Genomic DNA, 57,671 nt, shown 5'->3' with positions numbered 1-57,671 from the left:
ATCTGGGCGTCCTATTGGATCATCGCGACCCGGGATACCCGTGACCCGGTGGTGGGGCTGTTTCTGAATTTCCTCTGCGGATTGCCGGTTATCGCTGTGATATGCGGGGTTACCGACGGCTATGACATCGTGCCGGGGGCGGCCTTTGGCGCCGCTATCTATGTTGGTGTTTTCGAAATGGGGGTCGCCTTTGTATTGTGGTCCTATGCCATGAAAAAAGCTGAGAATACGTCGCGGGTCAGCAACCTGATCTTTATTTCCCCGTTCCTGTCCCTGGTGTTTATTTCCCTGATCCTGGAGGAAGTCATTCTGCCGTCGACCTACGTTGGTCTGGTATTGATTGTGGCCGGACTCTGGCTGCAGCAACGTAAGGTCAGGGAGCGAGTTTCACAGGTGGAAGGCGCATGAGTTGTTGGTACGTGTACATGGTGAGGACGGCGAGGGGATCGCTGTATACCGGCATTACCACGGACGTGGAACGCCGGTTCTCGGAACACCAGGCCGGTAGCCCTAAAGGCGCAAGAAGTCTGCGAGGGAAAGGGCCGCTGAAGCTGGTGTTCTCCGCGGAGGTCAGTGACCGCAGTGTCGCTTCCCGGTTGGAGTGGCAGCTCAAGCAGTGGCCCCGCACCCGTAAGGAAGCGTTGGTGCGGGGAGATATTACTTTGCCCGGTGGCGATTGATGTGTGCCGCAGCCTCAGCCAGGGCATCGGTTGCACGGCTCAATTGGCCTGCATGGACATGAAACACGTGCCAGAGGCTGTTATAGATTTCCAGGGTGGCATCGCTGCCTTGTTGGTTGAACTGTTCTGACAAACGCTGGGCATCGTTCAGGAGGATTTCTTCACTACCAACCTGAATCAGTAGTGGGGGGAGGCCGCTGAGATCGCCATGGATGGGAGACATCAGAGGATTCGTTCTGGGTTCCTTGCCGGCGTAAAGCCCGGCTGCTTTTTCAATCCAGCGTGGCTGCAGGACTGGCTCACGTTCTGGAGAATAGAGATGCTGGTGCGTCAGGTCGACCCAGGGCGAGAAAACCGTAAGCGAAGCCGGTAGCGGGCGACCTTTGTCACGGAGCCGCATGGCCAGGGCGATGGCCAGGCCACCTCCGGCAGAGTCACCGGCAATGCCTATGGAAGCAGGAGCATGTCCTTCCTTCAGCAGCCCTTCGTAGGCGGATTCGGCATCATCCAGGGCGGCGGGAAACGGGTGTTCCGGCGCCAGTCGATAGTCCGGTGCGATGATGGTGTGGCCGCTGGCTTTGGCGAGATGGCCGGTGATTCCCCGGTGGGTGGAAGACGATCCGATAATATAGCCGCCACCGTGTAAGTATAGAACAACCCCCTCCGTGGCAGCCCCATGACGGGTGCGGGTGCCCTTGATACCTCCAATGGTGACGGTGTCGAACTTGCAGCCCCTGGGAGGAACGGAGCTTCGATAGGCCTGGGCAGTGAACGTGCGCTGTAGGGAGACCGGTACTGCCGGGTGCAGCAGGGGACGAACCATGCGGTTCATGGTTTGTCTTAAACTGGTTTCGAGCAGGTTTTGCAGCATGGGGTTCTCCATGGAAATAATCAGGTTCTGTCCGTGTTGATACGGTGGTGTGCTAACCTAGTGGCGGAAGCTGAAGCGGGCAAGGGGCGTCAGGGCCATCTTGAATCACCTTAAATGACAAGCGTGTAACTCTACGTGTACTGGAAAACAGATACCATAGAAATTCCGGACTGGAATCGCAGTTCATTGCTGGACCGGCTTGAACCGTTTGATCCGGCTTCCCCCCGGGAACTGGGGGAAGAGATGGTAGCTTATTGCCGCTTTTACGGCCTGGATCTCTGGGTGGAGCACCCAGAGGTGAGCTACCATCAGGGTTATGTCAGTGCCGGGCGGCACCAGGTCATGGTGCATTACTTCCGGTCACCGGAGAGCACCGGATCGAAGGGAACGGTTTTTATCCTTCATGGGTACTTTGACCACGTGGGGTTGTACAGCCAGTTGATCGACCGCTGCCTGGGGGCAGGGTTTGATGTGCTGTCTTATGATCAACCAGGCCACGGACTGTCCAGTGGCACACCGGCGGCCATTGGCAGTTTCCTGGAGTACCAGGCGGTGCTGTCTGAGGTGATAGCCCGGATGAAAGGTAAAGTGAGGGGCCCCTGGTATGCAGTCGGGCAGAGCACCGGAGGGGCTATCCTGATCGATTACCTGTTGTCGAACCAGCACGATCAACAGACGTCGGAATTTCGTCGGATCGTGTTGTTGGCGCCATTGATCAGACCCATGGGATGGCTTGGTGCAAAGTTACTGCATAGCCTGGCCAGACCCTTCCTGACGCGGTGGCGTCGGGTGTTTGCCGAAAATAGCGGGAATACGCGGTTCCTGCGGTTCCTGAAAGAACACGACCCGCTTCAGGCGCGGGCGGTTCATGTGGATTGGGTATCGGCTCTGAGGAGTTGGGTACCCCACATTGAGTCTGCCAGACCGGTGAATTTTCCGGTCACGGTGGTTCAGGGCGAAAAAGACCTGACTGTCGATTGGCAGCATAATTTGCGGATTATTCGTAATAAATTTTCCTCGGTGGAGGAACTTCGTATTCCGGATGGTCGTCATCATTTGGTGAACGAAGCACAGGATCTGCAATCGACGGTATTCAATACCATTATTGATACCTTCTCAAACGACCATGCGGGTCCTCTGTCAGAGGCCTGCTAGGGATAAAAAAGCCAGGAGTATGCTGTGAAAAAGACTGTTCTCGCATTTGCGGTTGCCACCGTTGGTTTGGGTGGCTGTATGACGTATGACCCGTACACCGGGGAAGAGAAAACCTCCAGTGCCACTAAGGGAAGTATCATTGGCGCTATCGGTGGTGCCGCTGTGGGCGCTGCGACATCAAGCAGCAGTGACCGTGGCAAGGGTGCCCTGATTGGCGCCGCCAGTGGTGCTGCGATTGGTGGTGGTATCGGCTACTACATGGATAAGCAGGAAGCCGAGCTTCGCCGCAAACTGGAAGGTTCAGGCGTGCGGGTTGTCCGTAACGGTGATGAGATTGAGCTGGTCATGCCTGGCAACATCACCTTCGATACCGATCAGTCCACGATCAAGCCCTCCTTCAGCAACACTCTGGAGTCCGTTGGCCTGGTACTGAAAGAGTTCGACAAGACCATCATCCAGATCGATGGTCACACTGACAGCACCGGTTCCCAGAACTACAACCAGCTGCTGAGTGAGCGTCGTGCCGGTTCCGTAAGGGACTTCCTGCTCAATCAGGGCATTGAGCCCAAGCGTACCCGGGCAGTGGGTTATGGCCCGCGTTACCCGATCGCGTCCAATGACACGGCTGCCGGACGGGAGCAGAACCGTCGGGTAGAGCTGACGCTGGTACCGATGCAGTAAGATCTGTTTCGGACAGAATAAGCCCCGGTGTCGTACAACACCGGGGCTTTTTTGTGGTTAGTTGGTATTGCTGGGAAGCCACTCATCGATGCGGTCTTTCAGGTCCTGGAGCCGGTCTTCTCCGGAATCCCTCACTTCCCCCAGTTTTTTTCGGGCATCCTCAATCCTTTCTTCCAGTTGCTGCACCTTCTCGGAAAATTCTTTCTGAATTTCCGCCTCGGCCTGGTCGTCTTTGGCTTTTGCCATTTTGTGTTCAGCGTCTGCCCTGAGACTGTCGATCTGCTTGCTCCAGCGTTCGGTCTGTGTTTCCAACTTGGTCAGCAGGGAATCCTTCAATGACATAGTCTGCTCCTCTTATGGGATAAGCATGGGAACTGAGCGAACCCTTCCCCTATTAACCATGGACGTTATTGGCAGTTTCTCAAGTGTAAATAAAAACCCCGGCCGTTAAATATCGGTAACTTGTTCACACTTTGGCCTTCGCAGCCATGTTGTGGGAGGCGCCAGTTGTGACAGATTGTCACGCTCGAATGCCTGAAAAACCAAAAAAAAGGACGAGCACTATGATCAACAGAATGTTCCCCGCCGTTTGTCTCGGTGTGGCACTGGTCGCTTCCTCTCCCGTAGTCCATGGTGGCCTGTTGGGGCTCATCGCTGGCTCCACTGAAGAAACCACCCAGCAGGAGTTGCAACCCGGTGATGTTCTGCCCGGGCGTTATATCCTGACTCTTGATCCCCAGTTGCCCGAGCTGCTCGGATTGGCGGACTTGCAAGCGGGTGTTGAATCCCTGCTGCTGGCTGTTGGCGGCGGGGAGATACTTCATCTCTACAGCACAGCACTGACTGGCGCTGCCGTCGAGTTGACCGAAGCACAAGCTGAGCTGCTGTCCTCTCTGCCCGGCGTACTGGCTGTTGAACCGGATCGCGTGGTTGCCGCCAATTCGGAAGTTCAACAGGGCGCAACCTGGGGGCTGGACCGCATTGATCAGCAGTTTTTGCCTCTGGATGAGTTATATCGTTATCCAGCCTCCGCCGGCGCGGGCACCAACGTCTATATCATCGACACAGGTCTGCGGGACAGCCATGTCGAGTTTACTGGCCGTGTGATTGAGGGGCGCAACTTCGCCGCGAACGACACTGGACTGTTGGGACTGGGCGGCCTGCCTTTGATTGGTTCTCTGTTGAACGTTGGAGGAGAAACCGACCCCGCTGATACAACCGACTGCAATGGCCATGGTACTCATGTAGCCAGCACAGCCGTGGGTTCCGAGTATGGTGTCGCCAAGGCGGCCTCCGTGGCTGCGGTGCGGGTGCTGGACTGTTCCGGTGCCGGTTCGAATGCTGACGTGATTGCTGGTGTGGACTGGGTTGCTGAAAACCATCAAGCGCCAGCGGTTGCCAATATGTCCCTCGGGGGTGGCAATTCAGACGCATTGGACTTTGCAGTGAAGGGCGCGATTCAGAAAGGTGTGACCTTTGTTGTCGCCGCAGGTAACAGCGATGCAGACGCCTGCTCCGGTTCCCCCAACCGCGTGGCAGAGGCCATTACGGTGGGCAGTACTACCCGCGAGGATCAGCGTTCGTCCTTCTCCAACCACGGTGAGTGTGTAGATCTGTTTGCGCCCGGATCCGACATTACGGCGGCCTGGTATCAGACTGACACCGAAACCAACACCATCAGCGGTACTTCGATGGCTTCGCCTCATGTGGCGGGTGTTGCAGCCCTGGTATTGGGTGGTCAGGGGAGCTTGAGCCCGGGCCAGGTGGGCGCCGCCATTCAGGAGATGGCGACGGCGAATGTTCTGAGTGGCATCAAGGCAGGTTCGCCGAACCTGTTGCTGCGCGCGCCTCAATAACGTCGCCGCAGGCAGAATAAAAAACGGGAGCCCGAGGCTCCCGTTTTTTATGGACTATTCGTCGATCTGATCAGATCAGAACAGAACGCGGCAGCGAATGGTGCCTTTGACGTGGATCAGTTTCTCCAGCGCCAGCTCGCCATACTCCTTGTCTACGTCAATAACGACGTAACCAATGTCTTCCTTGGTTTGCAGGTACTGGCCGCAAATGTTGATGCCATTCTCCGAAAACACCTGGTTGATCTCTGACATCACGCCCGGCACGTTCTCATGAATGTGCAGCAGACGGTGCTGGTTAGGATGCGAGGGCAGCGCCACTTCCGGGAAGTTCACGGAAGACACCGAGGTGCCGTTGTCGCTGTACATCGCCAGCTTTTCTGCCACTTCTCGGCCGATGTTCTCCTGGGCCTCGATGGTTGAACCGCCGACGTGTGGGGTCAGGATCGCGTTATCGAACTCCCGCAACGGAGAAATGAATTCCTCGTCGTTGGATTTTGGCTCGACCGGGAATACGTCGATCGCCGCGCCCAGAAGCTTGCCGCTTCGCAGGGCGTCCGCCAGGGCGTCAATATCCACGACGGTTCCCCGGGAAGCGTTCATCAGGATGGAGCCGGGCTTCATCTGTGCGAACTGCTCGGCCTTGAACATGTACTTGGTCGAGGGGGTTTCCGGTACGTGCAGGCTGACCACATCGGATATATTCAGCAGCTCCTGTAGCGTGCCCACCTGGGTGGCGTTACCGATTGACAGCTTGGAAACCACATCGTAGAAGTACACGTCCATGCCCAGGCCTTCGGCCAGGACGCTGAATTGGGTGCCGATGTTGCCATAGCCGATGATTCCCAGCTTCTTGCCGCGAATCTCATAGCTGTTCTTGGCGGATTTCAGCCATTCACCGCGATGGGCCTTCGCGCTTTTCTCGGGAACGCCGCGCAGCAGCAGGATAGCCTGTGCCAGCACCAGCTCAGCCACACTGCGGGTGTTGGAGAACGGGGCGTTGAATACGGCAATGCCGCGGCGGGTCGCCGCCTGCAGGTCTACCTGGTTTGTGCCAATACAGAAACAACCCACTGCCACCAATTTCTGGGCGGCATCAAATACTTTCTCGGTCAGCTGGGTGCGCGAGCGAATCCCGACGAAGTGCGCGTCGGCAATCTTCTCAATCAGGTCTTCCTCGGCCAGCGAGTGAGTCAGGTACTCGATGTTGGTGTAGCCTGCGGCATTCAGGGTATCAATAGCAGATTGATGCACGCCTTCCAGCAGCAGGATCCGGATTTTGCTCTTTTCGAGAGACGTATTTGACATGGGCTTGCTTCCGAACCTTTCGTCACGTGAAATGACCTGGAGCCAGGATCGTCGGGCTGGCTCACAGAACAGGGGCGGTATGATACCATAAACGCAGATTTTCACAGCGCGTCGGATTGCCTGAATCAATTGCCCCGTGATTCGCTGAATGCAGGCCCGCCGTCCAACCCTTACGAGACTGATAGCTTCATGAATTCCGAACAGATTATCGCTTCGCTGAGAGAGCTGATTGCCGCAGGGGATGCCCCCGGTAAAGTGCTGACCGATCCGGCAGACCTGGAAAACTACGGCAAGGACTGGACCAAGATTTATCCCCCGAAGCCGCTGGCCATTGTGCTGCCGAAGACAACGGAGCAGGTGCAGGCACTGGTGAAGTTCGCCAATGAGAACCAGGTGGCACTGGTGCCCTCCGGTGGTCGTACCGGCCTGAGCGCGGGCGCAGTTGCCGCCAACGGTGAAGTGGTGGTGGCGTTCGATAACATGAACCAGATTCTGGATTTCAGTGCCAGTGACCGCACCGTGCGTTGTCAGGCGGGTGTGGTGACCGAGCAGTTGCAGACATTCGCAGAAGAAAATGGCCTGTATTACCCGGTGGACTTCGCCTCTGCCGGCTCCAGCCAGCTGGGGGGCAACCTGTCCACCAATGCCGGCGGGATCAAGGTGATTCGCTACGGCATGAGCCGTGACTGGGTAGCCGGCCTCAAGGTCGTAACCGGCAAGGGCGATATTCTGGACCTGAACAAGGACCTGGAAAAGAACAACACCGGTTATGATCTGCGGCATCTGTTTATCGGTGCCGAAGGCACGCTGGGCTTTATCACCGAAGCGACCATGAAGCTGTCCCGCAAACCGGACAACCTGACCGTACTGGTGCTGGGTCTCAATGACCTGACCAACACCATGGATGTGCTGCAGACGTTCCAGAAGCAGATCGACCTGACCGCCTACGAGTTTTTCTCACACGAGGCCATGGGGCACGTGCTGGCCCACGGCCAGGTGCAGGCGCCGTTCGAAACCGAGGCTCCGTATTACGCGTTGCTGGAATTCGAAGCGGTATCCGATCAGGTAATGGAAGACGCCATGACCCTGTTTGAGCAGTGCGTGGAGAACGGCTGGGTACTGGACGGCGTGATCAGCCAGAGCGAAACCCAGGCCAACAATCTGTGGCAGCTGAGGGAGCGGATCTCCGAATCCATCGCGCCGCGTACGCCCTACAAGAACGATATTTCCGTGGTGGTGTCCAAGGTGCCTGGCTTCCTGCAGGAAATTGACGCCGTGGTGAACGAGCATTACCCGGACTTCGAGATCATCTGGTTCGGCCATATCGGAGACGGCAACCTGCACCTGAACATCCTCAAGCCGGAAGATATGGCGAAAGAGGATTTCTTCGAGAAGTGCCAGCAGGTCAACAAGTGGGTGTTCGAGATTGTTGAGCGTTACCAGGGCAGCGTCTCCGCGGAACACGGCGTTGGCATGACCAAGAAGCCTTATCTGCATTACACCCGCAGTGAAGCGGAGATCGCCTACCTGAAGGGGATCAAGCAGGTTTTCGACCCCAACGGCATCATCAACCCGGGCAAGATATTCGACTGATGCAGGATCACATCGTCGTACTGACAGGCGCTGGTATCAGCGCCGAAAGCGGACTCTCCACCTTCCGTGACAACGGCGGGCTGTGGGAGCAGCACAGTGTGTACGATGTGGCCACCCCGGAAGCCTTTGAGCGCAACCAGGAACTGGTGCTGCGGTTCTACAACGATCGCCGACGCCAGCTTCAGACCGCCCGACCCAGTCAGGCTCACCGCCTGCTGGGTGAGCTGGAAAAAAGGTATCGCGTCACGATTGTCACCCAGAATGTGGACGACCTTCACGAACGCGGCGGTTCCTCCAACGTGATTCACCTGCACGGTGAACTGACCAAAGCCCGCAGTTCCCGCTTTCCGGAACTGGTGTATGACATCGGTTACCGGGACATCGCCCCGGGTGATACCTGCGACCACGGCGCCCAGCTCCGGCCCCACAACAGCACTCACTCCACGGCCTTGAGATATTTCTCCAGTTCACTTCTAAAAGCAGCCTGAACCCCCAACCGCTTTAGCATCCAGTAATGCCCAGCAATCATCCGGTCAATAAAGATGCTCTCCACCGGCGGCTTGAAGTAGTCCAGGTATTTGAAGACCGTACTGGTCTTGGCTGCGACGTGCTTGTGTAGCTCGGATTCGGCGAAGTCGTAAGGTTCGTCCTGGTCAAAGGGCACAATCAGGATATCCCGCCACATGGCGTAATAGGCTTCATCCACGGCGGGTTGGCTTCCCACCCGTGCTCCCAGATCGATCAGGTGACGGTCCAGGGCCTGGTAGTCTTCGTCCAGGGCGGCAATCAGAACCTTACGATAGGCTTCTACTATCTCCGGTTTCAGTTTCTTCACACAGCCGAAGTCGTACATGATCACCGAACCGTCGGGCCGGTAGGCAAAATTGCCCGCATGGGGGTCGCCATGGATGCACTGGAAACGGAACAGTTGGTCAGCCATGGTGGTGAGAATGCGGTGGCCGATCAGATTGATGGTGTCCTGATCATAGCGGGCCGGTGTAACCTGGCTGACATGGTCGCCTTCCACCAGTTCCAGGGTGAGTACCCGCCGGGAGGAATGGCTGTCGATGACGGTGGGGATGATGACCCAGGGATCCTCCGCATGGAACTCCCGGAACATCTTCAGGTTGCGGGCTTCGTTTTCGTAATCCAGCTCTTCCTTGAGACGCACCCGGATCTCGCCGAACAGCTGGTCAACGGTTTCCTTGGGCATCTTCAGCAGACCACCGAGTTTCAGAGCAAGGCGCAGTTGTTTCAGATCCGAGTCACAGGATTCATCCACACCGGGGTACTGGACTTTGACGATCACATCGGTGCCATCGTGCAAGCGTGCCCGATGGACCTGCCCGATAGAGGCGGCGGCGTAGGGCGTCTCCTGCAAGTATTCAAACAGCTCAGGTACCGGCTTTCCGAGTTCGGACTCCACCTGCGCGACAATCACCTCGAACGGCATCGGCGGTGCTTCTTTCTGTAGCTTCTCCAGGGCCTCGGAGAACTCTTTGGGCAGGAAATCCTGGGTCTGGGACGCAATTTGACCCACTTTCATGACCGCTCCTTTCAGTTCGCCCAGAGTATCGGCGATCTGACCGGCCATGCGGGTGTAGCTTTCACTTTGAGCACCTTCGTCGTTCTCGGTGCCGAACAGGCGGCGGGCTCTCTGCCCGGCATATTGCCCTGCCACGGAGGCGGTCATGCCTGCGAGCTTGAAGAAGCGTCCACTGCGGGAGGTCACCGGTTTTTTAGCCATGTACTGAATACGTCCTGAGCGGCAGAAAGGTTTGGACCCTATCTTACGCTAAATGACCCGGGTTTCGACAAACAGGACGTCTTCCAGTTCCAGGGACAGGATCTGCCCGGATGCCAGGGCGCCGACGCCACTGGGGGTGCCCGTCAGCACCACGTCTCCCGGCATCAGCGTGAACTGACTGCTCATATGGGCAATCAGTGGAATGATCGGGTTGAGCATATCGCGGGTATCGCCGGTTTGCTGACGCTTGCCGTCGATGTCGAGGGTAAAGGTGAGGTGGTCCTTCCTGAGCTTGTCTGCGGCGACGAAAGGCGACAACGGGCAGGCACCGTCAAACGCTTTGGCCCTTTCCCAGGGCTGTCGTTTTTCTTTCAACAGGCTTTGAACGTCCCGCAGGGTAAGGTCCAGTGCCAGGCCATAGCCCAGGATGGCAGCCTCCGCTTCAATGGCGGAAGCGTTGGTGATGGGGCGTCCAATGAGAACCGCCAGTTCCGTCTCGAAATGAACATCACCCCGGTCACGGGGGAAGTCCAGGGGGCGGGTAATATGAACCGCTGAAGTGGAAGGTTTGATAAACAGCAGCGGTTCATCGGGTACCGGATTGTTGAGCTCCCTGGCGTGCTCCGCATAGTTGCGGCCGATACAGACAATCTTTCCCAGTGGCAAATGAACGGGGGTGCCGTCCTTCCAGTGGTGCTGATAATCGGGCATGGCCGCCTCCTGATGGTTTGTGCTAATCGCCTTCGAATGAACAAACAGTATAAACCTGTAACCCTTCTTCCCGCAGCTTCCGTGAGCCGCCGAGATCCGGCAGGTCGATCATGGCTGCCACTTCCACGATGTCAGCCCCGATACGACGGATCAGTCGTGTGGCGGCCAGCATGGTTCCGCCGGTGGCAATCAGGTCATCGACCAGAACAACATTGTCACCGGGCTTGAAGGCATCCTTGTGCAGTTCCACCGAGGCGGTGCCGTACTCCAGTTCGTAATCTTCCACCAGGGTGTCGAACGGAAGTTTGCCTTTCTTGCGTACCAGCACCAATGATGCGTTCAGTTCATAGGCCAGAGCCGAACCAATGATAAAACCGCGGGCATCCACGGCGGCGACAGCATCAATCTCCTTACCGTGGTAACGGTGCACAAAGGCATCAATTAACTTACGAAAGGCCGTCTTGTCCTGAAGCACGGTGGTGATGTCACGGAAAGCAACACCTGGCTGTGGCCAGTCTGGTACCGTGCGAATGGTGCTTTTGATGCTCTCTGAGAAGTAGTCCATAACTGTTCCGGTGATCAATCAGGATGTGGCTCAGGCCACGTCCAGGAAGATGAATTTCAGGATAAAGACAACGGCAATAATGACAACGCTGGCGTTAAGGTCGGGCCAGCGGCCACTCAATGCTTTAAGAATAGCGTAGGTGATAAAGCCCAGTGCGATACCGTTTGCAATGGAAAACGTCAGCGGCATCATCAGGGCTGTAACGACCGCCGGAGCGGCTTCGGTGATGTCATCCCAGTCGATCAGTTTGAGGCCACTGGTCATAAGCACCGCGACGTAGAGCAGCGCGGGCGCCGTTGCATAGGGCGGGATAATGCTGGCGATGGGAGAGAGCAGCAGGCAGGCAAGGAACAGGGCGGCAACGACCACGGCTGTCAGCCCGGTCCGGCCGCCCGCGGAAATCCCCGCTGTGGACTCAATGTAGCTGGTCGTCGTGGAGGTACCCAGCGCCGCGCCCGACATGGTGGCTACCGAGTCTGACATCAGCGCCCGGCCCAGGCGCGGGAGCTTGCCATCCTTGTCCAGCAGGCCACCGCGCTGTGCCGCACCGATCAGGGTGCCGGATGTATCGAACAGATCAACAAACAGGAACGCAAATACCACGCTGATCATGCCGACGTTCAGTGCACCAACGAGATCCAATTGCATAAAGGTCGGGGCGAGGCTCGGTGGTGCCGATATAAAGCCCTTATATTCCACCATCCCCAGGGCCATGGCAGCGCCGGTAACCGCAATGATCCCGATCATGACGGCGCCGGTGACCTGCCGGAATGACAGGGCGCAGATCAACAAGAAGCCGCCGAAGAACAGGAGACTCTCGGCACCCTTCAGTTCGCCCAGGCCGACCAGAGTGGCGGGATGATCCACAACAATGCCGGCATTCTTGAGGGCGATCAGGGCCAGGAAAAAGCCGATACCTGCGGAGATACCGAACCGCAGTGACATCGGGATACTGTTAATAATCCATTCCCGCACCCTGAAAATACTGAGCAGAAAGAACAGAAAGCCGGACAGGAAGACCGCCCCCAGGGCCACCTGCCAGCTGTAACCCATGCTGCCGACCACGGTGAACGAGAAAAACGCATTCAGCCCCATGCCCGGAGCCAGGGCGATGGGGTAGTTGGCCCACAGCCCCATAATAAGCGTGCCGATGACTGCCGCCAGACACGTGGCGACGAACACCGCGCCAAAATCCATACCGGTGGAGGACAGGATGCTGGGATTGACCACAATGATGTAAGCCATGGTCAGGAAGGTGGTAATGCCGGCCACCAACTCTTTACGAACATCGGTGCCATGGGCCTTTAACTGGAATAGTCGCTCAAGCATGACGGGGGACTGCCTCACTGAGTTCTGGGTAGGGTTTCGGGGTTGAAAAGCGTCGATAAACCGGGATTGTGTGAAAAAACGGCAATCTTACCGACTGAGGGACGTCAGGCCAAGGGATGATCGGTGATTCAATGTTACGGATTGCCCCTAGTGAGGATCCCGCTGCAACCTGATATCAAACCGGACAGCCAGCATTCGCACAAGAACGATAAATAACAGGCCTACACTCAGAGCCATGGTTTCGCTCTCCATGGTCCATTGGCACACAAAATAAAGCCAACAACCGGCGAATGAAATAGAGGCGTAGATCTGGTCCTTGCGGAAAATGAACGGTACCTCGTTACACAGGGTATCCCGCAGGGCGCCGCCGAAGGTGCCGGTCATTACGCCGAGCAGGGATGCAATAAACCACGAATGCCCAAGGTCCAGCGCAAGCTGAGCGCCGAGAATGGAGAAAATGCCCAGGCCAATGGCATCGGGAAATACAATTCGTGATTCACGGATTCTTTCCGCCCGACGCCAGTAACTGAACACAATGGCGATGGCGAGAATGAGAATGGGCTGCTCCTGGTGCTTGATCCAGTACAGCGGATGGTTGTCCATCATCAGGTCCCGCAGGGTTCCGCCGCCCAGTGCCGTGATGAAACCAATGGTAAACACACCCACGGGATCCATATTTTTGGATCGCGCAACAATCATTCCTGAAATGGCGAACGCAACAACGCCAATCATTTCAAGAAAATAGATGATATCGAACATAACGGACCGTGAAAGACAGGAAACAGCGGCGAACCAGCCGGGTTTGAGTGCGCGAAGGATAGCCTAAAACGGGCCTGGATTCACCCCCGTGGCGGGCTGTGAAGTGATCTGTAAGCGGGATAGGAAACGTATTCGTTGCACACTATCTGTCCATTCATTGTATGGAGATTCTTTCATGGCCCTGATTCGCCTTGCGTATGCCAGTGAAGCGACCTTTGAAGCCAAACCGGCAGAGCAGGGTGTTGAACCCCATGTCGCCAGAATTCTGATGACGTCGCGCAAGAACAACGCCCGGCGCGAAATTGTCGGTGGCCTGTACTACGGTGACGGTCATTTCTTCCAGTATCTGGAAGGTGAGGAAGAGGCTGTACGAAGCACCTTCAAACGCATCATTGCGGATGGACGCCATCGTAATGTCAGGACGCTGATTGAAGCGCCGGTGACGCGGCGCACCTTCAGCAATTTGTCTATGAAGTATGTACCGGCTTCAAGCGACGTCCGCAGGCTACTCAGCAAGCACGGTCTTGAAACGTTCAATCCTGTGCAGTTCTCCGCGGAACAGTGTGAGGAGATGATCGATCTTATCCGCAGTTCCAGCCACGATCATAAGCTGGTGAACCATAATGCGGATCACAATGTTGCAGCGAGCCAGCCAGGATTCTTCTCGAAAGGCATCACGTTCGGTTTGGTGATTGCTGCTATCGGTTTGATTGGTGCACTCGCCTACGCCGGAACCCTGCTCTGATGAGCTCAGGGTCATAAGCCAGCCTAATGCGGCTGGATAAGATATCTTTATTTGCTTCATGGAGTGACTCTGTTTAGCTTGATGGGAATCAAAAACGGCACTTACGTTTTCCCAAAAACAATGGAGTCTCAGAATGAAAGCCATCCTCTGTAAAGAATACGGCCCGGCCGAGAAGCTGGTGATAGAAGATGTTGCGAGTCCCGAGGTCAAAGGTCACGGTGTAAAAATCCGCGTGAAGGCGGCGGGTCTGAACTTCCCCGATACCCTTATCATTGAAAACAAGTACCAGTTGAAGCCGTCCCTGCCATTTTCACCTGGCGGTGAAATGGCCGGTGAAGTACTTGAGGTGGGTGAAAAAGTTACCCGCTTCAAACCGGGCGACCGGGTCGCCGGCCTGACCGGATACGGTGCCTTCGCTGAGGAAATCGTGGCGCCGGAACAGAACCTGCTGCCGGTACCTGATGCCATGCCCGACGAAAAGGCCGCGGCTTTTTCCATGGTCTATGGCACCTCTTACTATGCACTGAAGCAACGCGCTAATCTGCAGCCGGGCGAAACCCTGCTGGTACTGGGTGCCAGTGGCGGTGTTGGCCTGGCGACTGTGGAGCTGGGCAAAGCCATGGGCGCCCACGTTATTGCCGCAGCCAGTTCCGCCGAGAAGCTGGCGGTGGCGAAAGCAGCCGGTGCAGATGAACTGATCAATTACACCGAAGAGCCGCTGAAAGAGGCGGTGAAGAAGCTGACCAAGAGCAAAGGTGTGGATGTCATCTACGATCCGGTCGGCGGGGACTTCACTGAACAGGCCCTGCGCGCCATGGCCTGGAACGGCCGCCACCTGATCATCGGCTTCGCCGCCGGCGATATCCCCAAGATTCCCGCTAACCTGACACTGCTGAAGGGCTGTTCCGTGGTCGGCGTATTCTGGGGTAGCTTCACCCAGCGCGAACCGGAGGCCAGCGCCCAGAACATGATGGAGCTGATGAAGCTCTACGCCGAGGGCAAGATCGATCCGAAGATCAGCGAAGTGTTCGAATTCGAGGACTACGCGAAAGCTCTGGGTGCCCTGACTGAGCGGCGCGCTACCGGGAAGGTGGTGCTTAAGGTCGGCTAGGTCTGCAGCTTGGGAGTTAGGTTATTGTAGCCTGCTTGATTTGGTGGTGACGCCGTGTCGGGCAGGCCTTCCCAAAAACCGCTACGAGCACATCCATGTGCGCTTCGTTCCGGCCATCCATGGCCTCCAAGATTTTTGGGAAGGCCTGCCCGACACGGCTTATCAGCTTCATAGATATGTCCCGATCATCGAAACGTAGGTCGGATCAGGCGAAGCCGTAATCCGACAATCCAGATGAAGAGGCGCGCAAAACTGTCGGATTAGGCCTGTGGCTAATCCGACCTGCGTACTTACGCTTTTGAATTTGAACGGATATAACTGAGTTGGCCGAACGCGCTGGTAGGCGCCCCCTCCCAAAAATTTCGGAGGCCAGGGATGGCCGGAGAGAAGCGCACATGGGTGAGGCTGAGCGTTTATGAAGCGAAGCTTCATGCGACAGCCGAACGACAGCAATCTGTGATTGCTGGCTGGACCCCGGAGGGGTGCTTGTAGCGGTTTTTGGGAGGGGGCGCCTACCAGCGCAGTCCCCCCAAACCATCAGGCTAGGGCCCAAAGAAGCCGGCCCCTCCAAAAGTCAGAAACTAACCTTCCCAGCATCAATCTCGGAAACCAGCTTCTCATCAAGTTTGGTATACCCGTCGGTACGAGGCAGCCAGGCATAAACTTCCTCGCCAGATTTGCCGAGGGAATAGCCGGCTTTCTGGATATCCACCTTGCGATACTTGAACGTGCCGGTTTTCTCGATGGCGTGGGTCACGCGCACGAACACCGGAATCGCGTAAGCGGGCAGGTTCTTCTTCAGGTAAGCGAACAGCTTGTTGATATCGAACTCGCTGCCGTTGTTCTGAGGCACCAGCGTGACCATACCGGCCTTGCCGTTGGTTTTGGGAATTTCCACGCCGTAGACAATGGCTTCCTCCACCATGCCCGAGCCGTCGAGGATGTTCTCCACTTCCGTGGTGGACACGTTTTCGCCCTTCCAGCGGAAGGTATCGCCCATGCGGTCGACGAACTGCAGGTGGCCGCAGCCGATTTCCTTGAGCACGTCGCCGGTGTTGAACCAGGCATCGCCTTTCTTGAACGCATCGCGAAGGATGGATTTTTCTGTGGCCTCTTTCTGGGTGTAGCCCTCGAACGACCACTTCTTGGTGATCTCGCCAATCAGCAGGCCTGGCTCGCCCTTGCGAACGGCTTGCATATAGCCCTTCTTGTTGCGGATCGGATCCCGGGTGCCTTCGTGGAATTTCACCAGTTTGTACGGGGCCGTGGAGAAGCCCACGGTGTTGTCCATGTTGAAGAAGTTGGAGAAGCCGATGTTGCCCTCACTGGAGGCATAAAGTTCCGCCACGGTTTCGATGCCGAAGCGGTCTTTGAATTCCTTCCAGATCGACGGACGCAGGCCGTTGCCGATCATCTTGGTCAGGCTGTGGTTGCGGTCCTGCTCGCCCGCGGGCTGGTTCAGCAGGTAGCGGCAGAGCTCACCGACATAGCCGAAGGTGGTGGCGTTGTAATGGCGCACATCGTCCCAGAAGGCGCTGGCGGAGAACTTGCGGCGCAGGGCGATGGACGAGCCGCCGGCCAGTACCGAGCCCCAGCACACCAGCAGGGCCGTGCCGTGATAAAGCGGCAGTGTGCAGTAAAGGACATCCTCCGGCTCCATGGCCAGGGACATCAGGCCGAAGCCGCCATAGGCTTTCACGAACTTGCGGTGGCTGCCGGGCGCGGCCTTGGGCAGGCCGGTGGTGCCGGAGGTAAACAGGTAAATCGCGGTGTCACCCATTTTCGGCGGGTTGCTCAGTACCGGATTGGTGCCACCGTGGGCGCTGACTTTCTCCGCCATGTTGACGTAGCCTTCCGGAGCATCGCCGAAGATGTTGAGGGTATTGGTATCGGCCAGGAACAGGAACGGGGTGCGGTGCCGGGTCAGCAGGTCTGCCTTGACCGCGTCGAACGGTTCTACCAGCTCTTCGCCAACCACCACCATGCGGGGTTTGATCAGGTTGACGCTGTGCTCCAGCACCTTGCCTTTCTGGGAGGTGTTGAGCATGGCACAGGACACGCCAATCTTGGCGGCACCGGCCACGACTGCCAGAATTTCCGGGCGATTTTCCAGGAAGACGGCGATGGACTCGCCCTTGACCAGTCCCTGGGCCAGCAGGAAATTGGCAATACGATTGGCCCAGGCGTTGAATTCGGACCAGGTCAGGCTGCGATCTTCGTAGGCGATCGCCGGACGAGACGGGTATTTTTCCGCATTGCGTTCCACCAGGGTGCCGAGGGTCAGTTCTTTCTTTTCGTTCTTGACCGAGTAGTAATAGTAGCCCTTGGCAATGGAAGGGAAGCGGCGAACGATGCCGGGGATGCTGCGGACGATGTCGCGGGCTGAAACGTTATCTTGACTCATGGTGCTATCCGTAAGGGTGTTGAGTTGTCGTTTTATCTTTTCGGCCCCGGGACACCATCCGCCGTCGGGGCTAATCCAGGAACAGGTCCGGTAACAGCGGTCTGTCGCCCGCTGCGTACCGGTACTGTTCAAAATCGGTTACGCCATCGTCCCTGAGGACGTCTTCGTCGATCAGGGCCTGGCCGGTGAGGCTCGTGCCCGGGCGGTTCAGGATGCTGACCGCGGCATCGGCCATGATCTCGGGCTTGCGGCCCTGGGCCATCATTTGTGGACCACCCAATTCAAACTCGATGGCCGCCGTGGCGATCAGCGTTTTCGGCCACAGACAGTTGACGGCAATGTCGTAACGCTTGAATTCCTCTGCCATTCCCATGCTGAGCATCGTCATGGCGTACTTTGTTGTCGTATAGGGTCCGTACTGGGCGAACCATTTTGTGTTCAGGTTCAATGGCGGCGACAGGCTCAGGATGTGAGCATTGTCGGACGCCTTCAGCCAGGTCAGCGCGGCCTGACTGCACAAAAACACCGCGCGGGCGTTGACCTGGTGCATCAGGTCGTAGCGGCTGGCCTTGAGGTTTTCCACCCCGGTCAGCCTGATGGCGCCGGCGTTGTTTACCAGCACATCAATGCCGCCAAAATGTTCAGCGGCCTCATCCACACGCTCACGTACCAGTTTCTCATCCCGGACATCCAGGACCAGAGGCAGGGCCTGTCCACCAGCGGCGCGAATTTCCTCCGCCACACTGTGAATGGTGCCCGGTAATTTCGGGTGTGGCGTGTCGGACTTGGCTGCGATCACCACGTTTGCCCCCTGCCTGGCACAGGCCAGGGCAATGGCCCGGCCGATACCCCGGCTGCCACCGGTGATAAACACTGTTCTGTTGTTCAGGCTGTTCATGCGCTGGCCTCCTGATCTTCTGACTCTGCGGCTGCGATGTTGACCAGCATCTGGCTACGTTTGACCTGGTCGCCATTGCTGACAAGCACCTCATCCACCACGCCATCCCGATCTGCCTTGACCGGATGTTCCATCTTCATGGCTTCCAGTATAACCAGTGTGTCGCCCTGCTGGACGGTCTGGCCCGGTTTTACCAGCACATCGATGATGGCACCGTCCATGGAGGCCTGTACTTTGCCACTACCGGCACCGTTGGCGCTTGCCGCCGGCTGGTGGGTTACGTCCCGCACAGACCAGGCTTGCCCGAACGCCTGCAAATATAGGGAATCCCCTTCACGGTGATATTGGCAACGTTGACGTACGTTGTTGTCGATGATGCATAACAGGCCATCACCGAGGTTCTCCAGAAGCAGTTGATAATGACTGTCGCCATGGCTGACAGACACTGTATTTCCGGTCTTTCGCACCAGAAGCTCAACAGTTTCCCCGCCAGTGTCCAGCCGCATTGGCGTCATGGTCGCTGGCGCATTGCTCCAGCCGCTCTGGCCTGAAATGCCATGGTTGAGAATGCAGGCAGCCAGAGCGAGTTCGCGGATACCTGGAGTGTAAGGTGCCAGTGACGGATCGTCGCGAAAGGCCTGTTGCAGGAACGCGGTGGTCGCTTCGCCTGCACCGAAGGTTTCATCGGCAATGATGCGGCTGAGGAAATAACGGTTGGTCGTCACCCCGAACACAGTGGTGTCTTCCAGGGCACGAATCAGTCGACGGCGTGCTTCGTCCCGATTCTGGCCCCAGGCAATGACTTTGGCAAGCATGGGGTCATAGTGTGGCGTGATGGTGTCGCCGGAGCGCACGCCGGTATCGAAGCGCAGACCTTCGCCCTGTGCGGGGGCAAAGGCGTACAGCGGGCCGGTTTGCGGAGTGAAATCGTGAGCGGGATCCTCGGCGTACAGTCGCACTTCAATGGCGTGGCCGTTGAGCTGAATGTCTTCCTGCTTGAGAGGCAGGGGCTGACCTTCGGCAACGGCCAGCTGCCAGGCCACGAGATCCTGTCCGGTGATCAGTTCGGTGACCGGGTGTTCCACTTGCAGGCGGGTGTTCATTTCCAGGAAGTAGAAGTTGCGATCTTTGTCTACCAGGAATTCGACGGTGCCGGCACCTTCGTAATTGCAGGCGAGGGCGGCTTTAACGGCCGCTTCACCCATGGCTTGTCGCAATTCCGGGGTGACGAAAGGTGAGGGAGCTTCTTCCACGACTTTCTGGTGGCGCCGTTGCACGGAACAGTCCCGTTCGCCGAGGTAGACGGCGTTACCGTGACGATCGGCGAAGACCTGGATTTCCACGTGGCGGGGCTCGATGACTGCCTTTTCGAGGATCAGTTCGTCGTCACCGAAGGCTTGTTTGGCTTCGGAGCGAGCACGTTTGATGTTGTCCGCCAATTCGGTTTCTTGTTTGACCAGTCGCATGCCCCGGCCTCCGCCGCCGGCGGAGGCTTTGATCATCAGTGGGTAGCCGATGTCGCCTGCGGCGCTGATGAGCTCGTCGTCGCTGGCGTTATTACCTTCGTATCCGGGGACGACGGGTACGCCGGCTTCCTGCATGGCGATTTTTGAGCGGCGCTTGCTGCCCATGAGTTCGATGGCGTTCGCTGGAGGTCCTACAAAGATCAGGCCAGCCTCTTTGCAGGCGTTGGCGAAGCCGGCGTTCTCGGAAAGGAAGCCGTAGCCGGGGTGGATGCAGTCGGCGCCGGTTTTCCTGGCTGCTTCGAGGATGGCGTCGACGTTCAGGTACGACGCGGACACCTGAGCAGGGCCAACGCACACGGCTTCGTCGGCCTCATGTACGTGCAGGGCGCGGGCGTCGGCTTCGGAGTAGATGGCTACGGTCCGATACCCCAGGGCTTTGGCGGTGCGGATGACCCGGACGGCAATTTCGCCTCGGTTGGCTATTAGGAGCTTCTTCAACATGGTGCTTGTCTCTTGTGATGGTGCCTGTCCGCACCTATGCCGGGGGAGTGCCTCCAGAAAACCGCTACGAGCACATCCATGTGCGCTTCTCTCAGGCCATCCTTGGCCTTCGAAATTTTCTGGAGGCACTCCCCCGGCACAGGTGCTCCCGCGATCATTCGACGTCGCCTGCCCATTTCGGGGGGCGTTTCTGCACAAAGGCCATGGTTCCTTCGGCGCCTTCGTCGCTCCGGATGGCCGCCGCAAACTTTTCCGCTGCACTATCCAGCAACCCGCTCATGGACTCGTGACCAACCCGGTGCAGTAACGCTTTCGTTTCTGCCGTCGCCTTTGGTGCACAGTGACGAACGCGCTCAAGAGCCTGACCGAGTAAGTCGTCGATCTGTTCGTCCGACGTCGCTACCTGGTGAACAATTCCGAGCGTGCATGCCTCTTTCGCATCAATTCTCAGGCCCAACAACGCTAGTCGACGGGCCTGAGTCAGGCCGATGCGTTCGACCACAAAGGGTGCGATCTGCGCGGGGATAACCCCGAGCGAGGTTTCCGGCATGCCGAATTTGGCGGTCGGCCCGGCGATGGCGACGTCTGAGACGCAGGCCAGGCCGAAGCCGCCGCCCATCACCGCGCCTTCGGTGATGGCGATGACGACTTTTGAGGATTCGTTCACCTGTTGGATCATCTGGCCGAAGGCCCGGTTCAGGCGATAGAACGGGTCGGCTTCGCCGTCACCGGTTTCCTGTCCACGGGCTCCGGCCATGTCTTTGATGTCACCGCCGGCGCAGAAGTGGCCGCCGGCGCCGCGGATGACTGCGGCGCGTATGCTGATGTCGGTTTCGATCTGGGCGAATACCGCCGACAGTTCCGCCACCATTTGCAGGCTCATGGCGTTGCGCACGTCCGGCCGGTTGATGGTGATGTGCAGGGTGGGCCCCTCTATCTCCAGTAGCAGCGTTTCGCAATGCGGTAGCTGGTCCATTGATCGCCTCCCTGTATCAGTCTTTGCGTTTACCTGGCAGGGTTCCCATCATCTTGCAGATGATGCCCAGCATGATTTCATCGGCACCGCCGCCGATGGACGCCAGTCGAACATCGCGATAGGCGCGGGACAGCGGGTTGTCCCACATGTACCCCATGCCGCCCCAGTACTGAAGGCAGCTGTCGGTAACTTCGCGGCCCAGTCGGCCGGCCTTGAGCTTGGCCATGGATGCCAGGCGAGTCGCGTCCTTGCCGTTGACGTGGAGTTCGCACGCTTCATAGGTTAGGGCGCGCAGGGCTTCGATTTCGGTTTGTAACTCGGCGAAGCGGAAGTGGATGACCTGATTGTCGATCAGGGGCTGGCCAAAGGTCTTGCGCTCGCGGCAATACTCGATGGTCTTCTCGACGCAACCTTCCAGCGCCAGAATCATGTTGGCGGCGGCCCACATGCGCTCTTCCTGGAATTGCATCATCTGCATCATGAAGCCGGTACCCTCCGCGCCAATGCGGTTGCGCTGGGGCACGCGGACATCGTCGAAGAACACCTGGGCCGTTTCTGTGGAGCGCATCCCCAGCTTGTTCAGGTGGTTGCTGAAACTGATGCCCGGAGAGTTCATGGGGACCACGATCAGGGACTTGTTCTTGTGAGGTTTGTCGTCGGATGTGTTTGCCAGCAGGCAGATGAAGTCGGCCTTGGGTGAGTTGGTGATCCACATCTTGGAGCCGTTGATGATGTAATCGTCCCCATCTTTCTTGGCGGTGGTCTTGAGCCCTGCAACGTCCGAGCCGGCTCCGACCTCGCTGACGCCGATACAGCCCACCATGTCGCCCGCGATGGCTGGAGCCAGGAAGTCCCGTTTCAGCTCATCGGAGCCAAATCGTGCTATGGCGGGGGTACACATATCCGTCTGCACCCCGATGGACAGAGGCACACCGCCGCAGAGGGTGCGACCGAACTCTTCCGCCGCCACCAGGTTATAGCTGTAATCCAGTCCCATGCCGCCATATTCTTCAGGTTTCTGAATACCCAGCAGGCCGAGGTTGCCCAGTTTCTTGAACACCTCATGGATGGGGTATTCACCGGCTTCTTCCCATTCGTCGATGTATGGATTGAGCTCTTTCTCAACGAAATCGCGGACGGTTTTCCTCAGGGCCTTATGTTCGGGTGTGAATTTCATTTTGTTGTGCTCCTCGGGTTAGTTCCTGCCTGCTTGTGTTGGTGCAGGTCCTTTAGCTTGGATGCGAGTGTGTGGAACGCCTTCCAGAAAACCGCTACGAGCACATCCATGTGCGCTTCTCTCCGGCCATCCATGGCCTCCGAAATTTTCTGGAAGGCGTTCCACACACTCGCTTTGTCTATAAATGTGGTGCTGCTTACTGAAATTTTTGTTCAGCCTTAGTTCTTTTGTAGGTCGGATTGGCCACAGGCTTAAACCGACCTACGTTTGTTTTCCCTGCTATGGCCTTTAGAGAAGCCTTCTCGTTAAAGGCGCTAACTCTGGGCTTGGTCGAACCGTCTGGGAGGGCGTGTCCAAAAATTTCGGAGGCCATGGATGGCCGGAGAGAAGCGCACACGGACGTGCTTGTAGCGGTTTTTGGACACGCCCTCCCAGACGGTGCCCCCACCCAAACAAGCAATCCACGAGGCGGGCTCCTCCATTACAGCCGAGCAACACCAAACGTATTAGGCCGCAACTGCCGCGCCTCGGCCTCCCGGCACACGTCCAGAACGAGAGCCACCACCCGCCGCGTATCCCGCGGGTCGATCAGGCCGTCGTCCCACATGCGGGCCGTGCCAAACAGGGCAGTGGAGCCGTCTTCGAGCTTCTTGGCCGTGGCCTGCTCCAGAAAATCCAGCGTCTTCGGATCCGGCTCCATGCCACCCCGGCGCTGCTTGTCCTCCGCCACGATGCGCATCACCTTGCCAGCCTGGGCCGGGCCCATGACGGCGGTGCGGCTGTTAGGCCAGGCGAAGATAAATCTCGGGTCCAGACCGCGACCGCACATCGCGTAGTTACCTGCACCATAGGAACCGCCGATCACAATTGCGACCTTTGGCACCCGGCAATTGGCCACGGCCTGAATCATTTTTGAGCCGTGTTTGATGATGCCGTTCTGTTCCGAGTGCGTGCCTACCATGAAACCGGTGGTGTTATGGAGGAACAGCAACGGTGTGCCAGCCTGGTCGCAGAGCTGGATAAATTGGGCGGCTTTGGCGGAACCAGCCGGGGTGATGGGGCCGTTGTTGCCGATGATGCCGACGGAGTGACCCTCGATGCGGATGGTGCCGCAGACCGTCTGATCGTCGAACTCGTTCTTGAAGTCCATGAACTTTGAGCCATCGGCGATGCGGGCCAGAATTTCGCGGACGTCGTAGGGTTTTTTGGAATCCGCCGGGATCACGCCCAGCAGCTCTTCCGTCGGGTATCGCGGCTCCTCCCAGGTCAGCTCGCGCTGGGGTGGCAACTGCTCGTTCCAGGGCAGGGTTTCCAAGATATTGCGGGCCTGGCGGATGCCGTCGGCGTCGTCTTCGGCCAGGTATTCGGCGGTGCCGGCGACCTGGGCGTGCATTTCCGCGCCGCCCAGTTCTTCATCCGTGGCCACTTCTCCGGTGGCGGCTTTCAGCAGCGGCGGGCCGGCGAGGAACATCTTGGCCTGGCTGCGCACGGCGACCACATAGTCGGACAGCCCCGGCTGGTAGGCGCCACCGGCGGTGGCGTTGCCGTGAACCACGGTGACCTGGGGTATGCCGGCGGCGGACATGCGCGCCTGGTTGGCGAAGCCACGGGCGCCGAGCACGAAAATATCGGTGGCGTAATTCAGGTTGGCGCCGCCGCTCTCTGAAAGAGACACCACCGGGAGTTTGTTCTCCATGGCGATCTGCTGCAGGCGCAGGGTTTTGTCGAGACCGGCCGGGGTGATGGTGCCGCCCTTGATGGCGCTGTTGCTGGCCACCACCAGGCAGCGAATGCCGCTGACGTAGCCGATGCCGGCGATGATGCCACCGCCGGCCATGCTGCCGTCTTTGTCATCGTGCATCTTGTAGCCGGCCAGTGAACAGAGTTCCAGAAACGGTGCACCCCGGTCCAGAAGTCGGTTGATCCGGTCCCGCGGCAGCAGTTTGCGCCGCTTGGTGAACTTTTCCCGCGCTGCCTCCGCCAGATCCAGAACCTTCTGTTCGACTTCGCGAAAGGTGGTGATATGGGCTTCCATGGCCTCAGCGTTGGCGCGGAAGTCGTCCGACTGGGGGCTTACGGTGGATTCGATGACCTGCATTATGCGCTCCTCAGTCTTCGCTCAGCACTTTCGGGGTGATGGCGCGGTGGAAGCCGTTGTAGGGTTCGTTGTTTTTGGCTTTCGGCAGTGGCCAGACCCGGCCGCCCTGGGAGGCACCGCCGTCAATGCGCAGGCAGTCACCGCTGATGAAGGCGGCACCCTGGCTCAGCAGAAAACAGATGGCGGAGCTGACTTCCGATTCGGTGCCCATGCGCTTGATGGGCACGTTGTCGCCCAGGCTGCGAATCCACTGGCGCATGTGTTCGGGGTAGTTGTCCATGCCGCTGGAGGCTATCCAGCCCGGGGCCACGGCGTTGACACGCACACCGGATGCGCCCCATTCAACGGCGGCGGTCTGGGTAAAGTTGACCATGCCCGCCCGGGCTGCGCCGGAGTGGCCCATGCCGGGCATGCCGCCCCACATATCAGCAACAATGTTGACGATGGAGCCACCGGTTTTGGATAGCGCCTGGGTGTAAGCTTCCCGTGCCATCAGGAAGCCGCCGGTGAGGTTGGTGCGCACCACCGTTTCCCAGCCTTTCTGGCTGATACCTGTCAACGGGGCCTGGAACTGGCCACCGGCGTTATTGACCACACCATGCAACCCGCCATGCTCGGCAATGATGGCCTTCACTGTGGCTTTGACGGATTCCTCTTCACGGATATCGCAGGCGTGGGCGGAGGCGATACCGCCGTCTTCGATGATTTCAGCTTTCACCGCTTCCACCTTTTCCGTCTTGCGACCGACCAGCGCCACCCGGGCACCGAGTGCGGCCAACTCGTGGGCGGTACAGCGACCGATGCCGGAACCGCCGCCGGTGACGATAAAGGTCTGGTCCTTGAACAGGTCAGGGTGAAAAATGGATTGATAGCTCATGAACGTTTTCCTTTCTCCAGAACGGCCCGGGCAACGGGCACAGGGAATTCCAGTAACTGCTGGGCGAAGGCCTTGCCTTGCGGGTCGATGCGCAGGCTGGCGACGCCGCCGCCGCCAAGGCTGTGCTCCAGCAGGAAGTTAAAAGCGTGGAAACCGGGCAGGGCCCAACGGGTGACCTTGCCGGTTCCGGGATTCAGAGTGTGTGCCATCCACTCGGCAACGGCCGATTCGGTCAGCGCTGCTTCTATAAAGGGCACAAAATCCGGGTGGCGGGCAATCACGCCGATATTGCTGTGGTCGCCTTTGTCGCCACTGCGGGCCCAGGCCAGATCCAGCAGGCGGACGGTGGTATCCGTTGTCAGTGAATTCTTTGTGGAAGCTTGTTCGGCCATTGTGGCGGCATCGAAGCCACCGGTGGTGTCCACGGTGACAGGCTGTTTCTCGCCGCCCAGATCAACCGCAACGGTGACTTCGGACTTCGGTACCAGGCATGAGTACAGCCGTATCTTCGGCCACACGGTCGGGCGGCCGCCGACAATGCCGGTAATACCCGGTGCCATGCCGGTAGCGGCCTGGGCGATCTCGCGGGAAAACAGCACCAGGGCTTCTTTCTTGGGGTGTGCGGTGCTGATTTTTACCACTACTTCCCGGCAATCCTGTCGCTGGCCTTGGGCGCCGTATGTGGCTTCTGTGCCCAGCAATTCAACGCTGGTTTCGGTGTATTCGGGCAGGCCGCGTTCGCTGAACATGCGGGAGGTTTTGGCCAGGATCGCATCAGCCACAGTCTGTGCCTTGGCTTTCGCCTCAATGCCGGCAAGCAGGAAGGTCACTGTGCACTTGAATCCGTCCGGCCAGGTGCCGGATACCTTATAGCTGTCGGTGGGCGGCATTCCCCGGGCGCCGCGAACCGCGACCCGGTCAGCTCCGGTTTCCGACAGCTCAACACCGGTGAAGTCGCAGGTCACATCCGGCAGCAGGTAAGCGCGTGGGTCACCGATTTCATACACCAGCTGCTCGGCCACGGTGCCTCGGCTGACTTTTCCTCCCGTGCCTTCTGGCTTGGTGATCAGGAAGTCGCCATTGGCGCTGACCTCGGCAATAGGAAAGCCCATGTCAGCGTAACCTTCGGCCACATCTTGCCAGTCGGTGAAGTTGCCGCCAGTGGACTGTGCGCCACACTCAAGAAGATGACCGGCGAGGCTGCCCTGGGCAAGCTTGTCGTAATCGCTCCAGTGCCAGCCAAATTCGTGTACCAAAGGGGCCAGCACCAAAGCGCTGTCTGCCACGCGCCCAGTGATAACGATGTCTGCCCCCTGAGCCAGCGCTGCCACCAGACCCGGAGCGCCCAGATAGGCATTCAGGCTGACCATCATCGGTGGCATAGCCTGTCCGGTGGTCATTTCGGTGATGCCTGCCTCGCTGAGTTGTTTCTTCTTGGGCATCAGGTCGTCGCCCAGCACCAGGGCAATCTTCAGATCCACGCCGGCTTTGTCACACAGTGCTTGCAGCGCATCGCGGCAGGCGGCCGGGTTGACGCCTCCGGCATTGGCCAGCACCCGAATACCTTTGTCCTTGATGTCGCCTAGCAGCGGGCCCATGACGGTCTGAACAAAGTCCCGGGCATAGCCCTGGGTGGGATCCTTCATTTTCTGGCCTGCCATGATCGACATGGTGATTTCGGCCAGGTAGTCCGCGACCAGGTAATCGATATCGCCGCGCCTGACCAGCTGTGCGGCGGCGGTCTCGGTGTCGCCCCAGAAAGCGGCGGAACAGCCGATGCGAATGGTTTTCGGGAAATCTGCCATGGTATCTGCCTTGTTCTTTATGGCCGTCGTCGGGAATCAGCTTGCCTGACCGGACGGGGTTCTCCAGTGATAGAAATGACAATACCAAGCAAGCGCTTGGTTTGTAAACAGGGAAATTGCAGGTAGAATGGCGGAACTGTTTTTGCTGCTGGATACGCCCCGTGACCCAAGACGCCATTCTCCATTCCCTTATTGCTGAAAACCTTGTTTCTGACCCTGCAGGTGCTCGTGGGCGATTGCTGCGGGAGGCCGCCCGGCTATTCCGTGATAAAGGTTATGAACGCACCACGGTCCGGGATCTGGCGGCCGCTGTCGGTATCCAGTCCGGCAGTCTGTTCCACCATTTCCGCACCAAAGAAGAAATTCTCAAGGCAGTGATGGTAGAGACTATTCGCCTGAACACGGCTCTTATGCAGGCAGCCATGGATGCAGAGAGCACCTGCCATGGAAAACTCCGTGCCCTCATTCGCGCCGAACTGGAATTCATTAATGGTCAGACCGGGGAAGCCATGGCGGTGCTGGTGTATGAATGGCGCAGTCTTTCCGAGGCCTCAAGGGTGGAAGTGTTGGAACTAAGGGACATCTACGAGCAGCTATGGCTGGATGTATTGAACGCGATGAAGCACCAGGGCGATCTGAAGGCGGAACCTTTCGTTGTGCGTCGGATGCTGACTGGTGCTCTGAGCTGGACGGTGACCTGGTATCGACCGGATGGTGGGCTGAGTCTGGACGGGTTGACGGATCAGGTGATCGCAATGATGGGGCTGGCGGAATAAAAAATTGAAACCCTTTTCCGGGACTTTCGTCATTGGTACAAGCGTGCCTACATTAACTGGCCTTCAAAACACTTGTTTTTCATCAAGATAACTTTCTATTCTTTCTTTCACTGGGGGCCATTGGCCTGATCGGCATAACCAATTCGGCATTCGAGCCATTTTTGTCTGACAAGATTAACCGCATTCTTTGTATCGTCGAAGGTGCAACAGGTTCTTGGGGTGATGGCACCGTCTCACGCTGATCAAGCGGGGACTAAACCTGATAAAAAGCTGGTCCCGTCATCCCGGACATATAAAAACAACGTAGAACACAGGGCGAATTATGATCTCTTCACAGGCAAGATCCCTTGGCCGCATGGTTTCCATGCGCAGCAAACTCCTGATTCTGGCCGCTCTGGCCTTGCTCGCCGGTTGCTCGGCAAACCCGATTTACTCCACCACGGGCGTGGTGCTTTCCAGCTATGCGGAAGGGGAAGCGGTCCCTTACGTATTGCAAATGTCCGATCCGGAAATGACCTGTGCCCTTGGCGAAAGCCTTGATCCTTTGGTGTACTCATTTTCACGTGTCATAGATGCGCCGGATACCACCGGCTCTCTCATGATGCTGCTTGCCGGTAACTGTTCGGAGGCCCGTGCCTGGGAAGCTGAACTGGAATACCTGCGTGAAGATTACGCCGCTAATGTGCCTGCCGCGAAGGATGCCCGTGAGCGGGCGAAGCGCCTGAACGCGCAAACAGCCAAGCGCCGTTATATTGCCTTTCAGCGTGCCATGGCCGCCTACGATTTTGATCCCGGTGCGGAGGAACTGGAGTGCCCGTTCCTGTTTGAAGATCAGGACGAGCTGACCTTCCTGGTCGGTCTTCTGACGGGTATGCAGGCGATCGTCAACGATGCCAATTCCGGCGCTATGGCGGGCGTTCCCCGCAACATCGCGCCGCAGGCCGAACGTGCCGCAACCTGCCTGGATAACGAGAAGTGGGGTGGATTGCCTAATGCGGTGCGTAGTCTGGTCTGGTTGCTGTTGCCGGATACTCGCCCTGCGTTGTCCCCGGACCCTTGGGAGGTTCTGGAAAACAGCTCCAAACTCTCAATTGAAGCTGGTTTCCGGGTTTCCATGGCGCTGGAGGCAGTGGCTGCAGAAACCTTTGGTCGGCCAGACGTCCTTGAAGACCTGATTGCACGATTTGCAGAGGCAGACAACACCATCGAGATCAACGATGACTATCGGTTGCTGGATGAAGTCGCCCGTGACGTAATTCAGTTCTCTTCCGATAAACACTGGACGGCCAATTACGGTCATCGGACGCCACAACGCTATTTCGGCAAGATGAGCCCGGAACGCGAAGAAGAAGTTGAAACCATGAACCTGGATGACCTGCTGTAAGCAGGCGTCCGGACATGTCAATGCAATCCCTTACAAACACAAGAATGACCCGGAGGTCAGTTATGATCCGTAAATCCCTTGCTGCCTTATCGCTCGTCGCTGTTGCACCGTTTGCCTCAGCCGAACCAATCAAAATGTGCGTGTTTGATGTCATCGGCGCCAATGGTGACATGTTCAACATGGTCAAGGACTACGCCCTTGAGATGAAAGCTCATGGCGTCGATTTCGAGCTTAAGCCATACACCGACGAAGGTGTTGCGGTCGGTGATTTCAACTCTGGCCAGTGTGATGCGGTTGCGGCAACAGACCTTCGTACCAGGCCATTCAACAGGTTCACCGGCAGTCTCAGTGCTGTTGGCGCGATTCCGACTTACGATGATCTGAAGACAGTACTGGCAACCCTGGCAACACCCAAGGCCGCCCCGTTGATGAAGGATAACGGCTATGAAGTGTTGGGCATTGTACCTGTCGGTGCCGGTTACCTGTTTGTAAACGATCGCAGTATCGATACCGCAGGCGAACTGGCAGGCAAACGCATGGCGACTCTGGATTACCAGAAAGACGCCATCCACATGGTTAACCATGTGAAGGCTACCGTCGTTCCCTCCGATATCACCAATTTTGCCGGCAAGTTCAACAATGGTTCTGTTGATACTGCCTATGCCCCTGCCTTCGCTTACGAAGCGCTGGAGCTTTACAAGGGTGTCGGGGAAAACGGTGGCGTCGTTGATTACCCGCTTGCTCAGCTCACTATCCAGGTCATTGCCCGTGATGGGGTGCTGGATGATGAAACCGCCCAGAAATCTCGTGAAGTGGCCTGGGGTATGTATGGTCAGGCCATGGGCCTGATTACCGGTCTGGAGGAAGCCATCCCTGAGGAGAAATGGATTCGTCTGCAGGAGGCGGACATCGAGGGGTATCAAGAGATGTTCCGCGAGAACCGTATCCAGCTTCGTGACGGCAGCCATGGTGCAGAAAAGGTTTACCATCCCAAGATGATGAGCCTGCTCAGCAAGATTCGCTGCTCCAGCAATCCGTCTGCGTCTGAATGTACTGCAAGCGATCGCGAATAATAACTTCAAGGCGGATCCTTCATGAACTGGCAAGCGATATCAACAGCCGGTGCCAAGACCCTTTACCCCGTGCATCGTTTGCACGGGGTCATACTCTTGCTGCTCCTGCTTTTCACACTTCTCCTTGGCATGGGGAATTCCCTCCACTCCAGAATGCTCTGGGTGGGGGAGCAGACCTGGCCCAATTACTATCTGCTGAATCCGGACGCGACCGAACCCACGTGTAACAGGACGATGGATGTCGAGGCCGAGGTGCAGAAGCGGCTTGATGCCTACGAGCCTGATCCCGACGATCTATTCAGTTCCCCGCCGAACGCTGCCTCCATCCGGGAGTCCCTGGAGCGGAATCTGGCGCTCTGCGAAGAGAAGTACGAGATGTACGCGGAGAACCAGAGGAACGCCACGCCAGCCCTGTCGGTATTCAAGACCGTAGAGCAGGGATTCGCCTCGTTTTTGCTGGAAAACATTGAACTGACCAAGTTCCTGTTCATTGCAATGTTTGCGATGGCCGCCGCGATCTCCGCTCTGGATGCCGATCACATAGCGTTGAGGCTACCTCGCAACCGGGCGGAATGGCGCTTGAGTCAGGGGGTACAGCTGGGCATTAACGGGCTCATGGTGTTCTCGCTGCTTTCCTACGTCGGGAAGCTGGAGACCTCGCCGGGGTCGGAAGACAATATCGTGTTACAGAATGCCTGGGCTGCTGTGTTCGGGTTGTTCATGGTGATTAACCTGGCGCGCTTTATCAATGTCCCGGAGCGGATGAAGGCGGGGAGCCTGAAAGCGTCCTCCGGCCTGGTGCTGCCGCTCTACTGCGCGATGGGCCTGATCGCGATGAGCTACTTCTTCTTCGTGGACGGGTATTCTTCCGGTCTTGCCATCTACTTTGGAATGATGACCAACCTGTCGTCGATGTTCATCAACATCGGTCTGTACGTGTTGGTGGGTATGGCACTGAAGCAGACGCGCATACCGGAGTTGTTGCTGAACATAATCAAGCCGTTCCAGCTGCCCGCGCCCATGCTGGCGTCCGTGATGATCTTTGCCACGGCCTTCCCCACGGCCTTCACCGGGGCGTCTGGTATCTTCATCCTGGCCGTCGGTGGTGTGGTCTACGATGAGCTGCGACGCGCCGGTGCCGGTCGCCAGTTGTCTCTGGCAACGACAGCCATGTCAGGCAGCCTGGGTGTGGTGTTGAATCCATGCCTGCTGATCGTTGTGGTCGCTGCCCTGAACAAGGAAGTCACAACGACCGAGATGTACGGTTGGGGCTTCTGGGTGTTCATGATGTCGGCGACATTGTTCTCCATCATTGTGTGCAAGACCCAGGGTAACTGGAAGCCGCGTCCTGCACCGGGTGCGTTCCGTGAAGCGCTGAAACAGCTTCGCCCTCTGGCGCCTTATGCAGCAGTGGCTGTTGGCGTGATTCTGGCCATCTGGATCATTCTGGGACTGGGCTTCAACGAGTACAGTGCTCCGATGATCATGCCGCTGGTGATCCTGGCTCTGGTCTTCCTGGACGCCAACAAAGATAGCCGGGACGACGGACAAACCCGCTCCCACGCGTTCTGGAGCCGCAGCACCGCTGCCGCCAGTGATGCGGCGGTTCACATTGGTGCATTGCTGGCGCTGATTGGCTTCTCGATTTGCCTGGGGGGCATCCTGGAGCGGTCTGACATTGTTCACGCCCTGTTCCCGGAGGACCTCACAAGTCCGTGGATTGCCATGCTGGTGATTGTGGTTATGCTGACCGTCATTGGTATGGTGATGGATCCATTCGGCGCAGTCGTCCTGGTGTCGGCAACCATTGCCCAGCCAGCCATTCAAATGGGTATTGATCCTCTGCACTTCTGGATTGTCTGCCTGGTGGCGTTTGAGCTGGGTTATCTCAGTCCGCCGGTAGCACTGAACCACCTGTTGACCCGTCAGGTGGTGGGTGAAACTGAAGTGTTGGCTGCTGAACGTACAGGTTCCTTCTGGCACCGTTACGAGCGCCTGTTGCTGCCTCTGGCGGTCATGGTACCGACATTGCTGATATCAGCTTTCGTGCCACTGTTCTTCTACGCCCTTTAAACCGGGGCCAGGGAGACACAATGAACCACCGGTGGGGAGACCTGCCGGTGGTTTTTTGCATCCGGGTATCGTTGGGGAACGTAATCACAACAGAAATCGTCAGATAACCTGTGGCACTGTGCTATACCCTTAAGTACAGAACACGTATCAATGACAGGAGTCTGGTAGGTGCAGATGGTGACAAAGCGGTTGCGAATCGGTGGTTTACTTATTGCCGGAGTGTTGTCCGGTTGTGGCGGCGGTGGTGGGGGCGGCAGCGTGTCCGGCGAGGTACAGGCGGATCTGGCAGGGGCCGTGTCCATAGAAAACCGCACCAGGGTGGATCTGGATACCGCAGATGATATCCGGGTGGGCCTGGCCGGGGATAACGATTCCAGAAACACATCCCAGGCACTTCCCAATACCGCCGTGGTGGGTGGTTACCTGAGCTCGTCTCGCGGTACCTATAACACCAATACGCCAGATAATTTTGAGTATTTTACTGATCGTATTGATATATACGCTGCCGAACTCTCTGAAGGAGACAGGATCAGTTTCCAGGTCTTCGAGTCACCTCAGTCCTATTTTCCGATTGGAACCTTGCCCCCGCAGCGATCCCTGAGGGTGGTTGATGCGGATAGTGGTCAACCGGTGTTTACCCTCAGTGAATCTTCTGGCTCTGTTCCGATAACCGTGGTTTTGGGTTCTGATGGGGCTGGTTTTGATGAGGGCGCTTATTTCATCGAATTGAGCACCTCTGGCGGCGCTCCATTCCGGTATGTGCTGACCTTGGCCAGTGAGAGTTCCGCCAGCGTAATGAATACCCGTTACGCCGAACCGGATTTTCTGGTCGATGAAGCGGTCGTTACCTTTAAATCAGAAAGCTCAGTGGGTCAGGGTGGTCCTGCTGTAGCCCAGGCGATGTCTGCTGCGGAGGCACGTCATCTTGGTGGTCATTCATGGCGGGTTCGCCGGAACGTGGGGCAACCGGTTACCGCGTTGTCGGCACAAACTACGGAAAGCATGCGGGCGGACACCCTGAACTGGATTCAGCAGTTGGGTGAGCGTGCGGACGTTGAGGTGGCTGAGCCCAATTACATTTACACCGCCCAACAGGTCACGCCGGACAATGACCCATTGTACTCCCGGCAATGGAACTATCCGTTGATTCAGTTGCCACTGGCCTGGCAGGCCGCCCCCGAGGGCGGACTGGATGTCGGGATTGCGGTGATGGATACCGGATTGTTCCGCAATACGCCGGCGTCCAGCGGTGCGTGGCACCCGGATGTTGATGCCAATGTGACGACACTCGGTTTGGCTGTCATGGACTATGTCTCGGCGGACCTGGATATTGACAGTCGCTGGGGGGATCCGAGCGGTCGGGATAGCAATCCGGCCGATCCCGGTGACGGCAGAGCCCAGAGCAGCAGCTTCCACGGAACTCATGTGGCCGGAATCGCCGGCGCGGTCGATAACACCTCAGGCGTGATTGGTGTGGCGCCCAGGTCCCGTATCCTGCCTGTCCGTGTGCTCGGAGAAGGTGGAGAAGGCAACTCGGCGGACCTGATTGATGCCATCAACTGGGCGGCGACCCGCAGTGAAATCGATGTGATTAACCTCAGTCTTGGGGGGCTGGGGCCCAGTCAGAGCCTGGAAGCGGCGGTCAATAATGCGACTGAAGCCGGTAAACTGGTGGTTGCAGCGGCGGGTAATCAGGGCACAGATGAGGCGACCTACCCGGCGGCCTTTGCTAACGTCGTGGGTGTTGGGGCGGTGGATGGCGCGGGTAAGCGCTCCTCCTACTCGAACATTGGTCCTTCTGTGGACTTGGTCGCTCCTGGAGGTGATGCCAGCCGTGATGCCAATCAGGACAATCAGGCTGATTTGATCATTAGCACCTGGGGCACGGATGACGGTGGTGTTTTTGTTCCTGGATATGCTGGCCTGCAGGGTACATCCATGGCCGCTCCCCATGTGTCTGGGGTCTATGCCCTGATGAAATCCGTGGACCCGACCATGACACCGGATCGTTTCTTTACGTTTCTGGTCGGTGGCCAACTGACTAATCCCCCGCCCAATCAGACGGAATATGGCGCTGGCATGATTGACGCCCTCAAGTCAGTGGACGCGGCTCTGGATGGGAATACTTCAACTATCCTGGCGGCCAGGCCTTCCAGCCTGCAGTTTAATGGAGTGGTAAATCAGCAGGAATTCAACTTTGCCAAGTACCCCTCCAATGCCAACATCACGATTGAGAGCGTGACTGATTCAGCGACCTGGCTCAGTGTGAATCTGGAGGCTGGGCCGGTCAGTACAACCGACCCGGTGACTGCATTGGTGGATACCTCAGGTCTGGATCAATCCCAGTCATACAGCGCTGAGATTGAAATCGGATACCGCGACAATTCCGGGCAGCCTACCGTCAGTCCGCTGGTTATTCCGGTGACATTGCAATTCGGCGACTCACCGGAGGACCTGGATGCCGGTCGACACTATGTTTTACTGGTCAGCACCGACGATAGCCGGGAAACCGTTGCTCAAACGGTCGTCAATGCCTCGGAGGGGCAGTACAGTTTCGCATTTGACGAAGTAGACCCCGGCGAGTATTTCCTGGTGGCCGGCACCGATATGGACAATAACGGACTGATCTGCGAAAACGGCGAAGCCTGCGCAGAATACCCGGTCAACGGCCTTCCTGAAAAAATCGTCATTGGTGGTGAGCCCGTCTCCGGTGTCACACTGAACACCAGCTTCAGGCGCCCGACCATTGCGGCCATGGGACTGCCTCGGTACGGTTTCGAAGGGTACCGCCTGAAAACCGGAACCGATGAACAGGGTGAGCCTGTACGTCAAGTGGAGACAAATCGTTGAAGTTACGTTATTCCAGAGTCGGTTTCGTGGTAAGCGTTCTGTTGTTTGCCGGGTGTGCCGCTACGGTCAGCCGTTCCGAGACGTCAGAGGGTGCACCCCTGGCTCGCCAGGTGACGCAGTCCGACCATTGTGGATTGACCGCGCCTGGCGTGGTCTATGTGGAGCGATACGAACAGCTTGAGCGGTTATCCCGACTGCCCGCCCAGAATCTGGCACTGGAGTCACTGGCGACCGTAGACTTTGAGCGCGAGCATCTGGTACTGGTCGGATTGGGTCAGAAACCGACAGGCGGTTACGGCGTTACCCTGGATTCGTCCGCCATCATTGATGGTGTGCTGGAGCTTGCGGTCAACGTCCGGCAGCCTTCCTCCGGTACTATGGTGACGCAGGCCCTGACCACGCCCTGTGCGGTCATCGCGGTCAGTCCGGATGCCTGGGACCGTGTGCGGGTGTCCGGCGCCGGTATGGAGACGATGACCCGCAAACGCTAGATCCCCCTCCTCTGACGACCCGTGCCCGGCCCGCGCCTGCGCCGGGTTCATCATCGGGGCACAAAACAACCGTTGATCTTTCTCCGTGAATCCCTAAGCTATGGGCCAGTTTGATAACAAATCCGCGGAGCCTCTTCCTGCTTATGAGCCAGCAACAGTATAACGCCGACGCTATTGAAGTCCTCAGTGGTCTGGATCCCGTTCGCAAGCGTCCGGGCATGTATACGGACACCAGTCGCCCCAACCATCTGGCGCAGGAAGTTATCGATAACAGTGTGGATGAAGCCCTGGCCGGCCATGCCCGCCGAATTGACGTAGTGTTGTACGCCGACGGTTCCCTGAGTGTCGAGGACGATGGCCGAGGCATGCCGGTGGATCTGCACAAGGAGGAAGGTCTGCCGGGTGTGGAGCTGATCCTGACGCGTCTGCATGCCGGCGGCAAGTTCTCCCAGGGCAACTACAACTTCTCCGGTGGTCTGCATGGGGTAGGGGTGTCCGTGGTCAATGCCTTGTCGACCCACCTGGAAGTCACCATCAAGCGGGATGGTCAGTTACATCGTATGACGTTTGCCGATGGTGAAAAGGCCTCCGAGCTGGAAGCCATTGATACAGTCGGCAAGCGCAACACGGGTACCCGCCTGAAGTTCACCCCGGACTCGAAGTATTTCGACAGCCCCAATTTCTCGGTCAGCCGCCTGCGCCACAATTTGCGTGCCAAGGCGGTCCTGTGTCCGGGCCTGACGGTGACCTTCATTCAGGAAAAGACCGGCGAGAAAGACGAGTGGTGTTATGAGGAAGGGCTTCGGGACTACCTGCGCACCGCCCTGGCGGATATCGAGGCGATGCCGCTGGATCCGTTTACCGGCAGTTTCTCCGGCAATAAGGAAGCAGTGGACTGGGCCATACAGTGGCTGCCGGAAGGTGGCGAGGCTGTGATGGAAAGCTACGTCAACCTGATTCCGACCGCCCAGGGTGGCACTCACGTGAACGGGCTGCGTACCGGTCTGCTTGAGGCCATGCGGGAGTTCTGCGAGTTCCGCAGCCTGTTGCCCCGTGGCGTCAAGCTGTCCCCGGAAGACATCTGGGAGCGTTGTGCCTACGTGCTGTCGTTCAAGATGCAGGAACCGCAGTTCTCCGGCCAGACCAAGGAACGCCTGTCTTCCCGGGAAGCCGCGGCGTTTATTTCCGGTGTCGTCAAGGATGCCTTCAGCCTGTGGCTGAACCAGCACACCGATGTTGCCGAGATGCTGGCGGAACTGTTTATCAGCAATGCCCAGCGCCGTCTGCGTGCCTCAAAAAAGGTTGCCCGCAAAAAGGTGACGTCCGGCCCGGCGCTACCCGGGAAGCTGGCGGACTGCTCCGGTAGTGATGCCAACCGCTCCGAACTGTTTCTGGTTGAGGGTGACTCCGCCGGCGGGTCTGCCAAACAGGCCCGGGATCGGGAATTCCAGGCGGTCATGCCGCTGCGCGGCAAAATCCTCAATACCTGGGAAGTGGATTCGGGAGAAATCCTGGCTTCCCAGGAAGTACATGACATTGCAGTCGCAATCGGTGTGGATCCTGGATCGGATGATCTGGCGGGGTTGCGGTACAACAAGGTCTGTATTCTCGCGGATGCGGACTCCGACGGGCTGCACATCGCTACCTTGTTGTGTGCCCTGTTCGTCAAGCATTTCCGCCCCTTGGTTGCGGCGGGTCACGTGTTTGTCGCCATGCCGCCGCTCTACAGGGTCGATCTGGGTAAGGAAACCTTCTATGCCCTGGATGAGCATGAAAAGCAGGGTATCCTGGATCGGCTGGCGGCGGAGAATCGTCGTGGCAAAATTTCTGTGACCCGCTTCAAGGGCCTGGGTGAGATGAATCCGCTCCAGTTAAGAGAAACCACCATGGCGCCCGATACCCGCCGTCTGGTGATGCTGACCATCGAAGAGGGTGACGATACCGACAGCCGTATGGATATGTTGCTGGGCAAGAAGCGCGCATCGGATCGCCGTTCCTGGTTGGAAACCTACGGCAATATGGCGGATATTGCGGTTTGATATTCCTGGGAGTGCTTTAAAAAGCATCCTTTATTCTTTCTCTGTATTCCGCAAAGTCGTTATCCTGCGTCCTTTAACTTAGGGAAGCAGGGTGTATGGACTGGCAGGGCTGGTTTGCGTTGAGCCTGGCAGGCTTGGCGCTGATTCTCATGAGTGTAGGGCGGTTTGGCCCTCATCTGGTGATGATGGGGGTGCTTGTTGTCCTGAGCGCCAGTGGTATCGTTACCGCTGACCAGGCCCTGATGGGGTTCAGTAACAGCGGCCTTATTACGGTTGTCGCCATGTTCGTGGTTGCGGCCGGCATTCATCATTCCGGTGGTGTTGACCTCGTGGTCCACCATCTTCTGCGCTCACCCAAGAGTGTTCGTTCTGCTCAGGCACGGATTGCGTTGCCGGTGTCTCTCCTCAGTGGTTTCCTCAACAACACACCCGTTGTGGCGACCATGATTCCGGCGGTTCACGCCTGGTCCCGGAAAATCGGTATTTCCCCCTCCAAGCTGATGATTCCCCTCAGCTATTCAGCGATCCTCGGTGGTACCCTGACACTGATTGGCACCAGTACCAATCTGGTGGTCAACGGCCAGTATCGCGAGTTGACCGGTGAAGAGGGCTTCTCGATTTTCTCCATCACCGCGGTGGGCCTGCCAGTGGCGGTGATTGGCATTTCGTTAATGTTGCTGGTGTTGCCTCGGGTTCTTCCGGACCGCAAAGATCAGCAGAAATTTGGCTCCATGCGCGAGTTTACCCTGGAAGTGGCGGTTGCTTTTGACGGCCCCCTCGTTGGCAGGAGTGTCGGGGAAGCGGGTTTGCGGGAGCTGGAACGGCTGTACCTGGTCGAGATCGAACGTGATGGCAGCGTGGTGACCGCTGTGCCGTCAGAAGAACGGCTTCAGGGCGGTGACCGCCTGGTATTCGCCGGCGATACCCAGGCGATCTCAGACCTGCTGCGGATCAATGGCATTGTGCCCTCGGTACACGATGACGAACCCAGCCTCAGTAAGGACCGCGCGGAACGCCGTCTGGTAGAAGCGGCGCTGTCACCGCAGTCTGAAGTGCTGGGTCTGACGATTCGTGATGCCCGTTTTCGTGATCGTTATGGTGCGGTGGTGCTGGCCGTTGCCCGTGGCGGTGAACGAGTATCAGGGAATCTGGGCAATATCCGCCTGAAGCCCGGCGATGTGCTGTTGCTGGAAGCACGACCGGCGTTTGTGACCCGGCAGCGGTACAACAAGGACTTCCTGCTGATCAATGACCTTGAAACCGAGACCCCAAGGCATGACCGTGCCTGGCTGTCCTGGGGTATCCTGCTGGTGCTGGTCGTATCGGCGGCCTTTGGGCTGTTGAGTATGTTAAACGCCGCCCTGATGGGCGCCGCACTGATGATTCTCAGTGGTTGCTGTTCTGTTGGCCAGGCGCAGAAAGCGGTGGATGTTCCGGTGGTGCTGACCATCGCGGCCTCTTTTGCCCTTGGTGCGGCCCTGGAGCAGACCGGTGCTGCCGGATATATGGCCGAGGGTATCCTGGGGGTGAGTAGCGGTCATCCCTTGCTGACCATCTTCCTGGTGTACTTCACTGTTTCAGTGCTGACCGAAGTTATTACCAATAATGCGGCAGCGGTTCTGGTGATTCCGGTGGTGTTATCGATGACCAGTTCGCTCGGTGTGCCTGCCGAACCGTTTGTGATCGCCGTGATGATGGCTGCGTCGGCAAGTTTTGCCACCCCCCTGGGCTATCAGACGAATATGATGGTGTTCGGTCCCGGGGACTATCGCTTTATGGATTTCGTGAAGGTAGGTTTGCCAATGAACGTCTTTATCGGATTTCTGACGGTGGCAGTCATTGCTCTGGTTTATGGCATCAGCCCTGTTGCATGACGTTGTTGATCGAGTTTGCAATAAGGTCGCAACAGAGCACCCTCAGTCCCCCCTGGCAGTAATAGCCCAGCGACAGGGTGACACACATATAGGCGCCGGTAATGCAGAGATAGGGTGTTGTGACCTGCAGCAATTCCGGCTGCGCGATGGCCTTCCTCAGATACTGTTGACGATACCAGTCCGCGCTGGTGGTGCTCTCCAGAGGGCGGAATCGTGGGTCCAGGCTGCCGGCTATGGCTTCAGAGACCAGGGTGTCCTCAATCTGGACACCCCTGTCATCCACCAGATAGCACCGGGAAACGGCAGGGTGCGCAAGCAGTTTTAGGCAGGCCTGTTGCATATCGACACCCTTGTTCAGCCTTGTGATGGCTTCACGGAAGTCGTCGGAGAAGGTGTGAATCAATTGGTGGGTGGGATCTCGGGTGACCAGGCTCTGGCTTTTGTACTCGTTGAGCAGGACATCAAGGTCTGCCGCTCCGCTAGAAATCTCCTCCAGCCGGATGCTGGGCCTCCTGAAGTAGAAACCCTGAACAAAATCCACGCCGGCATCAACGGCCATGAGGGCCTGATCCCGTGTCTCCACGCCCTCCAGTAGTACCAGGCAGCCGGACTGGTGCAATAGTGAAACGATGCCGTTGAGGATTTGCCGCGCCTTGTCGTCCTCGGTGGCCCGAGTCAGCAGTTTCCGATCCAGTTTCACGATGTCCGGAGAAAGGTTCCAGATACGCTCAAAGTTGGAGTGGCCGGCGCCGAAATCATCAATGGCGGTCAGGCAGCCGAGTTTCTTGTGGTAAGCCACCGTCTCCCGCAGTTTGTCGGCATCATCGGTAGGCTGTTCCACGATTTCAATGACAATGCGATGCGGTGGCAGACCGGTTTTCTTCAGTAACTGCCCGAAAAATGAATCGGCCTGGGTGCCGCTGGTGACCACCTGTGGTGATACGTTCAGGAACAGCCAGTTAAGTTGGTCGTGAAACCCTGTGTAGTTGCGGATGTGGAGGTAGCGGCAGAGCCGGTCAAGCAACAGATTTTCTGCATTGGAGGCAGGCAGCTGGAACAGGTGTATCGGTAAGACGGCGGCGTTGTCGGTGTCGAATGGCCGCACCAGTGCTTCGTAGCCGATGATCCGTTTATGGGAGAGGCTGTAAATCGGTTGCAGCGCTGTTTTCAGGGTCAGGCCCTGGTAGTCTGCTGTCCACGAATCACCTTCCTGGTTGAGCATGGGGGACAGCAAATCAATATCAGGCGCTGTCAGCTTTTCAGGGAGGGATTGTGACATAGGCGGTACTGAATCTATAGACGAATGCATCGACACGGCCAAAAGCCGATCGAACTGTAAATACAGATACAGGCGCCATCTACAAACTGGGTGGGGCGACCCTGTGTTGACGGAAAGGGTGCCAAAAACGTCGGGGCTTTGCTACTGAAAAATGCAGATAAGAGCTAATCTCGCTTGATTAAGCGCTCTATGAGCTGGAAGGGAACATTCCGGCGGCCCGGGAGCAGGCCGCCAGGGAATCAATTGTTGCTCGGGATTACAACACTTTCGTCAAATTCAAGTTCCATGGTCACACCTCTTGATCAATGATTCACCCAGACCGGGTATTGAGTATGTAGGAAGTCTATCTTTTTCATGATTTCCGGCAATCCGTAAAACCCGTATCAGACCAAAGGCATAGCTCCCGGGTTACAGTGACCCCGATTTCTGAAAGTCTTCAGGGGCATCGGAAACTTAGTGAGGTCTTCTCGGTCAGAAAAACTGATCCAGGCAAGCAAAACATTTCGGTTGGTTTTAGTACCACGTCTTCCTAGACTGTGCTCCGGAATTCAGATTGATCAGGGAATGAGGTTCTCCACGTTATGCAAGTCCGCAATTCTTCCAGCCAGTTTGGAATCGTCAGCATCGTTGTGCACTGGCTGGTGGCCGTTACCGTATTCGGGCTTTTCGGGTTGGGTTATTACATGGTGGGGTTGTCATACTACGACGACTGGTATCGCCTGGCGCCGCATATTCATCGCAGCCTGGGTATCCTGCTGTTTATGGTCGTATTGTTTCGGGTAGTCTGGCGGATTGCCAACCCTGTTCCAGAGCCCCTGTCGACCCACACCCGTTGGGAGGTCATTTCTGCCCACGTTGCCCATGGTCTGCTCTACATCCTGTTGTTTGTCGCCATGGTGAGTGGTTATCTCATCTCGACCGCGGACGGATCGCCAATCCAAGTGTTTAACTGGTTCGAAGTGGTGTCCATAACCGGACAGATAAAGGGTATGGAGGATGTGGCCGGAGATATCCATTACTGGAGTACCTGGGCCATCGTCATTCTTGCCGGCCTGCACGCTCTGGCTGCGATCAAGCACCATGTTCTGGAAAAGGACAATACCCTACGTCGCATGTTGGGTGTTGGCCGCTAACGGCTGACCCCGGAATTCAAGTTACCGTATGCCCGTGTCGGGCTTTTTTCACAAAGGGAGATCATTATGAGAAAACTGTTGCTGGCTTCTGCTGTATCCGTGGCCATGGTTGCGGGCGTTCAGGCGTCTGAACATAGCGGCACCTATGCTTTTGATACCGAGGGAAAGCACCAGTTCGTAACGTTCAAGATTTCACATTTGGGTTACAGCTGGCTGTATGGTCGATTCAATGAATTTGACGGACAGTTTGTCTTCGATGCCGAGAATCCGGAGAACAGCTCAGTTGAGGTCACCATCAACCCCGGCAGCGTTGATTCCAACCACGCGGAGCGTGACAAGCACCTGCGCAGCGAGGATTTCCTGTATGTGGATGAATATCCGCAGGCAACCTTCAAGAGCAAGCGGGTGGTTCTGGATGACGATGGCGACGAGGCCGACATCATCGGTGACCTGACCTTGCGTGGTGTAACCAAAGAGATCACCCTGGAAGCCGAGTTGGTGGGCCATGGGGACGATCCCTGGGGCGGCTATCGCATGGGGTTTGCAGCTGAAACCGAACTGAAGCTGTCCGATTTCGGTATTCCAATGGATTTGGGCAAAGCCTCTGAAACTGTCGAGATCGAGATTTCGGTGGAAGGTATTCGTCAGTAATAGTGGTATTGATGTCGGGCTGGCGTTTCGTCAGCCCCCATTTTCCCCAGTAAACAGTTTAACCTGAATGCGCTTTTTCCCTCCATATCGTTCCACCCCGCTACGACATAAATGACGTTGCCGCCAGAACTGGGCAATGAAAATCACCAGCCAGATCAGCAGTCCGGCCCATAGATAAGGCTCTGCCATCTGAAAGGTGCCGCTGATGGCAAATTCAACGAGCAGCATCAATGCCAGGGCGAGCACCGCATTCACCATCGCGGTGACCATGGCCTGCCCACAGGCTTTCATATTTGGTTTCATAGTGTTCCGCTGGTTCAGAGTTGAAAACGGTCATCTATTCACTGCGGGGAGCATACGGCCAGCATTAAAGACTCTCCATGCGGGAATTCCGCTATTGGAAACCGGTGTTCCTGCCATCCTGATGTCCGGGTCTGGAGATATTACGCCTTGGTTGTTGGTGTATCGGGGCCTGCGTCCATATAATGTGCGCTCAAACTCAGGGCCGGACAGTTCCGGTCAAGGGCAGGCACAGCCAGCAGAATTCACAACAGGTAAAAAGAGGCATCCATGCCAGAGTTCCAGACAACGGATGAAGGCTTTGAGCGGGTTTCACTCAGGGACTACACGGAAAAGGCCTATCTCGATTACTCCATGTACGTCATCCTCGATCGCGCACTCCCAAACGTCGGGGACGGTCTCAAACCGGTTCAGCGGCGTATTGTGTACGCCATGTCAGAGCTCGGTCTCAAGTCCACCTCCAAGTATAAAAAGTCTGCCCGTACCGTGGGCGATGTGCTGGGTAAGTTTCATCCTCACGGTGACAGCGCCTGTTATGAAGCCATGGTGTTGATGGCGCAGCCATTCTCCTATCGCTATCCGCTGGTGGATGGTCAGGGCAACTGGGGGTCTCCGGATGATCCCAAGTCTTTTGCCGCGATGCGTTATACCGAATCCCGACTGGCATCGTTTGCCGATGTTCTGCTGAGTGAGCTGGGGCAGGGGACTGTGGACTGGGTGCCTAACTTTGATGGCACGATGGATGAGCCCTCGGTGTTACCGGCTCGGTTACCCCACGTATTGCTTAACGGCACCACGGGCATTGCCGTGGGCATGGCCACAGACATTCCCCCCCACAACGTCAGGGAAGTGACAGCAGCCTGTATTCGTTTGCTGGATCAGCCCGAGTCTACGGTTGACGATCTGTGTGAACACGTAAAGGGACCGGATTTCCCGACCGAAGCTGAAATCATCACCCCGAGAAAAGATATCCGCCAGATGTACGAGACCGGTCGTGGTTCTTTGCGGATGCGGGCCCGCTGGATTCGGGAAAGTGGTGAGATAGTGGTGACTGATCTGCCCCATCATGTGTCCGGCGCGCGGGTACTGGAGCAGATAGCCCAACAGATGCAGACAAAGAAGCTGCCCATGGTGGCGGACCTGAGGGACGAGTCGGACCATGAAAACCCGACCCGCCTGGTGATCGTGCCGCGCTCCAACCGGGTAGACCTGGATGGCCTGATGGCCCATCTGTTCGCCAGCACCGATCTGGAGAAAACTTACCGGGTAAACATCAACGTTATTGGTAATGACGGTCGTCCGGCGGTGAAAGGCCTGAAGACGATGTTGACGGAGTGGTTGAGTTTCCGTCGCACCACGGTCACCCGTCGTCTCCAGCATCGCCTCGATAAGGTCCTGGCAAGACTGCATCTTCTGGAAGGTCTGCTGATTGCCTACCTGAACATTGACGAAGTCATCGAAATTATCCGCACCGAGGACAAGCCCAAGGCTGAGCTGATGTCCCGGTTCGGATTGTCGGCAGAGCAGGCGGAAGCAATCCTTGAGCTGAAACTGCGGCATTTGGCAAAACTCGAGGAAATGAAGATCCGCGGTGAGCAGGACGAGTTGTCCGCGGAGCGGGATGAGCTGCAGGCCATCCTGGGCTCTGAGGATCGACTGCGCGAGCTGATCAAGGCCGAATTGCAGGCGGACGCGGAAACCTATGGGGATGACCGGAGGTCTCCCATTGTTGAGCGTGAGGAGGCGAAAGCCTTCAGCGAAATTGATCTGGTGTCCAATGATCCGGTTACGGTGGTGCTTTCCGAAAAAGGCTGGGTGCGTGCGGCCAAGGGCCACGATATTGAGCCGGAGGGATTGAACTATAAATCCGGTGATCGGTTTGCCATGGCGGCAAAGGGCCGGCAAAACCAGCAGGCGGTGTTCCTGGATTCCACCGGGCGGGCCTATGCCCTGATGGCGCACAGCTTCCCCTCTGCCCGGGGTCAGGGTGAGCCGCTGACCGGGCGTATCAACCCGCCATCGGGCGCGACTTTTTCTGGGCTGTTGATGGGTGAGCCCGCACGCAAGGTCCTGCTGGTCACGGATGGTGGCTATGGTTTTGTCACTTCGCTGGAAGACATGATCAGCAAGAACCGTAACGGCAAGGCGGTGGTTAGCGTTCCCAAAGGGGCCAGGATCATGCCCCCGGTTGAGGTGCCGGTGACTGACAAGCAGCTGTATCTTGGGGCGATCTCCAATGAAGGGCGGATGCTGGTGTTTCCGTTGAGTGAGCTGCCGGAGCTTGCCAAGGGTAAGGGCAACAAGATCATCAGCATTCCGTCCGCAAGAGTTCAGAATCGCGAGGAATACGTCGTCGCGGTGGCGGTGTTCGCCGAAGATGATAGTCTTGAGATTCGCGCCGGCAAGCGCAAGATGGGCTTGCAGTTCAGTGACCTTGAGCACTACCTGGGCGAGCGTGGTCGACGTGGTCACAAATTACCGCGAGGTCTGCAACGGGTGGATGCCATTGAGGTAACGTCGGCTGCCGGTAACGGCACAGAAGAGGAGTCTTCCGACAGTGAGTGAACTGGTCCTGATCAATGTTTCCGGGCGTGACAAGCCCGGTCTCACGTCGGAAATTACCGGGATTATGGGGCAGTACGATGTCCGTATCCTCGATATTGGCCAGGCGGTGATCCATGATCACTTGACGTGGGGCATTCTTATTGAGATCCCCGACGCCTCCAAATCGTCTCCGGTTATCCGTGACTTGTTGTTTCGACTGCATGCTCTTGACCTGCAGGTGCGTTTTGCACCGATCACGGAGGCGGAGTACCAGACCTGGGCAGCCGCCAGGAACCGTGCCTGCTATATCGTTACCTTGCTGTCCCGTGATATCAAGGCCGAACAGATCGCCCGGGTTTCGGCGATCACCGCTCGACATGGCCTGAATATTGATAACATTACCCGGTTATCGGCCCGTCCCTCCCTGAACCCGGCCGAGAATCGGATTGCCTGCGTGGAATTCTCCGTGCGGGGAACACCGTCGGATCTGGAACAGCTCAGAGCGGACTTCCTGCATATTGCCGGTGAAATGAACGTGGATATCGCCTTCCAGGAAGATTCGATCTTCCGTCGCAACCGGCGCCTGGTGGTATTCGATATGGACTCCACCCTGATTGAAGCCGAGGTCATTGACGAGCTCGCTCTTGAAGCGGGTGTCGGCAAGCAGGTCGCGGAGATCACTGAACGCGCCATGCAAGGGGAACTGGATTTCAGCCAGAGCTTTGCCGAGCGCCTGGCTCTGCTCAAAGGGCTGGATGAAGCCGTACTGGAGGGCATTGCCAGCCGCCTGAGGCTGACTGAAGGCGCGGAACATCTGATCAGCCGACTAAAGTCCCTGGGGTATCGCACCGCGATCCTGTCCGGTGGCTTTACCTACTTTGCGCGTCATCTCCAGCGCAAGCTCGGCATCGATTATATCTACGCCAATGAGCTGGAAGTCGAGAATGGTAAAGTCACTGGCCAAGTGTCCGGCCAGATCGTCGACGGTAAGCGCAAGGCTGAACTGTTGCTGGAGATTGCCGAGAGAGAACATATTTCCCGGGAACAGGTAATTGCTGTGGGTGACGGTGCCAACGACCTGCCGATGCTCAGTCAGGCTGGCCTGGGTGTTGCGTTCCGTGCCAAACCCCTGGTCAAGGAGTCGGCCCGGCATTCCATCTCCACCCTGGGGCTGGACGCCATTCTTTTCTTGATTGGCTATCGGGAAAACGAAGAGCATTGATAGTGAATCGATGGGTGGGTCTCCACCCATCGGTCTCTCCTCCGTGGGTGATAAACCACCCAAAGCTTCTTTCTACTCTGAAATAAATCCTTAAAAAACAATGCTGTAAATAGTTGGCTTGCCGGTTGCTTTGATGGGTTTGCCGGAGTCCTGCTCGACTCCGGGATACTCACAACAATGACCAATTGGGGAGCACGCCATGAGCAATCGTCTGAATCACACCTTCATTGCCCTTACCGCCACTGCACTGATGACCGGTTCCGTACTGGCCCAGGACCGGTCCGACTGGCCGGAAAACTTTACCGTTGGCACCGCCAGTCAGGGTGGCACCTATTTCGCCTACGGTTCCGGATGGGCGAACTTCATTGCCGAAAATCTTGGGGTCTCCGGCGGGGCCGAGATTACCGGCGGGCCGGTTCAGAACATGGCACTGGTGCATACCGGTGACCTGGGCTTTGGTCTGGTAACCATGGGGCCTGCCCGGGAAGCTGCCGATGGTAACAGCCCACTGATGCCGGGGATGAAGATGGACAATGTCTGCGCCATGTTCCCCATGTACCAGACGCCTTTCTCCATCACCGTGCTGGCGGATTCCGGTATCACGTCGATCTCTGATATTCCTGATGGTGCCCGCATTGGTTTTGGTCCCGCCGGTTCCACATCGGATTCCTACTTTCCCCGGATGATGGACACCCTGGGTGTGGAATATGAGCGCCGCAACGGCAGTTGGTCCGACCTGGGTGGACAACTCCAGGACGGTCTGATCGATGTGGTGGCCTTCGCTGCCGGTATTCCGATTCCCGCAGTCAGCCAGCTGGAAGTGCAGTCCTCCATCAACATTATCGAATTCAATGACCAGGAACTGCAGGCGGTTACCGATGCCTTCCCGGTGTCGCCTTTCAGCATTCCTGAAAGCACCTACCAGTCCCTGTCGGACGATTCCCAGGCGGTCTCCATGTGGAACTTTGCTACCGCTAACTGTGAGCTGCCTGAAAGCTTCGTGTACGAGATAACCAGGCTGACCATGGAAAACAACGACAAGATGGTGTCGATCCACAAGGCAGCGCGCACCAGTGTCCCGGAAAACTATGTCAACAACACCGTACTGCCCTGGCATCCCGGTGCTGCTCGTTGGTTTACCGAGAACGGCTACGCCATCGAACCTGACATGATCAAGTAATCTCATCCGGGGATCTGCTATGACTACCTCATCTCAACAAAACCAGGCGCCGGGTCCCACTACCGGTGCTGACGATGAACTGCTTGTCCATGGAGTGGATGATGAACCGGTAGAGGCGAACCGTCGTCTCTACCGCCACTGGTTACTCTGGGCGGTGACGCTGTTTGCCATCGCATACTCGGCATTTCACCTGTATACCCTGAATATTTCGCCACTGGAAACCTGGTCATTCCGTATCGTGCATGTGTGTGGCGCTCTGATTCTGGGGTACCTGTTGTTCTCGGGTGCGGCTTTCAGCGAAGGCCGCACTCCCGCTGGCCGGCGCTGGACAACCCTGGCAGCTGGTGTGTTGTTGCTGCCTGCTGTATACGCCCTGGTACAGACTGGGCGGATGTATGAGATGGTGCAGGGTGGTGCCATGCGACTGCCTGTGGAACTCGAGACCTGGCACTTCGGGTGGCCGCTGCTGGCGGCCACCGGTCTTGGGATTATGGTGAGCTGGTTTCATCGCCGTGACCGTGCCCGATTCAGTGTTCCGGATCTGGTGCTGGTGATATGCTCCATTGCAGTCGCCAGCTACCTGCTGGTGGTCTACAACACGCCCATGCGAATGACCACTGGTACGTCCTTTGCGCCGCTGGGAATCTCCTTTGCGGCAGTCGCCGGTACTGCCCTTATCATGGAGATGACCCGCCGGGTGGCCGGGCTTGCCCTGGTGGCCATTGCCCTGATTTTCCTTGGTTATGTATTCGCCGGGCCCTACCTGCCGGGTTTCCTGAGCTATCCGGGGCTTTCCGTTCAGCGTTTCTTCAGCCAGGTATACACCGATGCCGGTGTGTTGGGGCCCACCACTGCGGTGTCCTCCACCTACATCATCCTGTTCATCATCTTTGCGGCCTTTTTGCAGGCGTCGAAAGTGGGTGACTATTTCGTCAATTTTGCCTTTGCGGCAGCAGGGCGCTCCCGGGGTGGTCCTGCCAAGGTTTCCATCTTTGCGTCCGGGCTGATGGGCATGATCAACGGCACCAGCGCAGGCAATGTGGTGTCCACTGGCTCCCTGACGATTCCGTTGATGAAGAAAGTGGGGTATCGCAAGCAGACCGCTGGCGCGGTTGAAGCCGCCGCCTCCACCGGCGGGCAGATCATGCCCCCGATCATGGGTGCTGGCGCCTTCATCATGGCGGAGATTACCGGTATTCCCTATACCGAGATCGCCATTGCGGCCATCATTCCGGCCATTCTGTACTTTGCATCGGTATACTTCATGGTCGACCTGGAGGCCGCAAAAACCGGAATGAGAGGCATGCGCTCCGATGAGCTGCCATCCCTGAAGCGGCTGGCGCGGCAGGCTTACCTGTTTGCTCCCATCCTGATCCTGATCGTCTCCCTGTTCATGGGTTATTCGGTGATTCGGGCCGGTACCCTGGCCATGGCTTCCGCGGTGGTGGTGAGCTGGCTTTCACCTCACAAAATGGGCTTCCGTTCTATCCTCAAGGCACTGGAGTTGTCGGGCATTATGTCGGTGCAGATCATCGTGGTGTGCGCCTGTGCGGGCGTCATCGTCGGGGTGATTTCGCTGACGGGTGTCGGCGCCCGTTTCTCCTCCCTGTTGTTGGGGGTTGCGGAAACCAGTCAGTTGCTGGCTCTGATCTTCGCCATGGGCATCTCGGTGCTGCTGGGCATGGGTATGCCCACCACGGCGGCCTATGCTGTTGCTGCGTCTGTGGTGGCTCCGGGTCTGGTGAAACTGGGCATTGATCCTCTAACGGCGCACTTTTTCGTGTTCTACTTCGCTGTGGTGTCTGCCATTACGCCTCCCGTAGCTCTGGCGTCTTATGCAGCGGCGGGGATCTCCGGGGCCAACGCCATGGGGACGTCGGTGGAGTCGTTCCGAATCGGTCTGGCGGCGTTCATCGTACCGTTTATGTTCTTCTACAACGGTGCCCTGTTGATGGACGCCGGTGTGCTGGATATTGCGCGGGCTCTGATGACCGCCCTGGTGGGCGTCTACCTGCTGTCCTGTGCCGTGCAGGGCTGGCTCCTGCGCAGTCAGGCGGCGACCGTTGTTCGTCTGTTGCTGCTGGTGGCGGCAATGATGATGATTGCCGGTGGGCTGGCTACGGATCTTGGCGGTGTGGCCTTTGCCGTCGCGGCTTTCCTGCTCCAGAAGAAGCAGGCCAGCCCCGGTCTTGCGGCCCGGGTATAACGGTAGGCCGGTCGCTTATGGCTCTTGTCGAAAGCGACCGGCATAATGGCAACCATGACCGAACAACCTGGTTTTCCCGATTGATGATGGCACGTTACTGGTTAATTGGACTGTTCATGATTGCTGCCATCCTGTCCTGGCAGCTGGGGACCTGGTCTGGTTATCAGTTGCTGGAACGGGAGAGTCTCAAGGAAGCGTTCCGCTACGGTCAGTTGGTGGACCGGGAACTCAAGCGCTATCGCCCCATCCCGGGGCTGATGGCCGAACATCCTGCCTTGCGCGAAGCTCTGGATAACCCCGGGGACCCTGGGCGGATTGCCCGTGCCAATCGACAGATGAAGCGTATGGCGGAGATTGTGGGCAGTTCGGATGTGTATCTGATGGACAGCAATGGACTGACCATCTCCGCCAGTAACTACGATCGGGCCGACAGTTTCATTGGTCGCAACTTCGATTATCGCCCCTACTTTTACCAGGCGGTTAACAGCGGCGAGGCGGCCCTGTATTTTGCCCTGGGGTCTACCTCTGACGTCCGCGGTCTGTATTTCTCCTATCCGATCCAGTCTCGAAGCAGGGAAGTGCTGGGCGTGGTTGCCGCTAAAGTTCCGGTGACCGAACTGGAATCTCAATGGCAGCGACCCGCAGCCTTTGCTGATGCGGAAATGGTCGTGCTGGACAGTAACGGGTTCAGCTTCCTTTCCAGCAGACAGGAATGGCTCTATCGCGATTTCAAGCCTGTGGACCATGTTGGCAAGGCGGATCTGGCGCGAGTTCAGAGTCGGTATCCCGGGCAATCCCTGAGCCCGATGGCCATCGAGTACCTCGGGTCCCCGATTGGCGTGTCCGAACGGTCTCGGCGGGTACGCATTCGCGATGGTGATCGCTGGCGGGAATACCTCAGTGTTCACACACCCTTGCCGGAATTGGACTGGGGGCTGGAGGTCATGTTGGGGACGCGTCAGGTGTTGTGGAGCCAGCTGAGCTTCCTGTCGATGGGGCTCGTACTGTATCTGGGCATTGTGCTGACCTGGCTTTATCTCAAGGAGCGCTATCGAAGGGAGAGGGAGCTGGCCCAGCGCGGTGTCCAGCTGGAACGTCGGGTTGCGGAACGCACGGCCGACCTGGAGGCATCCAATCAGAAGCTGCTCATGGAAATCCGGCAGCGGGAAGATGCTGAGAGGGATTTACGGGAAATTCAGCAGGAACTGATCCAGGCGGCCAAGCTGGCGGTACTGGGGCAGATGTCCGCCGGTCTCAACCATGAGATGAACCAGCCACTGACGGCGATTCAGTCCTATGCGCGTAACAGTCAACGGTTCCTGGAGCGTGGCGATACCGAGACCGTCAACGCCAACCTGACGGAAATCCAGACTCTTTGTGGCAAAATGGCGGAATTGACCCGGCAGTTCAAAGTCTTTGCCCGTAAATCCGAGGGGCGTCCCGCCAGTATCGATCTGAGGCAGGCAGTGGATGCCGCGCTCAAGATTGTCCGGGCGCAGGAAAGCAGTGAGGGAGTTGCGGTGCAATGGCAACGTCCTGATTTTCCGGTGTTGTGCCATGGTGACCTGATTCGTATTGAGCAGGTGATGGTTAATCTGATGACCAATGCCCTACATGCTGTGGAAGGCACTTCCGCCCCAGGCATTCTGATTGATATCGAGGATGGTGGGGAGTATTGGCAATGTCGGGTCCGGGATAATGGTCCGGGGCTTCCCGGCAACTCCGAGCAGATCTTTGAGCCGTTCTTTACCACCAAGTCCATGAAGCAGGGGCTTGGGTTGGGGCTGTCCATTTCAAGGCAGATCATGGAGGCCCTGGGCGGCCGCCTGATCGGGCAGAATCGGGAGGATGGACCGGGAGCGGAATTCATCCTGACAGTGAGCAAGCGTGAGGCAGTGGAATGACCAGGCCGGCAGTGGTGTTTATCGACGATGACCCTGACATCCGTCAGGTGATGGCCCAGACGCTGGCCCTGGCCGACATGAAAGTGGTGTGCCACGCCGATGGTGAGTCGGGACTGGCTGATATCGATAGTGACTTCGACGGCGTGGTGTTGTGCGATTACAACATGCCCGATATGGACGGGCTGGCGGTGCTTGAGGCGGTTCGCCAAAGGGATGAGGCGATTCCGGTGATCATTCTGACCGGGCAGGGGGATATCAGCACGGCGGTCAACGCCATGCAGCAGGGCGCTTACGATTTTATCGAAAAGCCGTTTGACCATGATGAGCTGATCGAGCTGCTGCGCCACGCCCAGGAGAAACGTCAGCTGGCGCTGGAAAATCGTCGGCTGAAAGCCCAGTTACGACACCTCGCGAGCCCGGGGCCAAGGCTGCTTGGTGATTCCACGGCCATGCGCCGGGTGCTGGCCACGATTGAACCGGTGATGGCGACCTCTGCCAATGTGTTGCTGAAGGGAGAAACCGGCGCTGGTAAGGATGCCATTGCACGCTTCATTCACGAAAACAGCCCCCGCAGTCAGGAAAAGTTCGTCGCCATCAACTGCGGTGCAGTGCCGGAGAATCTGATCGAGAGTGAGTTGTTTGGTCACGAGGCCGGAGCGTTTACCGGTGCTGATAAGGCTCGGATTGGAAAGTTCGAGTACGCCCATCAGGGCACACTGTTCCTGGATGAAGTGGAAAGCATGCCACAGGCCCTGCAGGTCAAGTTGCTGCGGGTGCTTGAGGAGCGCAAGGTTGAGCGATTGGGGAGTAACCGGCCACTGGATGTGGATGTACGGGTGATCGCGGCTACCAAGGCGGACTTAAAGACGCTTAGTAACGACGGACAGTTCAGGGCAGATCTGTACTATCGTCTTAATGTTGTTCAGGTTGACATTCCGCCACTACGGGACCGCAAGGAAGATATTCCCGTGCTGTTTCATCACTTTGCCCTGGTGGCTGCCGCCCGCCATGACCGTGAAAGTATTCCCATTGGCGCCGCCCAGGCCGCCCGGCTGATGCAGTATGATTGGCCGGGCAATGTCCGTGAGCTGAGGAACCTGGCGGAACGTTACGTGCTGATGGGGCCTGTGGCCCTGGCGGGCAATGACGAGGGCCTGATGCCCAATGTGCCAGGGCAGCAGAGCTTGGCGGAGATGGTGGACGGTTTCGAGCGTTCAGTGATCGCCAGTGCCCTGAATGCCTGTCAGGGGAGTATCAAGGGCACCATGGAGCTGCTCGGATTAGCCAGAAAAACTCTCTACGATAAAATGAAGAAACACGGTCTGGACAAGGCCGAGTTCAGGGAGTGACCCTCAACGGGCAACGGGGATTACTGATCCCCGAAGTCGTAGTTCATTTCTGGCACCGGTGCCTGCAGGTAGTAGCCCTGAATGTAGTTCACCCCGGCCTGCCAGAGCGTGGCCAGTACACCGGCATTCTCAACCAACGGAATGATGGTCAGTTTGCCAGCGCTTTGCAGGCTCTTCACCATCTCCTTGACCCCTTCCTTGGCCTCATCGCTTTTCTGGATTTCTTCGGTGAAGGATCCGTCAATCTTCACGTAGTCCACGTTGATGTGTTTCAGTGTGTTGAACGGGTTCAGGGCACAACCGAACTGACAGATGGAAAGCTTGCAGTGCAGTTCGTGAATGGCCTTGGAGAAGTCCTTGGCCTGCTTCATGTAATTGTTGGCGTCTCCCTCGCGGATCTGGAAAATCAGCGAGTCGCCGGGCAACCTGGCAGCCTTGAGGGCAACACTCAGCCAGGAAGTGAAGGTCTTGTCTTCCAGGGTTTCTGCGGTAATGTTCAGGAACAATCGGGTATCGTGGCCCCGGGAACGGTGGCTGGAAAGCTGCTTGATGGTTTGCAGAATCACCCACCGGTCAATCTTGATCGACATGTCGGTAGGTCCGACCGGTGGCAGGAAATCGTAGGGCGAGACTTCCTCGCCATCCTTGTCCAGCATCCTCACGAAGGCTTCGTAGTGTTCCTCGCCTTCTCCCCTCAGGTTGATGATGGGCTGGAACAGCAGGCGGAAACGATTCTCATCCAGAGCCTTCTGAATCGCTTCTGCCGAATTGGTGTCGTCCAGGGCTTCGTAGTCGGTCGGATTGTAAATCAGTACACCGTTGCCCTGCTCGTGGCCATCTTTCTTCTTGAGTTCGGCCGAGGCCGTATGGGCGCGCCCAAGGACGTCCGGTGCTTTCGGAGAGTTCTCGGTCACCGCTGCCACACCAATGCTCAGTGTCACCGGGACCGTTCGACCGTTGATATCAAACAAGTGATTTTCTACGGTTCTGCAAAGCTCTTCACACTGGCTGGCCAGCTCTTTTTCGTCGCCGGGCTGGCATAGCAGGCAGAAGGCATCGTCACTCAAACGGGCCAATGTTGCGCCCTCGGGGGCATGCTCCCGCAATATGTTGGACAGGTCGCCAAGCAGAAGATCCGCGCCGGCAATGCCAACCCGGCCCTTCAGGCTCATGAAATTGTCCAGCGCAATATAGGCGAGGGCGCCACTTTCGTTGTTCTTGCCGGCCAAGGCGACGGCCTGACCCAGGGCGTCCATCAGGTATTGCCGGTTATACAGGCCAGTGAGCAAATCCTGACTGCTTATCTGGCGCAGTTTTTCTTCCAGCTCAGCATCGCTGTGTTCTGGCTGGAGTACGATCTGGGTACACGCCTCGCCGTCGTATGTGGCCGACGATACCGACATGACAACGTTCAGTTCGTGGTCATCGCTGCGACGGGCGACACAGGTCAGGGTCATGCCGTCTTTGCCGCTTTCGGCAAAGGACTTCATGAACTCTTTGTACCGGTCCTGGCTATCCGGGGTCAGGGTATCGAGAACGGGAATGCAGATCAGTTCATCAATATCTTCGTGGCCGAGGAACTCCAGGTAGGACTGGTTGGCGTAGATGTGCATGCCGTCATTGATGTAGGCGATGGCATCCTTTGAGCTTTCAAGTAACAGCTGGCAGCGCTGTTCGGCTTCTCTGAGGTGTGATTCCAGAACCCGCCGGCGTCGCCTTTCGTCCAGCGCCGCCAGTTCCCGGTTGACCACGAGAACCAGTTGGTCAGTATATTCAAACGGCACGGTATCCTGGGCACCCGCACGCATCATCGAAACGGTTCGGTCCCTGTCGTATTCGCCGGTTAAAAGCACGAAGGGAATATCCTTGTCCATGCGGCGAATCATCGCCAGCGCGTCGTCTGCGCGGAACTCCTGATCGATATCACGGGCCAGTAACAAGTCCCAGCTACCGCTTTTCAGTGCTTCTTCCAGGTCTTCCTCGGAAGTAATTCGGTGAGCCCTGGTGGCTTTTCCGGAATTCCTCAACAGGCTGATCAGAGACTCAGCGTCATTTTGTGAGGGATCAAGAATCAGAAGGTGTACGGTGGCGTTCTTTTTCTGCATTCGTCAGACGTCTCGTGATACGCATGTACGGTGCCTCCCCGTCGATGGCACCCGAGGTGCTGAAGCTACAGGGAGGGCCACAGAGAGTCAAATTCATCCTCATTCGTGCCAGCCTGAGACCGCGCCGTGCCGGTGCTTAAGGCACTGCTATTCTGCAATTTCAGCTCAAACTGGCTGATACTGCCAGTGGCGGCCAGCTTTCGCGACAACTGGCCATTATCCTCGCGCCCGTCGTGAAGCAGTGATATACGGCTGCCAGCCTGAAAAGGCAGCTTCGGTGTAATCAGTGTCGCAGCCTGATTGACTACGCTGATTTCCGGCAACAACAATCCTCGGAGGTATTCGCTGCTGGCGCCGACTTTCTGGATGAGGCGAACACCGCAGGGGGCGGCGCTCGGCGCCAGTAGCTCGATGCCTATCTGTGTGCCCTTGTGCTTGATCTGACGAATCCAGCGTACCACGGCTATGCTCCAGGGGTGACTGGCGTGTTCCCTGACTCCGAGAATTTCGCCGGTCTGCAGCGTTGGGGGCACGTTGCTTTCCCAGGCAGCGCAATACCCCCCGGGACTGCTGTTTACGAGCAGGGCCTGGTGTGACGGTGGCCGTTGCTTCTTGCCGGTATCGTATTGAGGTAACTTGCCGGCACTGTTACGGAAATTGATCGGCGTATCGGAGGAGCTGGATCGATCTTCCAACGGGGCTGCGTCGTGTGCTTGAGCCCAGACATCCTCATTCGGGCGAGATGATGGCGAGGTGAAGGGGTTGGAAGTGTCATGCTGTCCGCTGTCATTGCCTCTGACGAATTCATGAAACTGTTTTTCACCGGCAACATAATAATGCGTGGCAGTCAGTCCAACACTGATCTCCAGCTTACCTTGGCTGGAGATGCGGTTGAAGTTGCGTTTGGCAAGAATGCCCAACGCCTGACTCAGGTGAGTCAACATGGTTTCGTTGGTTCTTGGAGGCAATTTCAGACCGCTTTTGTCCTGACCCCGCGCGAGTCCTGCCTGGAGTGCCTCTGACAGCATTTGCGACAGTTCAACGGTGTCAAAACCGAAGGTGTCACCATCAGGACCTTGTTCCAGAAGGCTTCGGTAGATCGGCGGGCTGTCTTGCTCCATGTTGACCGCGAACAGGCTGTCATCGCCGATGTCGGGGCCGCAGCGGACATGCTCCGTCCAGGTTTCAAACAACTCGTAGCTCTGTAGTAACTCGTTTTGTCGTAGCTGATTCGGACGTGCACAGCCCAATAGCAGGACGCGTTTGTAGGCATCTTCGACGGTACTGCTATGGCGGTGCGTCAGAGTGTTATCGTCAATGTCGATGCCGGCCAGTTTGTTGCGATAGGCAAAACGGAACAGCCGGTGACATTCCAGCCAGCTGTGCGGAGGGCTGGGACAGTAGAGCTGGTGGGCGCGAAGGATGGTGGCCGCCAACTCGGAGATTGCACGATGCACCGACAGGGCAACCGCTTTACGATTCTTGTCCAGGCTGCTGCTGTCCAGGAGTTCCTGTATGCACAGCTTATAGCCGCCAGCGGAGTGGAGCTGCAATGCCTGGGAAAGATTCGCGATCTTGCGCTGCTTTTCTGGTAGTGCCACTGACAGGCCAAGATAGTGGCGTGACAGTTCGGTACACACAAAGTGAATCTTTGGTCTCAGCATTTCCAGGAACTGCAGGCGCTGCTGGGGAGCAATAAAGAGATGATTCAACTCGATGATGGCATGGTACAGCTGGCGTGATGCTTCACCAATATTCGCCATCGGTAACTGGCTGACCCAGTTCCGGAAGGCTTTGGGAGAAGTCTCGCAAAACGAGAGGCTCGCCGTTCTTTGTTCGGGAACACGGAGTTCGGGTTTCAGAATCGTTCCTTCCATTCTTTTGCGCCAAGTTATACCAAGTTCTTGAACTGTAAAATAGCAAAGGTG

The 57,671-nt window shown here is 57.4% G+C and carries 44 protein-coding genes and 1 pseudogene (1 of these 45 running past the window's edge); 25 read left to right on the top strand and 20 right to left on the bottom strand.

Going from position 1 to position 57,671, the window contains the following annotated elements; all coding sequences use genetic code 11:
• Positions 1–408, top strand: partial view of a DMT family transporter gene (locus tag MARLIPOL_RS02110; protein WP_012136411.1) — the end only. Its footprint begins 498 nt before the window's first position; 408 of the gene's 906 nt are visible here — the last part of the coding sequence; its start codon lies beyond the left edge, outside the window; it ends in the stop codon at positions 406–408.
• Entirely contained in the window at positions 405–680 is a 276-nt protein-coding gene (locus MARLIPOL_RS02105) for a GIY-YIG nuclease family protein (RefSeq protein WP_012136410.1), read from the top strand. Before MARLIPOL_RS02110 ends, MARLIPOL_RS02105 begins: the two co-directional genes overlap by 4 nt.
• Here the strand turns inward: MARLIPOL_RS02105 and MARLIPOL_RS02100 are convergent.
• Positions 658–1,551, bottom strand: a complete 894-nt coding sequence (locus tag MARLIPOL_RS02100) for an alpha/beta hydrolase (protein ID WP_012136409.1) — start codon at positions 1,549–1,551, stop codon at positions 658–660. The genes MARLIPOL_RS02105 and MARLIPOL_RS02100 overlap by 23 nt on opposite strands.
• 135 nt (positions 1,552–1,686) lie before the next feature.
• On the opposite strand from MARLIPOL_RS02100, the gene MARLIPOL_RS02095 reads away from it, so the two are divergent.
• Both MARLIPOL_RS02095 and MARLIPOL_RS02090 read left to right on the top strand, forming a co-directional pair.
• Positions 1,687–2,706: an alpha/beta hydrolase gene (locus MARLIPOL_RS02095; RefSeq protein WP_036190287.1), complete on the top strand. Its 1,020-nt coding sequence runs from the start codon at positions 1,687–1,689 to the stop codon at positions 2,704–2,706.
• Between the two features lie 24 nt (positions 2,707–2,730).
• Positions 2,731–3,387: an OmpA family protein gene (locus MARLIPOL_RS02090; protein ID WP_012136407.1), complete on the top strand. Its 657-nt coding sequence runs from the start codon at positions 2,731–2,733 to the stop codon at positions 3,385–3,387.
• 57 nt (positions 3,388–3,444) lie between these two features.
• Here MARLIPOL_RS02090 and MARLIPOL_RS02085 read toward each other — a convergent pair whose 3' ends face one another.
• On the bottom strand, positions 3,445–3,729 hold the full coding sequence (locus tag MARLIPOL_RS02085; RefSeq protein ID WP_012136406.1) for a sll1863 family stress response protein: 285 nt from the start codon (positions 3,727–3,729) through the stop codon (positions 3,445–3,447).
• 221 nt (positions 3,730–3,950) lie between these two features.
• Between MARLIPOL_RS02085 and MARLIPOL_RS02080 the strand changes: the two genes are divergently transcribed.
• Positions 3,951–5,243 carry a S8 family peptidase gene (locus MARLIPOL_RS02080; protein ID WP_012136405.1) on the top strand — a complete coding sequence of 431 codons (1,293 nt, stop codon included), beginning with the start codon at positions 3,951–3,953 and terminating at the stop codon, positions 5,241–5,243.
• Positions 5,244–5,318: 75 nt separating this feature from the next.
• Here the strand turns inward: MARLIPOL_RS02080 and serA are convergent, their stop codons facing one another.
• Positions 5,319–6,548, bottom strand: coding sequence for a phosphoglycerate dehydrogenase (serA, locus tag MARLIPOL_RS02075; RefSeq protein WP_012136404.1), 1,230 nt, complete (start codon positions 6,546–6,548; stop codon positions 5,319–5,321).
• Positions 6,549–6,737: 189 nt separating this feature from the next.
• On the opposite strand from serA, the gene MARLIPOL_RS02070 reads away from it, so the two are divergent.
• The gene (locus MARLIPOL_RS02070) at positions 6,738–8,141 is read left to right on the top strand and encodes an FAD-binding oxidoreductase (protein WP_012136403.1); all 1,404 of its coding nucleotides are present in this window, start codon (positions 6,738–6,740) and stop codon (positions 8,139–8,141) included.
• Positions 8,141–8,569, top strand: a pseudogene (locus MARLIPOL_RS02065) (SIR2 family NAD-dependent protein deacylase); the annotation flags it as partial. The gene MARLIPOL_RS02070 and the pseudogene MARLIPOL_RS02065, both read left to right, overlap by 1 nt.
• Positions 8,570–8,577: 8 nt before the next feature.
• Here MARLIPOL_RS02065 and MARLIPOL_RS02060 read toward each other — a convergent pair.
• The 5 genes from MARLIPOL_RS02060 to MARLIPOL_RS02040 all read right to left on the bottom strand — a co-directional run bounded on the left by MARLIPOL_RS02060 (position 8,578) and on the right by MARLIPOL_RS02040 (position 13,252).
• Positions 8,578–9,888: an ABC1 kinase family protein gene (locus MARLIPOL_RS02060; RefSeq protein ID WP_012136401.1), complete on the bottom strand. Its 1,311-nt coding sequence runs from the start codon at positions 9,886–9,888 to the stop codon at positions 8,578–8,580.
• A gap of 48 nt (positions 9,889–9,936) precedes the next feature.
• Positions 9,937–10,599 carry a fumarylacetoacetate hydrolase family protein gene (locus MARLIPOL_RS02055; protein ID WP_012136400.1) on the bottom strand — a complete coding sequence of 221 codons (663 nt, stop codon included), beginning with the start codon at positions 10,597–10,599 and terminating at the stop codon, positions 9,937–9,939.
• A 22-nt stretch (positions 10,600–10,621) separates the two neighbouring features.
• Positions 10,622–11,164: an adenine phosphoribosyltransferase gene (locus MARLIPOL_RS02050; RefSeq protein WP_012136399.1), complete on the bottom strand. Its 543-nt coding sequence runs from the start codon at positions 11,162–11,164 to the stop codon at positions 10,622–10,624.
• Positions 11,165–11,194: 30 nt separating this feature from the next.
• Positions 11,195–12,493 carry an NCS2 family permease gene (locus MARLIPOL_RS02045; RefSeq protein WP_012136398.1) on the bottom strand — a complete coding sequence of 433 codons (1,299 nt, stop codon included), beginning with the start codon at positions 12,491–12,493 and terminating at the stop codon, positions 11,195–11,197.
• Positions 12,494–12,640: 147 nt separating this feature from the next.
• Positions 12,641–13,252, bottom strand: coding sequence for a trimeric intracellular cation channel family protein (locus tag MARLIPOL_RS02040; RefSeq protein WP_012136397.1), 612 nt, complete (start codon positions 13,250–13,252; stop codon positions 12,641–12,643).
• Positions 13,253–13,427: 175 nt separating this feature from the next.
• Between MARLIPOL_RS02040 and MARLIPOL_RS02035 the strand changes: the two genes are divergently transcribed.
• Together MARLIPOL_RS02035 and MARLIPOL_RS02030 are read left to right on the top strand one after the other, a co-directional pair.
• Positions 13,428–13,997, top strand: a complete 570-nt coding sequence (locus MARLIPOL_RS02035) for a BLUF domain-containing protein (RefSeq protein ID WP_012136396.1) — start codon at positions 13,428–13,430, stop codon at positions 13,995–13,997.
• A 133-nt stretch (positions 13,998–14,130) separates the two neighbouring features.
• Complete coding sequence (locus MARLIPOL_RS02030) at positions 14,131–15,108, top strand: NADPH:quinone oxidoreductase family protein (RefSeq protein WP_012136395.1); 978 nt, start codon at positions 14,131–14,133, stop codon at positions 15,106–15,108.
• A gap of 574 nt (positions 15,109–15,682) precedes the next feature.
• On the opposite strand, the gene MARLIPOL_RS02025 is transcribed toward MARLIPOL_RS02030, so the two are convergent.
• From MARLIPOL_RS02025 to MARLIPOL_RS01990, 8 genes are all read right to left on the bottom strand, one after another.
• The gene (locus MARLIPOL_RS02025) at positions 15,683–17,512 is read right to left on the bottom strand and encodes a long-chain-acyl-CoA synthetase (RefSeq protein ID WP_012136394.1); all 1,830 of its coding nucleotides are present in this window, start codon (positions 17,510–17,512) and stop codon (positions 15,683–15,685) included.
• A gap of 70 nt (positions 17,513–17,582) precedes the next feature.
• Entirely contained in the window at positions 17,583–18,410 is an 828-nt protein-coding gene (locus tag MARLIPOL_RS02020) for an SDR family oxidoreductase (protein ID WP_012136393.1), read from the bottom strand.
• Positions 18,407–20,377 (bottom strand): acetyl/propionyl/methylcrotonyl-CoA carboxylase subunit alpha, encoded by a 1,971-nt coding sequence (locus MARLIPOL_RS02015; RefSeq protein ID WP_012136392.1) that lies wholly within the window; start codon positions 20,375–20,377, stop codon positions 18,407–18,409. Before MARLIPOL_RS02015 ends, MARLIPOL_RS02020 begins: the two co-directional genes overlap by 4 nt.
• Positions 20,378–20,531: 154 nt before the next feature.
• Positions 20,532–21,353, bottom strand: a complete 822-nt coding sequence (locus MARLIPOL_RS02010; protein ID WP_012136391.1) for an enoyl-CoA hydratase/isomerase family protein — start codon at positions 21,351–21,353, stop codon at positions 20,532–20,534.
• Between the two features lie 16 nt (positions 21,354–21,369).
• Positions 21,370–22,530: an acyl-CoA dehydrogenase family protein gene (locus MARLIPOL_RS02005; RefSeq protein ID WP_012136390.1), complete on the bottom strand. Its 1,161-nt coding sequence runs from the start codon at positions 22,528–22,530 to the stop codon at positions 21,370–21,372.
• 481 nt (positions 22,531–23,011) lie between these two features.
• Positions 23,012–24,628, bottom strand: a complete 1,617-nt coding sequence (locus MARLIPOL_RS02000; RefSeq protein ID WP_012136389.1) for an acyl-CoA carboxylase subunit beta — start codon at positions 24,626–24,628, stop codon at positions 23,012–23,014.
• 10 nt (positions 24,629–24,638) lie between these two features.
• Positions 24,639–25,505 carry an SDR family oxidoreductase gene (locus MARLIPOL_RS01995; protein ID WP_012136388.1) on the bottom strand — a complete coding sequence of 289 codons (867 nt, stop codon included), beginning with the start codon at positions 25,503–25,505 and terminating at the stop codon, positions 24,639–24,641.
• Positions 25,502–27,310 carry an acyclic terpene utilization AtuA family protein gene (locus MARLIPOL_RS01990; RefSeq protein WP_012136387.1) on the bottom strand — a complete coding sequence of 603 codons (1,809 nt, stop codon included), beginning with the start codon at positions 27,308–27,310 and terminating at the stop codon, positions 25,502–25,504. Before MARLIPOL_RS01990 ends, MARLIPOL_RS01995 begins: the two co-directional genes overlap by 4 nt.
• A gap of 161 nt (positions 27,311–27,471) precedes the next feature.
• On the opposite strand from MARLIPOL_RS01990, the gene MARLIPOL_RS01985 reads away from it, so the two are divergent.
• The 8 genes from MARLIPOL_RS01985 (at position 27,472) to MARLIPOL_RS01950 (ending at position 39,870) form a co-directional block, all read left to right on the top strand.
• A complete protein-coding gene (locus MARLIPOL_RS01985; RefSeq protein ID WP_012136386.1) occupies positions 27,472–28,086 on the top strand; it encodes a TetR/AcrR family transcriptional regulator in 615 nt (204 codons plus the stop codon).
• A 322-nt stretch (positions 28,087–28,408) separates the two neighbouring features.
• On the top strand, positions 28,409–29,470 hold the full coding sequence (locus MARLIPOL_RS01980; RefSeq protein WP_036190280.1) for a hypothetical protein: 1,062 nt from the start codon (positions 28,409–28,411) through the stop codon (positions 29,468–29,470).
• A gap of 62 nt (positions 29,471–29,532) precedes the next feature.
• Entirely contained in the window at positions 29,533–30,543 is a 1,011-nt protein-coding gene (locus MARLIPOL_RS01975; RefSeq protein WP_012136384.1) for a putative solute-binding protein, read from the top strand.
• Between the two features lie 21 nt (positions 30,544–30,564).
• Positions 30,565–32,616, top strand: coding sequence for a TRAP transporter large permease subunit (locus MARLIPOL_RS01970; RefSeq protein ID WP_012136382.1), 2,052 nt, complete (start codon positions 30,565–30,567; stop codon positions 32,614–32,616).
• Positions 32,617–32,790: 174 nt separating this feature from the next.
• On the top strand, positions 32,791–35,466 hold the full coding sequence (locus tag MARLIPOL_RS01965; protein ID WP_228677579.1) for a S8 family serine peptidase: 2,676 nt from the start codon (positions 32,791–32,793) through the stop codon (positions 35,464–35,466).
• Complete coding sequence (locus MARLIPOL_RS01960) at positions 35,463–35,957, top strand: protease complex subunit PrcB family protein (protein ID WP_012136380.1); 495 nt, start codon at positions 35,463–35,465, stop codon at positions 35,955–35,957. Before MARLIPOL_RS01965 ends, MARLIPOL_RS01960 begins: the two co-directional genes overlap by 4 nt.
• A gap of 143 nt (positions 35,958–36,100) precedes the next feature.
• Positions 36,101–37,996 carry a DNA topoisomerase IV subunit B gene (gene parE, locus MARLIPOL_RS01955; protein WP_012136379.1) on the top strand — a complete coding sequence of 632 codons (1,896 nt, stop codon included), beginning with the start codon at positions 36,101–36,103 and terminating at the stop codon, positions 37,994–37,996.
• 95 nt (positions 37,997–38,091) lie between these two features.
• Entirely contained in the window at positions 38,092–39,870 is a 1,779-nt protein-coding gene (locus tag MARLIPOL_RS01950) for an SLC13 family permease (RefSeq protein ID WP_012136378.1), read from the top strand.
• Here MARLIPOL_RS01950 and MARLIPOL_RS01945 read toward each other — a convergent pair.
• Positions 39,854–41,149 (bottom strand): EAL domain-containing protein, encoded by a 1,296-nt coding sequence (locus MARLIPOL_RS01945; protein ID WP_012136377.1) that lies wholly within the window; start codon positions 41,147–41,149, stop codon positions 39,854–39,856. The two genes, MARLIPOL_RS01950 and MARLIPOL_RS01945, sit on opposite strands and share 17 nt — an antisense overlap.
• A gap of 581 nt (positions 41,150–41,730) precedes the next feature.
• On the opposite strand from MARLIPOL_RS01945, the gene MARLIPOL_RS01940 reads away from it, so the two are divergent.
• Together MARLIPOL_RS01940 and MARLIPOL_RS01935 are read left to right on the top strand one after the other, a co-directional pair.
• A complete protein-coding gene (locus tag MARLIPOL_RS01940; RefSeq protein WP_012136376.1) occupies positions 41,731–42,282 on the top strand; it encodes a cytochrome b in 552 nt (183 codons plus the stop codon).
• A gap of 66 nt (positions 42,283–42,348) precedes the next feature.
• On the top strand, positions 42,349–42,933 hold the full coding sequence (locus tag MARLIPOL_RS01935) for a YceI family protein (protein WP_012136375.1): 585 nt from the start codon (positions 42,349–42,351) through the stop codon (positions 42,931–42,933).
• A gap of 30 nt (positions 42,934–42,963) precedes the next feature.
• Here MARLIPOL_RS01935 and MARLIPOL_RS01930 read toward each other — a convergent pair whose 3' ends face one another.
• The gene (locus MARLIPOL_RS01930; RefSeq protein WP_012136374.1) at positions 42,964–43,236 is read right to left on the bottom strand and encodes a hypothetical protein; all 273 of its coding nucleotides are present in this window, start codon (positions 43,234–43,236) and stop codon (positions 42,964–42,966) included.
• 267 nt (positions 43,237–43,503) lie between these two features.
• On the opposite strand from MARLIPOL_RS01930, the gene parC reads away from it, so the two are divergent.
• The 6 genes from parC (at position 43,504) to MARLIPOL_RS01900 (ending at position 53,638) form a co-directional block, all read left to right on the top strand.
• Entirely contained in the window at positions 43,504–45,798 is a 2,295-nt protein-coding gene (gene parC / locus MARLIPOL_RS01925) for a DNA topoisomerase IV subunit A (RefSeq protein ID WP_012136373.1), read from the top strand.
• On the top strand, positions 45,791–46,999 hold the full coding sequence (serB, locus tag MARLIPOL_RS01920; protein WP_012136372.1) for a phosphoserine phosphatase SerB: 1,209 nt from the start codon (positions 45,791–45,793) through the stop codon (positions 46,997–46,999). Before parC ends, serB begins: the two co-directional genes overlap by 8 nt.
• 199 nt (positions 47,000–47,198) lie before the next feature.
• Positions 47,199–48,179, top strand: a complete 981-nt coding sequence (locus tag MARLIPOL_RS01915) for a TAXI family TRAP transporter solute-binding subunit (RefSeq protein WP_012136371.1) — start codon at positions 47,199–47,201, stop codon at positions 48,177–48,179.
• A 19-nt stretch (positions 48,180–48,198) separates the two neighbouring features.
• On the top strand, positions 48,199–50,385 hold the full coding sequence (locus MARLIPOL_RS01910; RefSeq protein WP_012136370.1) for a TRAP transporter permease: 2,187 nt from the start codon (positions 48,199–48,201) through the stop codon (positions 50,383–50,385).
• Between the two features lie 17 nt (positions 50,386–50,402).
• A complete protein-coding gene (locus MARLIPOL_RS01905) occupies positions 50,403–52,289 on the top strand; it encodes a sensor histidine kinase (RefSeq protein ID WP_012136369.1) in 1,887 nt (628 codons plus the stop codon).
• A complete protein-coding gene (locus MARLIPOL_RS01900) occupies positions 52,286–53,638 on the top strand; it encodes a sigma-54-dependent transcriptional regulator (protein WP_012136368.1) in 1,353 nt (450 codons plus the stop codon). The genes MARLIPOL_RS01905 and MARLIPOL_RS01900 overlap by 4 nt, the downstream gene beginning before the upstream one ends.
• Positions 53,639–53,658: 20 nt before the next feature.
• On the opposite strand, the gene MARLIPOL_RS01895 is transcribed toward MARLIPOL_RS01900, so the two are convergent.
• Both MARLIPOL_RS01895 and MARLIPOL_RS01890 read right to left on the bottom strand, forming a co-directional pair.
• Positions 53,659–55,743, bottom strand: coding sequence for an EAL domain-containing response regulator (locus MARLIPOL_RS01895; protein WP_012136366.1), 2,085 nt, complete (start codon positions 55,741–55,743; stop codon positions 53,659–53,661).
• A gap of 65 nt (positions 55,744–55,808) precedes the next feature.
• Entirely contained in the window at positions 55,809–57,620 is a 1,812-nt protein-coding gene (locus MARLIPOL_RS01890) for a hypothetical protein (RefSeq protein WP_036190278.1), read from the bottom strand.
• Positions 57,621–57,671 lie beyond the last annotated feature (51 nt).

Origin of the sequence: Marinobacter lipolyticus SM19 (assembly GCF_000397065.2) — a bacterium.
GTDB classification, from domain to species: Bacteria; Pseudomonadota; Gammaproteobacteria; order Pseudomonadales; family Oleiphilaceae; genus Marinobacter; species Marinobacter lipolyticus.
Note: the sequence above shows the minus strand (reverse complement) of the source record. Positions and strands in the feature narration are given on the sequence as shown.

Coding starts and splice junctions, on each gene's coding strand:
- MARLIPOL_RS01915 (WP_012136371.1), top strand. CDS start 47,199: ATGAGCAATCGTCTGAATCACACCTTCATTGCCCTTACCGCCACTGCA.
- MARLIPOL_RS01890 (WP_036190278.1), bottom strand. CDS start 57,620: ATGGAAGGAACGATTCTGAAACCCGAACTCCGTGTTCCCGAACAAAGA.
- MARLIPOL_RS02100 (WP_012136409.1), bottom strand. CDS start 1,551: ATGCTGCAAAACCTGCTCGAAACCAGTTTAAGACAAACCATGAACCGC.
- MARLIPOL_RS01900 (WP_012136368.1), top strand. CDS start 52,286: ATGACCAGGCCGGCAGTGGTGTTTATCGACGATGACCCTGACATCCGT.
- MARLIPOL_RS01995 (WP_012136388.1), bottom strand. CDS start 25,505: ATGAGCTATCAATCCATTTTTCACCCTGACCTGTTCAAGGACCAGACC.
- MARLIPOL_RS02050 (WP_012136399.1), bottom strand. CDS start 11,164: ATGGACTACTTCTCAGAGAGCATCAAAAGCACCATTCGCACGGTACCA.
- serA (WP_012136404.1), bottom strand. CDS start 6,548: ATGTCAAATACGTCTCTCGAAAAGAGCAAAATCCGGATCCTGCTGCTG.
- MARLIPOL_RS02000 (WP_012136389.1), bottom strand. CDS start 24,628: ATGCAGGTCATCGAATCCACCGTAAGCCCCCAGTCGGACGACTTCCGC.
- MARLIPOL_RS01945 (WP_012136377.1), bottom strand. CDS start 41,149: ATGTCACAATCCCTCCCTGAAAAGCTGACAGCGCCTGATATTGATTTG.
- MARLIPOL_RS01975 (WP_012136384.1), top strand. CDS start 29,533: ATGATCCGTAAATCCCTTGCTGCCTTATCGCTCGTCGCTGTTGCACCG.
- MARLIPOL_RS02070 (WP_012136403.1), top strand. CDS start 6,738: ATGAATTCCGAACAGATTATCGCTTCGCTGAGAGAGCTGATTGCCGCA.
- MARLIPOL_RS02005 (WP_012136390.1), bottom strand. CDS start 22,530: ATGAAATTCACACCCGAACATAAGGCCCTGAGGAAAACCGTCCGCGAT.
- MARLIPOL_RS02035 (WP_012136396.1), top strand. CDS start 13,428: ATGGCCCTGATTCGCCTTGCGTATGCCAGTGAAGCGACCTTTGAAGCC.
- MARLIPOL_RS02015 (WP_012136392.1), bottom strand. CDS start 20,377: ATGTTGAAGAAGCTCCTAATAGCCAACCGAGGCGAAATTGCCGTCCGG.
- MARLIPOL_RS02030 (WP_012136395.1), top strand. CDS start 14,131: ATGAAAGCCATCCTCTGTAAAGAATACGGCCCGGCCGAGAAGCTGGTG.
- MARLIPOL_RS02080 (WP_012136405.1), top strand. CDS start 3,951: ATGATCAACAGAATGTTCCCCGCCGTTTGTCTCGGTGTGGCACTGGTC.
- MARLIPOL_RS01930 (WP_012136374.1), bottom strand. CDS start 43,236: ATGAAACCAAATATGAAAGCCTGTGGGCAGGCCATGGTCACCGCGATG.
- MARLIPOL_RS02060 (WP_012136401.1), bottom strand. CDS start 9,888: ATGGCTAAAAAACCGGTGACCTCCCGCAGTGGACGCTTCTTCAAGCTC.
- MARLIPOL_RS02045 (WP_012136398.1), bottom strand. CDS start 12,493: ATGCTTGAGCGACTATTCCAGTTAAAGGCCCATGGCACCGATGTTCGT.
- MARLIPOL_RS02105 (WP_012136410.1), top strand. CDS start 405: ATGAGTTGTTGGTACGTGTACATGGTGAGGACGGCGAGGGGATCGCTG.
- parE (WP_012136379.1), top strand. CDS start 36,101: ATGAGCCAGCAACAGTATAACGCCGACGCTATTGAAGTCCTCAGTGGT.
- MARLIPOL_RS01910 (WP_012136370.1), top strand. CDS start 48,199: ATGACTACCTCATCTCAACAAAACCAGGCGCCGGGTCCCACTACCGGT.
- MARLIPOL_RS02020 (WP_012136393.1), bottom strand. CDS start 18,410: ATGAACAGCCTGAACAACAGAACAGTGTTTATCACCGGTGGCAGCCGG.
- MARLIPOL_RS01895 (WP_012136366.1), bottom strand. CDS start 55,743: ATGCAGAAAAAGAACGCCACCGTACACCTTCTGATTCTTGATCCCTCA.
- MARLIPOL_RS02055 (WP_012136400.1), bottom strand. CDS start 10,599: ATGCCCGATTATCAGCACCACTGGAAGGACGGCACCCCCGTTCATTTG.
- MARLIPOL_RS02040 (WP_012136397.1), bottom strand. CDS start 13,252: ATGTTCGATATCATCTATTTTCTTGAAATGATTGGCGTTGTTGCGTTC.
- MARLIPOL_RS01935 (WP_012136375.1), top strand. CDS start 42,349: ATGAGAAAACTGTTGCTGGCTTCTGCTGTATCCGTGGCCATGGTTGCG.
- MARLIPOL_RS02085 (WP_012136406.1), bottom strand. CDS start 3,729: ATGTCATTGAAGGATTCCCTGCTGACCAAGTTGGAAACACAGACCGAA.
- MARLIPOL_RS02010 (WP_012136391.1), bottom strand. CDS start 21,353: ATGGACCAGCTACCGCATTGCGAAACGCTGCTACTGGAGATAGAGGGG.
- MARLIPOL_RS01905 (WP_012136369.1), top strand. CDS start 50,403: ATGGCTCTTGTCGAAAGCGACCGGCATAATGGCAACCATGACCGAACA.
- MARLIPOL_RS01990 (WP_012136387.1), bottom strand. CDS start 27,310: ATGGCAGATTTCCCGAAAACCATTCGCATCGGCTGTTCCGCCGCTTTC.
- MARLIPOL_RS02025 (WP_012136394.1), bottom strand. CDS start 17,512: ATGAGTCAAGATAACGTTTCAGCCCGCGACATCGTCCGCAGCATCCCC.
- MARLIPOL_RS01940 (WP_012136376.1), top strand. CDS start 41,731: ATGCAAGTCCGCAATTCTTCCAGCCAGTTTGGAATCGTCAGCATCGTT.
- MARLIPOL_RS01980 (WP_036190280.1), top strand. CDS start 28,409: ATGATCTCTTCACAGGCAAGATCCCTTGGCCGCATGGTTTCCATGCGC.
- parC (WP_012136373.1), top strand. CDS start 43,504: ATGCCAGAGTTCCAGACAACGGATGAAGGCTTTGAGCGGGTTTCACTC.
- MARLIPOL_RS01970 (WP_012136382.1), top strand. CDS start 30,565: ATGAACTGGCAAGCGATATCAACAGCCGGTGCCAAGACCCTTTACCCC.
- MARLIPOL_RS01965 (WP_228677579.1), top strand. CDS start 32,791: ATGGTGACAAAGCGGTTGCGAATCGGTGGTTTACTTATTGCCGGAGTG.
- MARLIPOL_RS01950 (WP_012136378.1), top strand. CDS start 38,092: ATGGACTGGCAGGGCTGGTTTGCGTTGAGCCTGGCAGGCTTGGCGCTG.